Raw genomic sequence first — 54,966 nt, forward strand, 5'->3', positions numbered from 1 at the left:
GGTTGTCAGGTGGGCTCAACTGGTATTGGTGCCCACCGCCGGGAGGTACGGGCCAGGTCTTCTCGGCCAGCGGTTGTTAGTTGGTTGATGAGTTGGGTGCGGGCGGTGTCTACTGCGGCTACTGCTTCGTCTGGCGTGGGGTGGGGGCCGGACCAGTTGCAGGTGGCGTCGCCGGCGTACCAGGCGCCTGCGGGGGAACGGCGTACGTGGGAGGTGGCCAAGCGGGCCGCGGGGAGTAGGATGTCGGCTAGTTGTACGACCGCGTCGACAGCGACCACGTCAGCCGACAGGTCCAACAGCGGCTGGAGCTCGACCGCGTCCGTGTGGACGAACTGATAGCCGGCGGGGGCACGTTCCTCCAGCCAACTGAAGGCGCGTGCCGCCACCGCGGCCAGTTCGGCCGACATTTCCGGGTCCAGCGTCTGTACGCCGCACACGCGCGGATCGGTCGGCCGCAGGGCCGCCTGGCACCGGCGTACCAGCATCTCCTCCGGCAGCGTCTGCCGGCGTCCGACGATGCGCGACAACCCGACGATGTCGAAGTTCAGCTCGTCGGGCGTCCGCTTGCGGCCGGGCTCGAACGCGGCGCCGGCCGCCGTACCGCGCGTCGTCCACGGGCCGACATGCCACCGGGTGAGAGCCGTCATACGGCCGACCCTACAAGCGTGCTCACGCCGGCCGGACAGGCGCCGGTACGTCGAACGTCTTCGCCAGGTCGTCCAGGATCGCCCAGGCGCCCTGCAGTCCGACCGCGGTCATCCAGGTCAGGTCCGGTACGTCGTGCACCTTCGGCGCGAGCGGCGTCCACAACGGGTTCGCCTTGAACTGGGCGGCCGTCTTCGCGCTCAGCCCCTTCTCGTCGGCGTACGTCGTGACGAAGATCGCGTCGGCGTCGGCGTCCTTGATCCGCTCCGGGCTGATCTCGAGCGCGAACCCGTCGACGTCCTGCGACTTCGGGCGCTTCAGGCCGGCGTCCTTCAGCACGATCCCGGAGTAGCTCGCGTTCTGGTACAGCCGGGTCGGCCCGTCGACGAACCGGACCACCGAGATCGTCGGGTTGTGCGCCTTCGCGTTGATCGCGTCCCCGGTCGCCTTCGCGGCCTTCTCGTACGCCGAGATCTCCTTCTCCGCAAGGTCCTCCTGGCCGAGCGCCTTCGCCTCCAGCCGGATGTTGTCCTTCCAGGTGGCACCGGTGGTCTCGGACATGATCGTCGGCGCGATCGCGGACAGCTGGTCGTAGAGCTTCTCGTGCCGGACCTTCGCGGTGACGATCAGGTCCGGGTTCAGCGCGGCGATCTTCTCCAGGTTCGGCTCGGCGAGCGTGCCGACCGACTCGGCCTCGGACCCGTACGTCTTCCGGTCGTCGCCGAGGTAGTCCGGGAGCTGCCCGTTGATCGTGCGGTAGTCGGTGTACCCGACGACCGGGGTGTCGAGGATCAGCGTCGCGTCCACATAGCTGGTGTCGAGCGCGACGACCCGCTTCGGTTTGCTCTTGATCTCGGTCTTCCCCATCGCGTGCTCGACGGTCCGCGGGAACCCTTCCCCGGCGGCACCCGCGGCGGCCGGCTCGTCGCCGGATCCGGACGAGCCGCACGCGGTCAGCGCGAGGGCGGCGGCAGCGAACAGGGCGGTCATGCGGGACAGTCGCACGGGTGTCTCCAGGTCGGCACGAGTCGCGGGTTAAGGTGTCTCTCCACCTCACAAGTAAGGCAAACCTAACCACATGCCCCCGCCCCCCGCGCCCCCACCCGTGTCGCCACCCCCACCGGACCCGCCGTCGCCGCCCCGGCCGCGGCACCCGCCCCCACCGCCGCAGGGCGGGAGGACGTCGAACCCGCCTCCTTCGACGTTCAGTTCGTCGTACTCCGGTGCTCGGCGGGGTGTTGTGCTGCTTGGGCTCGTCGGGCTGCTGGTGGTGGCGCTCGGGGCCAGTCTTGCGCTGGGCTCTCGGTGGTTGGGGCCTGGTGCGTTGTGGCACGCGTTGGCCGCGAACGACGGCTCGGACCCGGACGTGATCGTCCGCAGCCTGCGGTTCCCGCGTACGGTCGTCGCCGTGCTGATCGGGCTCTGCCTGGGTATCGCCGGCACGCTGATGCAGGGTCACACCCGCAACGCGCTGGCCGAGCCCGGCATCTTCGGTGTGAGCTCCGGCGCCGCGTTCGCCGTCGTACTCGGACTGCAGGTAGGTCTCGTCGACTCGGTCTCCGCGACGGTGTGGGTCGCCCTGATCGGCGCGCTGATCGCAACCTTCGCCGTACAGCGGCTGGCCTCCCGCGGAAGCGGTGCCTCTCCGGTCGGCCTGGCGCTGACGGGTGCGGCCGTCGCCGCGATGCTCGGCGCCTTGACGTCCGCGATCGTCCTGCTCGACGCGAACACGTTGGACAGCTACCGCTTCTGGGCCGTCGGTTCGGTCGCCGGTCGCGGTCTGGACGTGGCCGGCCAGGTCCTGCCGTTCGCGGTGGTCGGTCTGCTCCTGGCCGCCGTCAACGCCCGCGACCTCGACCTGCTCGCCCTCGGCGACGACGTCGCGGCCGGCCTCGGTCTGTCGGTACGCCGAGCACGCCTGGTCGGCCTCGGCGCGATCGGCCTGCTGACCGCGGCGGGCGTCGCGGCCTGCGGCCCGATCGGGTTCCTCGGGCTGCTGTCCGGTCATGTCGCGCGGCGGCTGTTCGGCGCCCGCAACACCTGGCTGATCCCGGCCGCGGGCCTGATCGGCGCGACCACGCTGGTACTCGCGGACCTCGTCGGCCGCCTGGTCGGCGGCGCCGGCGAACTCCAGGCGGGCGTGGTCCTCGGCATCATCGGCGCCCCGCTCTTCGTCCTCGTAGTACGCCGCCGCGCGGTGAGCCTATGAGGTCGCGGGCTGTCATCTTGAGTTTGTTGTTTGCGGTGCTGGCGGTGGGGGCGGCTTTGGTGTCGTTGAGTGTCGGTACGACGAAGTTGCCGGTGGGGGAGGTTGTCGAGGTCTTGCTGGGTGGTGGGCGGCGGGGGACTCGGCTGGTGGTGCTGGAGTTGCGGGCGCCGCGGGTGGCGACGGGATTGCTGGTGGGGATGGCGTTCGCGGTGTCGGGAGCGTTGTTGCAGACGTTGTCGCGGAATGCGCTGGCGAGTCCGGACATCGTGGGTGTGAACTCGGGCGCGTCTGCCGGTGCGGTCGCGGTGATCGTGCTCGCGGGGACGGGTGGCGGCAACATCTCCGGTGTCGCGGCGAAGGTCGGGATCCCGTTGGCGGCGGTGCTCGGGGGGCTGGTCGCGACGTTGGTCGTCGGAGCGTTGTCGGTCCGGCGCGGCGTGGTGGACGCCGGCAAGGTGGTGCTGATCGGGGTCGGCATCGCGGCGGCGGCGAACTCGCTGGTTGCCTGGCTGCTGGTGATCGGCGACGTCAACGACGCGGGTCGTGCCGCCGCCTGGCTGGCCGGTTCGCTCAACGCGCGAGCGTGGAGCGACGCGATCCCCGTGCTCATCGCGGTCGTCGTGTTGTTGCCGGTAGCAATGATGTTCAACCGCGACCTGTCCGCACTGGTGCTCGGCGACGACGTGGCCTCCTCGCTCGGCGTCCGGGTGGCGCGGGTCCGGCTGGCGCTGCTGGTGATCGCGACCGTGCTGGCCGCGATGGCCACTGCGGGCGCCGGTCCGATCGCGTTCGTCGCGCTGGTGGCGCCGCAGGTCGCACAGCGGCTCACCCGGATGGAGCGCCCGCCATTGCTGACAACCGCGATGCTAGGCGCGCTCTTCGTCGTACTGGCGGACCTCCTGGCCCGCAACGGTCTGCAATGGGCGCACATAGGTCCGTACGAGCTACCCGTTGGCGTAGTGACGGCCGCCTGCGGAGCGCCGTACCTGCTTCATCTCATCGGTCGCCAGCAGAAGGGGCGCTAGATGCACGTCGAGAACCTGACCCTCGCGTACGACGGTGCGCCGGTGGTGGACGGCCTGACGCTGGAGGTGCCTACCGGCCAACTGACCGCCGTCGTAGGCCCGAACGGCTCCGGCAAGTCCACATTGCTCCGGGGAATGAGCAGACTGCTCACGCCCCGCAGCGGACAGGTACTACTGGACGGCAAGGACATCCACCAGCTGCCGGCCCGTGAACTCGCCAGAAAGCTAGGTGTGCTCCCGCAAGGCCCTGTGACACCAGAAGGCATCACCGCGGCCGAGCTGGTCTCGAGAGGTCGCCACCCGCACCGCGGGCTCTTCGGACGCCTCACAGCGGAGGACGACGCCGCCATCGAGGAGGCCCTGGCCGCGGTTGAACTAACAGAGCTCCGTGAGCGTCCCGTCGACCAACTGTCCGGTGGGCAACGCCAGCGCGTGTGGATCGCCATGGTGCTGGCTCAGGGCACGCAGCACCTCCTGCTCGACGAGCCCACGACGTACCTGGACCTGGCACACGCAGTGGACGTGATGAATGTCGTACACGCAGCAGCCACGACAGGGCGGACCGTTGTGGCCGTCCTGCACGACCTGACGCTGGCAGCGCAGTACGCCGATCACCTGGTAGTGATGGGCGACGGTCGGATCGCCGCGGAGGGAAGGCCGACCGACGTACTCACGGCTGGGTTGCTGGAGGAAGTGTTCGGCCTCAAGGCCACCGTGGTTGAGGTAGGCGGCGCCCCTGTGGTTGTGCCTGATCGCCTGCACCACCTGCCCGGGTCGGGTTGATTGGTCTATACAGCCTCGCTCGAAAGGATTGCCGGTTCCGGCGCCGCCACGGAGGCTTGGCGGCATGCGCTGGACACGAGTAGTGGTGGCGAGTGGACTGATGGTGACGACGACCGGGCTGGCGCCGCTGGCGCACGCGGCCGGCGCGGCACCGGGCATGTGGACCGAGACGTCGTACAACTCGGTCTTCAAGGACAGCGGGCGGTCGCCGGAGGCGGGCGACGAGATCCGGCTGGACACCGCGAAGAACGACTACGAGGCGGCGCAGATCGTGCTGCGCGGGCCGGCCGCGTTCACCGTGAACAGCGTGGACTTCAGCGCGCTGCAGGGGACCGGCGACGCCATCGCGGCGAGCGAGATCAGCTACAACCCGGTCGGGTACGAGTACCTGGACCACAACTCGTACAACGGCTGGGAGCCGGACAACTTCGTCGTACCGACGACCCGGACCGCGCCGGGCGACTTCCCGGACCGGCTGCTGAACCAGCCGGGCATCGACGTACCGGCGAACCAGACGCAGTCGATCTGGGTCCGGGTGCACGTGCCGGCGACCGCGCGGGGCGGTATCTACAGCGGCCACGCGACCGTCCGTACGACGAACGGCAACCTGAACGTGCCGATCCGGGTGAACGCCCGGAACGTCGTGATCCCGCCGGCGAACCAGAGCGAGTTCACCAACGTGATGTGGACGAACTTCCTCGGCCTGACCTCGTGGGACCTGGGCCAGGGCGACACCGTCAAGCTGTTCTACGGGCACGACCGGTACTCGCCGCAGTGGTGGCAGCTGATCGACAACTGGGCCGACACGATGAAGCGGTACCGGCAGAACAACCTGCAACTGCCGCTGGTCAACCTGCTCACCGACGGTGGCAGCAAGGTCGATGCCGCGGGCAACTACACGTTCAACTTCGACCGCTTCGACCAGGTCGTGCAGCGGTTCCTGGACAAGGGCGTGGTGAACCGGCTGGAGGGCTTCACCGGCGCCGGTCCGCAGAACCCGGACCACAACCCGCAGTACCCGCGGTACCTGCAGGAGGTGACGCCCAAGGAGACCGGGCGGCAGCTTCCGGACTTCGTGTACTGGGACTCGCCGGAGGCGGACAACTGGTACAAGCAGTTCTATCCGGCGCTCCGTCAGCACGTGGCGGAGAAGGGCTGGTCGAGCATGTTCTGGATGCACGTGGGCGACGAGCCGGGTGCGGGCGGTGACCCGGGCTGGTTCGGGGTCGCGAACAAGCTGCGGCAGTACTGGCCGGACGTGAAGATCGGTGACGCGGTGGTGAACGGCCTGGCTCCGCGGGTCGCGCACGCCGAGGACATCGTGATCCCGAACCTGTTCACGTACACGGCGAACCCGAAGCCGTTCGACGACGAGCGCAAGGCCGGCAAGCCGCTGTGGTTCTACAACTGCAACATCCCAGCCGGCAACCACCTCAACCGGTTCATCGACCAGCCGGAGTGGGATCAGCGGCAGACCATGTGGCTCGCGTACGGCAAGGGTGCGACCGGGTACCTGCACTGGGCGTACGGCAACTGGCAGTTCAAGATGAGCGACCAGACCGTCAAGGGCGACGGCTACATCGTCCGCCCGGACACCGTGCACAACACGGTCGAGGCCTCACCGCGGTATGAGTCGTTGCGGGACGGCATGGAGGACTGGGAGGTCCTCAACCACCTCGGCAAGACCAACCCGGGGCTCGCGCACGACCTTGCGACCGCCGTCGTGCAGGCCAGCGACAAGTACTCGCCTGACGTGAGCTACATGCAGCGGATCCGCGCCCTGACGCTCGACGCGGCGGCTGGTCTTCCCCTGAAGGGCCTGCGGTACACCAGGAACGGCCTGCAGCTCGACCTTGGGCGTCAAGCCCAGGTGGACGGGGTGGAGCTGCATTGGGGTTCCACGTGGGCCAGCAAGTACCACGTGCAGATCTCGTACGACGGTACAAAGTGGGCGGAGGCGGCGAACCGGACCGATGACCCGGCGGACGACCTGGCCAAGCCCGGTGGTGACGACTTCCTGGGTGTTAATGCGAAGACGCGCTACATCCGGATCACGGTGGACGGCACAGCGCCGTACGACCTGCAAGGAATCGACGTAGTGGGGCACAGCCTCCTGCAGCAGAACCTTGCGGGTGGGAAGACGTACACGAAGAGCGTTGCACCGTCGACACGGTTCCCGGACGCCGGTAACGAGGCGACAGACGGGGTATTAGGGGACAACTGGGGTGACGGCAAGCAGTTCGGGTACGAGCTGGCCAACGTCGGCGACAGTGTGCATCCGGCGGTCACCATTGACCTCGGCTGGGCACAAACGGTGGGCACGGTGCGCGTTCACGCGTACGAGGAGTACCCGGACTATCGGCCCGACCAGATCACGGTCGCGACCAGTACCGACGGTACGAACTTCACCAACCGCGGGCAGGTCAGTTCGGTGAACGGGGCCTCGCGAATCTGGTACGACATCGGCTTCGCACCGTCGAAGGCTCGTTGGGTGCGGCTGACCTTCGACAAGACGATGCACAACAAGTACCAGACCGGCGTGTTCATCGACGAGATCGAGGCATACGGCGCGGGCCACGCGGGTGATGTCGTACCCGGCGCCACGGCGTACCAGTGGAACGACGCAGGTGGTGCCGGCCATGAGGTGATCTTCGCCCCGACCGCGGCTGGCACCATGGGGCGTTGGGACTGGAGTGGCGCGGCCGGGCTCAAGCGGAACGACCTGGGCGGCGGGCCGATCGCAGGCAAGAGCACGGGGTATGCCTGGGAGAACCAGCAGCACGCAGTGGCCCGAAGTACGACGGGAACGCTGCTGCACTGGTGGTGGGTCGAGGGCGAGTCAGCGGCGCACTACGCGGACTGGGGAGGTGATGCGGCCGGTGATCCGGCCGCAGTGGTCTGGTCCGGCCAGCAGCACATCTTCGCGCGCTCCTCGGACGGGGGCCTCACTCACTGGTGGTGGGACCCGGCCGACGGCCAGCTGCGCCTCGACAGCTGGGACGGCGCGCCCGGGCCCATCGTTGGTACGCCGTCGACGTACGTGTGGGACAACCAGCTGCACGTGGTCGCCCGTGGCGCGGACAACCACCTGTACCACTGGTGGTGGCAGCTGGGTGACTTCGAGCCGCACTTCGCCGACTGGGGCGGTGAGGCGTACTCCGACCCCACGACGTTCGTCTGGAACGGACAGCAGCACGTGTACACGCAAGCCGCGGACGGGCAGCTCTACCACTGGTACTGGGACGCCGGTGACGGGCTGCACCAAGTGGAATGGGGAGGTGCTCCGGAGAAGTTCGTCGGGGCACCATCTGCGTTCAAGACCGCGACACAGCAGCACGTGGTCGCCCGTGGCCCCGGCAACACGCTCTACCACTGGTGGTGGGACCAAGGCACCAGCAAGGTGACCTGGGAGGACCTGGGCGGGCAGGTGTACGCCGATCCGGTGGCGTTCGCGTTCGCCGACCAGCATCAGTATTTCGCCCAGAGCGGAACCGGAACGCTGTACCACTGGTGGTGGACGCCGCAGGACGGCTGGCACCGGAACGACTGGGGCGGCTCGGTGAAGGTTCCCGCCTGAAAACTGTCGGAGCCGCCAGGGACGATGGCCGGCATGAGTCGACATGCCACCCAGGCGTCACCGACCGGTAATTTTCTGGTCGGTTGTCCAGCCCCTGAGCCGGAGCTAGGTTCGCTGACGTGACCTCGCCCGGTGGTTCTCCGGCGACGACTCCGATCGGCTCCCGGGCCGAGGCGGAGGGTTACGTCGCGATGGTCTGTTTCAAGCACGGTCCACCTCGGCTGTACGGCGTCGAGCTCGAGTGGACCGTGCATCACGCGGAAGATCCGCACCGGCCGCTCGACGCCGGCCAACTGAGCAAGGCCCTGGGCGAACACGCCCCTGCGACCCTGGTCCGCGGCAGCCCGCAGCTGCCGTTGCGCCGGGGCGCTCTGGTCACCGTCGAGCCGGGTGGCCAGGTGGAGATCTCCGGTCCCGCGACCGACTCGATCCCACGGCTGATCGACGACACCGCCGCCGACGCCGCCGAGCTCACCTCCCTGCTGCTGGACGCCGACCTGGTCCCCGGCGGCTACGGCCTGGACCCGTTCCGGGCGCCGCGCCGCATCCTCGCCGTCCCGCGGTACGCCGCGATGGAACACGCGTTCCAGCGGCTCGGACCGCACGGCCCGCGGATGATGTGCAGCACCGCCGGCCTGCAGATCTGCCTCGACGCGGGCGAAGCTGACCAGACCGCTCTGCGGTGGCGCGCGCTGCACGATCTCGGTCCGGCACTGGTCGCGTTGTTCGCCAACTCGCGTCGCCGGGCCGGCTCCGACACCGGCTGGGCGTCGGCGCGGACGCAGGCCACCTTCGGGACCTGTGCACCGTTCACCGAGCCGCCGCCGCTCGACGGCGACCCGGCCGCCGCCTGGGCGCGGACCGCGATGGAGGCGCCGGTGCTCTGCCTGCGCCGGGGCGACACGTGGGACGCCCCGACCGGGCTGACCTTCGGCGCGTGGGCGGACGGCGCACTGCCCGGCGACAGACCGACGTACGACGACCTCGACTACCACCTGTCCACGCTGTTCCCGCCGGTCCGGCCGCGCGGGTATCTCGAGGTGCGCTACCTCGACGCGCAGCCGGGCGACGGGTGGATCGCCCCGACCCTGCTGCTCACCGCACTGATGTCCACGCCGCTCGACCAGGTCCTGGCCGCCGCCGAGCCCGCCGCGGGCCGCTGGTTCCCCGCCGCGCGCGAGGGCCTGCGGGACAGGTTGGTACTGCGTGCCGCCCGCGACGTGGTCGCACTCGGGACCGCGGTCCTGGACCGGACCGGTGCGGATCCCGAACTCACCGCTGCCGTCGCGAACCGGCTGCAGCGCATCGTCGACACCACCACCCAAGGAAGGCGAGCCTCATGAACCACCAACTGTCCGACCTGTCGCCCGAGGGCCTGCGCGCCTTCGTGGGTGCGCAGCTGGAACGGTCCCGGGCCAGGACCGTGCAGCTGACCGACGCGGTCGACACCGACGACCTGGTCAAGCAGCACTCGAAGCTGATGTCACCACTCGTCTGGGACTACGCGCACGTCGGCAACCAGGAGGAGCTCTGGCTGGTCCGCGACGTCGGCGGCCGGGAGCCGCTGCGGCAGGACATCGACGAGCTGTACGACGCGTTCCAGCACCCGCGCGCGGAACGGCCCACGCTGCCGCTGCTCGGGCCGGTCGAGACCCGCGCGTACGTGAACGAAGTACGGGACAAGGTGCTCGACGTGCTGGATCACGTGAAGTTCGACGGCGGACGGGAACTCGTGGACAACGCGTTCGCGTTCGGGATGATCGCGCAGCACGAGCAGCAGCACGACGAGACGATGCTCGCGACCCATCAGCTGCGGGCCGGTGCGCCGGTGCTGGACGCGCCACCACCTCCGGCCGGGCGGGTGTTGCCGGCGGCGGAGGTGTTCGTGCCGGGCGGGGTGTTCGAGATGGGTACGTCGATCGAGCCGTGGGCGCTGGACAACGAGCGCCCGGCGCACGCCGTACATGTGAAGCCTTATGTGATCGACACGGTGCCGGTCACAAACGGGGAGTACCTGCGGTTCGTCCTCGCGGGTGGTTACGACGATCCGCAGTGGTGGTCGGAGGCCGGGTGGGCGCAGGTGCGGAAGGCGTCGCTGGTCGCGCCGCGGTTCTGGTCGCAGGACGACGGGGAGTGGTGGCGGCTGCGGTTCGGGCACCGCGAGCGGTTGCCGCTGGACGAGCCGGTGATGCACGTCTGCTTCTACGAGGCGGAGGCGTACGCGAAGTGGGCCGGGAAGCGGCTGCCGACCGAGGAGGAGTGGGAGTTCGCGGCGCGGTTCGATCCGGCGTCCGGGCGGACCCGGCGGTTCCCGTGGGGTGACGAGTCACCCGGACCGCAGCACGCGAACCTCGGCCAGCGGCACCTGTCGCCCGCACCGGTCGGGGCGTACCCGGCCGGAGCCTCGCCGCTCGGGGTCGAGCAGTTGATCGGTGACCTGTGGGAGTGGACGTCGAGCGACTTCCGCCCGTACCCCGGGTTCCGCGCGTGGCCGTACGACGAGTACTCGCTGGTGTTCTTCGGCCCGGACTACAAGATCCTCCGCGGCGGATCGTTCGGTACCGACGAGGTCGTCGCGCGCGGGACGTTCCGCAACTGGGACTACCCGATCCGGCGGCAGATCTTCGCCGGTTTCCGCTGCGCCCGCGACCCCCGGCCCGAAGAACGCTGATGTGCCGCCACCTGGCCTACCTGGGCCCACCTGTGACGCTGTCGTCCCTCGTCGTGACGCCCAGCCACTCGTTGTACGAACAGAGCTGGGCGCCGTCGGACATGCGAGGCGGCGGCTCGGTGAACGCGGACGGCTTCGGCATCGGCTGGTACCCGGAAGGGGACGCGGCCGTGTCCGGCGGTCCGGTGCGCTACCGGCGGGACGTGCCGATCTGGACCGACGAGAACCTCCCCGGCCTGGCCGGTGCGATCCGGTCCGGTGCCGTCCTGGCCGCGGTGCGCAACGGCACCGTCGGCATGCCGTACGGTCAGCCGGCGGTCGCGCCGTTCGCCTCCGGCCACTGGCTGTTCAGCCACAACGGGCGGATCACCGGCTGGCCCGGCGCGACGGCCAAGCTGGCCGAATCGTTGCCGGTCGCCGACCTGCTGAGTCTGGACGCTCCCACCGACTCGGCTCTCCTCTGGGCCCTGATCGTGCGCCGCTTCGGCGACGGTGTGCCGCCGGCGGACGCGGTCGCGGCGGTCGTCCACGACGTCGCGGCGGCCGCGCCCGGCTCCCGGCTCAACCTGCTGCTGACCGACGGCGAGCAGCTGATCGCGACGACGTGGACGCACTCGCTCCACGTCCGCCGTACGCACGACTCCGTGACCGTCGCCTCCGAACCGTTCGGCGATGGCGGATGGCAGGCAGTACCCGATCGTTCCCTGCTTGTGGCCACCGCCACCTCTCTGCAGGTCACCCCGATGGAAGGACACCCGTGACCCTCATCGACGTACAGCTGACCCCGGACTACGCTGCGCGCGCGCTCCGCGACGACGTACGGGCGGGGTTGTCGGCGACGCCGAAGTGGTTGCCGCCGAAGTGGTTCTACGACGCGCGGGGGAGTGAGCTGTTCGAGCAGATCACCCGCCTGCCGGAGTACTACCCGACCCGCGCCGAGCGGGAGATCCTGCAGGCCCGCGCCGCGGAGATCGCGGCGCTGACCAATGCGCACACGCTGGTCGAGCTCGGTTCGGGCTCGTCGGAGAAGACCCGGCTGTTGCTCGACGGGCTGCGGGACCACGGCACACTCACGAGTTTCGTGCCGCTGGACGTGTCCGAGACCGCGCTGCGCGAGGCGTCCCACGCGATCAACGCCGACTACCCGGCGCTCGACGTCCATGGGGTGGTCGGCGACTTCACCGCGCATCTCGACAAGCTGCCGGGTGATCCGCCGCGGCTGGTCGCGTTCCTCGGCGGCACGATCGGGAACCTGATCCCGGCCGAACGCGAGACGTTCTACCGTTCGATCCGGGACGTGCTGGAGCCGGGGGAGTGGCTGTTGCTCGGGACGGATCTGGTGAAGGACCCGGGCACGCTGGTTGCGGCGTACGACGACGCGGCCGGTGTGACGGCGGAGTTCAACAAGAACGTGCTGCGGGTGATCAACCGGCAGCTCGGCGCGGACTTCGACGTCGACGCGTTCGAGCACGTGGCGGTCTGGGACGCCGACAACGAGTGGATCGAGATGCACCTGCGCGCCACCCGACCGATGCAGGTGCTGATCCCGGAGATCCACCTCGAGGTGACGTTCGCCGAGGGCGAGGAGCTCAGCACGGAGATCTCCGCCAAGTTCCACCGCGCCGGCGTCGAAGCCGAACTGGACAAAGCGGGCTTCACCCCGGCCGCCTGGTGGACCGACAACAAAGCCCGCTTCGCCCTATCCCTCTGGCAAGCGACCTGACCTACCCCCCGCACCCCCGCACCCCCGCGCACCGTTCCCATCTCAGGGGTTAACCCCGCCCGTGGTCGCTTTGCACCCGGCACGCAGCTGACAAACCCACCATCTCGAGGGTTGGCCCCTGAGATGGTGGGTCGGCCGGGAGGGTCAGCTTCCCTGCTTGATCAATCCGTTGATCTTGTCGACGTAGTTCGGGAGGTCGGTGATCGGCTTCTTGCCGCTCAGGATGGGCTGGTAGTTGGCGGTGGTGAGGTCGCCGACCTGGCTGGCCCACTGGGTGGTGAAGCGGACGCCGACCGTCTTCTCGGCGCCCAGGTCAGCCTTGACCGTGTCGACGACCGTCGGCTGCTGTGCCTTCGTCAGTGCGTCGAAGTAGCTCGCCTGCGCGGGCGTGTACGCCGGCGGCGCGACCGGCGAGGCGGGCAGTACGGCGTCCCACACCTTGGTGTTGATGTACTCGAGCACCTTGAACGTCGCGTCCTGGTCCTTCGTGTACTGCGGCGTGCAGATCCCGACCGAGTCGTACAGCGTGGTCGGCGTGTTCACCTGCGGGAACGGCGCGAACCCGTACTTGATCTTCGGCTTGTCGGTCTGGAATCCGGCCGCCAGCCACTGCCCGCCGAACGTCATCGGCACCTTGCCGGCCGAGAACAGCGACTGCACGTTCGACGCGTCGTACCCGGGCGGTGCGACCGACCCGTTCTTGATCGCGGCGGTGAGCTTCTGCACACCTTCCTGGTACTTGTCGTCGGCCTCGGCCTTCGTCGGGTGGTTCACGTTGTCGGTGAACGGCGCGCCGCCCGCAGACACGGAGTACAGGCTCATCGTGAACGGGCCGTCCGCGCTGGTCAGCTGGTCGGCGGCCAGGCCGTACTTCGCCCCGTTCTTGCCGGCGAGCTTCGCGGCGTCGGCGTACATCTCGTCCCAGGTCCAGCCGGCCTTCGGCAGCGGCAGGCCCGCGGCGGTGAACGCGTCGGCGTTGTACCAGACGCCGTACGTGTTCATCAGCGACGGCAGACCGCCCATCTGGCCGTCCGACGTCTTCCAGTTCTCCATCGCGGACGGGACGAACTTGTCCGACTTGAAGTCGCCGTCGCCGTTCTTCATCTTGTCGGCCCAGTCGACCAGCAGGCCCTGCGACGTGTACTGCTGCTCGGTGTCGTTACCGCACCAGAACAGGTCCGGCAGCTTCTTCGCCTGGGTCAGTGACGCCAGCTTGTCGCCGTACGCGCCGCTCGGGGACTCGAGCAGCTCGACCTTGACGTTGTCGTCCTTGAAGCCCTCCAGCGCCTTCTTGATCGCGGCGTTGGTGTCGGCCGACTCCCACGTCATCACGGTCACGGTGACCGGCCCGTTGCTCGAGCCGCCCGAACCGGACCCGCTGCTGCAGGCCGTTGCCGCCAGCAACCCCGCGCACGCCAGCGCGGTGACGCCCAATGTCCTCTTCACAACGATTCTCCCTATTTCTGGTTCGTGCTGCCGAGAGCGCCGAGGCCCTGGATGAAGTAGCGCTGCGCGGCGAAGAAGATGATCAGCGGCGGCAGCATGTACAGCAGGTTCGTGGCCATGTAGTAGCTCCAGTCCGGCGTCTTCCCGGCGAACGGCGAGATGAACGACGCCATACCCACCGACAACGGCCACTTGCCGGACGAGTACAGGTAGACCAGCGGATTCAGGTAGTCGTTCCAGGACGCCTGGAACGCGAGGATCGCCATCGTCAGCCAGGCCGGCCGGGTCAGCGGCAGCATCACGCTGACGAAGATCCGCAGGTGCCCGGCGCCGTCGATCTTCGCCGCCTCGTCGATCGAGTACGGGATGGCCAGGAAGTACTGCCGGGCCAGGAAGATGAACAGCGGGTTCCCGCCGAGGAACGCCGGCACGATCAGCGGCAGCCAGGTGTCGTACCAGCCGATGCTCTTGTACATCTGGAACAACGGGATCAGGCCGACCACGCCCGGCAGCAGCATGCTGCCGACGAACAGGTAGAACCACACCTTGCGTCCGGGGAACCGCAGCCGGGCCAGGGCGTAGCCGGCCATCATCGCGGTCATCACGCCGCCGATCACGCTCAGCGCGGTGATGATCAGCGAGTTCAGGAACAGCCGCGGGAAGTGGATCGCCTGCGGTCCCTTGATGAAGTTGCTCCAGTTGAACTCGTGCGGGAGCAGCTTCGGCGGGATGTCGAACACGGCGGTCTTGCTCTTCAGCCCGATCGTGATCATCCACAGCAGCGGGACGACCATCACCGCGCAGATGAACAGCGCGACGACGTACCACGACGTCGTACCGGCCACGCGTGGTCTCTTCTTCGCGGGCGTCACGGCCGGATCGGCGGCCGTGGCCGGGCGGGCGTCAGTCGGAAGTGCTGTCACTGTACGTCCAGAGAGAGGAGAACTTCGCGGTCAGGGCGATCACGGCGATGATGATGACGAACAGCACCCACACCTGTGCGGACGCGTATCCCAGTTGCGGGATCCGGCCCAGGGTCGGGAAACCGTTGCTGTAGATGCCGAGCATCAGCACGTTCGTACTGAACCCGGGACCACCGCCGGTGAGGATCTTCGGCTGGTTGAACGTCTGGAGCGCGGCCGTGGTCTGCAGGATCACCTGCAGCAGCATGATCGGGCTGATCATCGGCATCGTGATCCGGAAGAACACCGACCACGGTCCGGCGCCGTCGACCTTGGCGGCCTCGTACAGCTCGGTCGGCACCGACTGCAGCGCGGCCAGGAAGATGATCATGGTCCCGCCGACGCCCCACAGCATCACCAGTACCACGGCCGGCATCGCCATCTTGGGACTCTGCAGCCACAGGCTCGTCGGCAGACCGAGCCGGTCGAGGATCGTGTTGAGCAGCCCGACCTGCGGGTCGAGCATGAATTTCCACAGCGTGATCGTCGCGACCGCGGGCAGGACGACCGGCAGGTACGCGAGCGTCCGGACCACCCGGACGCCGGCGAACCGCTGGTTGCAGAACATCGCCAGCGCGAGCCCGAGGATCAGCGACAACGGGACATAGAGCAACACCAGGTAGCCGGTCGCCCGCAACGACGGCCAGAAGGCCGGGTCGGTGGTGAACAGCCGCCGGAAGTTGCCGAGGCCGATGAAGACCGGGTTCGTCAACCCGTTGTACTTCGTCAGCGCGAGATAGAACGATCGGATCAGCGGATAACCCACGAAGACGAGAAACCCGATCACCGCCGGAGCGATGAACAGGTACGCCGCCTTCACATCGGAGCCGGCATTGCGACTCATCCCACCACGGCTCTTTCTCCGAGTGGTTCCGCCTGGAGTGGCACTACTCATCCGGCCTCCTGGACGGTAACGTTTCCAACGTTTTACTGTTGGGTGACGATGCCGTGTCCCGAAAAGGAAGTCAACCCCGTGCCCGAAACGTTTCCAACCAAGCCGGAGGTCGCTCGGCCGACGATGATCGACGTCGCCCGCCGGGCCGGCGTCGGCCTCGGCACGGTGTCGCGTGTCGTGAACGGCGGCCACGGCGTCCGGGACGAGACCGCGCAACGCGTCCGCGCGGCGATCGACGAGCTCGGCTTCCAGCGCAACGAGGTGGCCCGCGCGCTCCGGCCGGGCAAGAAGTCGACGTCGCTGGCGCTGGTGCTGGGCGACCTGACCAACCCGTTCTACGCGAGCATCGCGAAGGCGTCGCTGGAGATCGCCGGCCAGTCCGGGTTCGCCGTCGTGCTGGGCAGTGTCGACGAGGACCCGGAGGGCGAGAAGCGCGCGATCCAGGAGCTGGTCAGCCGCCAGGTCGCCGGGCTGATGATCGTCCCGGACCAGGGCGACCACGCGTTCCTCGAGGGTGCCGGCGTACCGGTGGTGTTCGTCGACCGGCCGGCCACCGGGATCGAGGCCGACATCGTGATGGTCGACAACGAGGGCGGCGGCCGGATCGCGGCCGAACACCTGCTCAGGCAGGGCCACGAGCGGATCGCGATCATCCTCGCACCGTCGTACTACACGATCGGCCGCCGGTTGCGCGGCTTCCGGCGGGCGCATCGCGCGGCCGGCGTCGAGGTCGACGAGTCGCTGGTGATCCAGCTGCCCGAGGGCAACGCGGAGGCCGCCGAGAAGGCGACCCGCGAGGTGATGCTGCGGCCGGATCCGCCGACCGCGATCTTCGCCTCGACGAACTTCCTGGTCGAGGGCGTGCTGCGCGCGCTCGGCGAACTGGAGCAGGACCCGGCGGTGGTCGGGTTCGACGACTTCCGGCTCGCGGACATGCTGCCGACTCCGGTCACGGTCGTTGCCTCCGACATCGCCGAGCTCGGCCGCAGCGCGGCGCGCCTGCTGCTCGACCGGGCCTCCGGCGCGGACACCCGCCCGCCGCAACGGATCGTGCTGCCGTGCGCGTTGATCGAGCGCGGCTCGGGGGAACGCCCGCCGTCTGCTGTGAACAGAAAGGCTCAGTGATCAGCGCTCCGGGTGGCTAGGGTCGCAGCGTGTACTACGAGTCCTTCGGCGCCGGCCGCCCGCTCTTCTTCCTCCCCAGCTGGGGAGGCGACGCCGGCGAGGCCCGCGCCGTCCACGAACCGATCTTCGAACAACGCGAAGGCTGGCGCCGCATCTACGTAGACCCGCCCGGCACAGGCAGGTCCCCAGCCGACCCCACCATCACCAACCAGGACGGCATGCTGTCTGCCATTGCCGGGCTCATCACCGCGGTAGCCGGTGACGAATCATTCGCCCTCGCAGGTACGTCGGCCGGAGCCCTCCACGCCCGAGGCATCCTCAAGAGCAACCCGACCCAAGTCCTAGGACTGTTGCTCAGGGCACCTGGTGTGGTGATCGACCGTTCCCGCCGCACGCTCCCGACGGCGGAGCACCTGCAACCGTCCACCGCCCGCGACCGACAGCACATGTACTACGACGACGCGGAACAGCTGGCGGACCTCGAGTTTCTCGGCCGCATCCAGCGTGACCCGTCGACGTACGGCCTGCGGGAAGACCCGTCGATCCACTTCGACCGCCCGACCCTGATCGTCACCGGTCGCCAGGACACCATCGCCGGGTACGCCGACGCCTGGCCGCTCCTCGACGACTACCCGCGCGCGACGTACGCCGTACTCGATCAGGAAGACCACTTCCTCCCCGGTCCGGGCTCGGCGTTGTACCGCGCACTCGTCGAGGACTGGCTGGAAAGGGTCGAGCACCCGGGCGCGTGAGGGGCGGAGCGCGCGGCCGGGTGCTCGGGTTGGGGGCGGGTCAGAAGTTCGGGTACGCCCAGCCGAGGTAGCTGTTGAAGTACGGCAGAGCGCGCTTGCCGATCGCGCCGCTGACGCTGGTGGCCCAGAAGTTGCCGTCGCCGGTCGCCACACCGACGTGTCCGTACGGTGCGGCCAGGTCCCAGAAGACCAGGGCGCCCTTCGGCGGGTTCAGGTCACCCTTGTGCGCGACACCGCGGGCCACGGCGTCGTTCCAGTCGGCCTTGGCAGAGGCCCAGATCGCGGTCTTGCCGTACGAGTTCTCGGCAGCCATCTCGCAGTACCCCTGGAAGGCCGTCGACCCGTTGCGGGCGGCGTACCAGGCGATGGCCTTGTCGGCGCGCGGGTTGCTGGTGCACAGCGGTGCGATCAGGCCGCTGCTTCCGGTGTTGACGTAGGAGTCGGTGATGTAGCCCTTGCCGGGGACGTGGTCCCAGACGAGGCTCCGGCCGTACTTGCCGGTGACGGGCTCGCCGTAGATCTGGCAGTCGATCTCGACGGGTCCGTTGGGCTGGTTGCCGACCGAGCCGAAGCTGGTCGCGTTCCCGGACCGGATCGCGACGCCGGTGCCGCTGTCGGTGACGACGGTTCCGGTGGCCGCGCTGGCGGTGAGGGTGCCGGTGCCGAGGGCGGTGACGCCGGCGAGGAGGGTGGTGACGGCAACACGGGCGGTGATGCGCATGAGGGCGGTACGCATGGTGTGTTCCCTTCCTTGAAGTTGTACTCGCAGGGAACCAAAACGCGCCGGTGTTGTCGCAGTGGGCAACGGCGCCCGCGGGGCGGTCGGGCGCCGCTGCCCGGGGCGTCAGAAGTTGGGCTGTGCCCAGCCGAGGTAGTTGGAGAAGTACGGCAGGGCGCGCTTGCCGATCGCGCCGCTCACGCTGGTGGCCCAGAAGTTGCCGTCGCCGGTGGCGACACCGACGTGTCCGTAGGAGCTGATGTTCCAGAACACCAGCGCGCCCTTCGGCGGGTTCGTGTCACCCTTGTGCGCGGCGCCGCGACGTACGGCGTCGTTCCAGTTCGCGATGGCCGACGCGTAGACGCCGGTCGTGCCGTACGCGTTCTCGACGGCCTTCTCGCAGTACCCCTGGTACGCGGTGGATCCGTTGCGGGCGGCAAACCAGTTGATCGCGTCGTCGGCGCGGGACTGCGGGCTGACGACAGTGGTGGTTGCTGTGACGGTCGGGGCGGCGGTCGCGGGCAGGGCGGCGCCGCCGAGGGCGGTCAGGCCGAGTGCGGCGATGGCGGTCAGTCGTGCGAGCTTCATGACGGTTGCCTTTCACTCTGTGTTGCGTGGGGCGGTCTGTTACTTTGTGCAGACAATCAGAGCGTGACCGAATTGTCGCAGTGGGCAACGGAAATCAGTCACTGCGATTTGGTACTTTGAGTAGGTAAGTGACGGCGAGAGCGGAGAGTGCGCCGTGCGCCCAGCCCAGGCCAGATACGTCATCGGAGCGCGCATGCGGGAGCTGCGCGAGGCCGCCGGAGTGCCGCTGACCCGCGCCGCCGCCGAGTCGGGCTGGGACAAGGGCCACCTGTCCCGCGTGGAGCGCGGCCACACCAAGCCGAGCCGCGAGCTGATCGAGTGGTACGACGACTCGTTCGGCGCGAACCAGGCCCTGGTGAACCAGCTGACCGAGCTCGACGCAGCCGTCCGGGCCGGTCGCGACATGTCCCAGCGGGACCTGCGCCGGCACGTCCAGCCGGTGCTGCTCGGCGGCTCGGTCCCGATCGACCACCATCCGGACGACCGGGCGGAGCTGGTGGGGGAGACGGTCCCGGACGGTACGCAGGTGTGTCGCGACGCGACGTTCGAGAAGACCTGGGTGATCCGCAACAGCGGCGAACGGCCGTGGTGCGACCGCTGGCTCACCCGCCAAGGCGTTCCCGGTACGCCGGGACGCCTGCGGTCACCGACGCGCGCCCCGGTACCGGATGCGACGCCGGGCGACATCGTCACGGTCAGCATGACGCTGCAGGCGCCGCCGCAGGTCGGTGCCTCGACCGCCTACTTCAAGCTCACCGACGAGGCCGGCCGGCTGTACTACCCGGGCCTGGAGTCCCCGCCCATCTACTGCACGATCCTCACCGTCTACGAGCTCTAGTACTCCGCGTCGAGTTCCGCGTCGAGCTCGGCCTTGCGTTTGATCCAGCGTTCGCTGAGGCCCTTGACCTCTTCGTTGACGAAGTCGATGAAGCCGAGCGAGACGCGGATCCGGCGGTGCGCCTCGGTGCCTTCGCCGGCGGCGTCCAGGACCTTGCGCAGCGATTCGGACCAGCGGCCGAGTGAGGCGTCCTCGGTCATCATCGTCTGGTACCACGCGTCGTCCTGGACGACGTACACATCGCGGCGGCTGCCGGGCTCGCGTTCCCGGGTCGCCAGCCGGAGCTGGAGCAGGTAGTTGACCGCGCCGGAGACGGCGGCCGGGCTGGCCTGCAGCTGCTCGGAGAGTTCGGCGGCGGTCATCCGGCCGGACACGCTCGACAGGATCGCGGCGAACGTCCGGCCGGCCATCCGCGGCCATCCTGTGTCGGCCAGCAGGTTGCCGAACTGCTCGGTGTACCGCTTGACGGCATCGTCGTCTCGATGTGCACTCACCGCCCCATCATCCCCTCTGTGCTGTGAGCAAGGCGTTAGGAAGATTCACAATCTTCTGAACACAGTGTACGTTATGAATCATGACATCAGCCATCGTGGTCTCCGGACTGCACAAGTCGTACGGAAGTACGCACGCCCTCGACGGTCTCGACCTGGAGGTCGCGACCGGTGAGGTGCACGGGTTCCTCGGCCCGAACGGCGCGGGGAAGTCCACCACCATCCGTGTCCTGCTCGGGCTGCTGCGGGGTGACGCCGGCGATGTCTCGTTGCTCGGCGGCGATCCCTGGCACGACGCCGCCAAGCTGCACCGGCGGCTCGCCTATGTCCCCGGTGACGTCAACCTCTGGCCGAACCTGACCGGCGGCGAGGTGATCGACCTGCTCGGCCGGCTCCGCGGCGGGCTGGACGAGAAGAAGCGCGACGACCTGCTCCGCCGGTTCGACCTGGACCCGACCAAGAAGGGCCGGACGTACTCGAAGGGCAACCGGCAGAAGGTCGCTCTGGTCGCGGCGCTCGCGTCGGACGTCGAGCTGCTGATCCTGGACGAGCCGACCTCCGGCCTGGACCCGCTGATGGAGGAGGTGTTCCGGCAGGTCATCGAGGAGGACAGGCGCGAGGACCGCACGGTGCTGCTGTCCAGCCACATCCTGTCCGAGGTCGAGGCGCTGTGCGACCGGGTGAGCATCATCCGCCGCGGCAAGGTGGTCGAGACCGGCACGCTGTCCGAGCTCCGGCACCTGACCCGTACGTCGATCCACGCCGAGCTGGCCGCATCGCCGAACGGCCTGGCGCAGCTGCCCGGCGTGCACGATCTCGATGTCGAGGGCAACCGGGTGCGCTGCGAGGTCGACACCGCGCAACTCGACGCGGTGATGCGGCAACTGTCGGCGAGCGGCATCAAGAGCCTGGTGGCGCAGCCGCCGACGCTCGAGGAGCTGTTCCTCCGGCACTACGAGAACGACGTCGCGGAACCCGAGGCGGCGCTGCGATGAACGACTTCGTCGGTACCGGGACGCTGGTGCGGCTCGCGCTGCGCCGCGACCGGTTGCTGATCCCGATCTGGATCATCGTCTTCGTGATGTCGGCGGCCGGCTCGGCCAAGGCGTCGATCAGCCTGTACTCCGACCACAACGCGCTGGCCGAGGCCGCGCGTACGTCGAACGCGTCGCCCGCCCTGGTCTCGCTGTACGGGCGGATCTTCGACGAGTCCTCGCTCGGGGAGGTCTCGCTGTTCAAGCTGACCGCGTTCGGTGCGCTGCTCGTCGGCCTGCTCGCGGGCATGCTCGTCGTACGGCACACCCGGACCGAGGAGGAGTCCGGGCGGCTGGAGCTGCTCAGTGCCGGCGTACTCGGTCGGTACGCCGCTTTGACCGCCGGGCTGATCGTGTCCGCGGCCACGGTCATCGTGCTGGGGCTGGTGACCGCGCTGTCGCTGATCGGTAGCGGGCTGGACGCCCAGGGCTCGTTCGCGTTCGGGCTGATGTGGGCGGCGGCAGGCCTGTCGTTCGCCGGTGTCGGTGCTGTGACCGCACAGGTCACCGAAAGCGCCCGGGCAGCGAACGGCCTGACCGCTGTGGTGCTAGGTGTTTCCTACGTACTGCGCGCGATCGGCGACTCGTCTTCGGACGGCAGCACGGGGTGGGTGTCGTGGCTGTCTCCCATCGGCTGGTCCCAGCAGGTCCGTGCGTTCGCCGGTGACCGGTGGGCCGTCCTGCTGGTGCCGTTGGTGTTCGTGGTCGTGATGGTGGCTGCGGCGACCGCACTGATCCGGCGGCGCGATCTTGGCGCCGGTCTGGTGCGGCCGCGGCCCGGTCCGCCGCGAGCAGCCGCTTCGTTGCGGTCGCCGCTTGCACTTGCCTGGCGGTTGCACCGTGGCTCCTTGGTCGCTTGGGGATTCGCGTTCCTGCTGCTGGGGCTGCTGGTCGGCAACATCGCCAGCAACGTCGACGGTTTCGTCACCAGCGAGAGCGCGAAGGAGATGGTGCAGAAGCTCGGCGGTGTCCAGGGCATTACGGACGCGTTCCTGGCCACCGAGATGGGCGTGATGGGGCTGCTGGCGTCTGCGTTCGGCATCCAGGCTGCGTTGCGGCTGCGCTCGGAAGAGACTGCGCTGCGGGCGGAGCCGTTGCTGGCGACCGGTGTGACGCGCGCACAGTGGCTGGCGAGCCACGTGCTGATGGCACTGCTCGGCACCGGCGCACTGATCCTGGTTGCAGGTCTTGGGTCCGGGGTCTCCAGCGGGGCGTCGCTTGGCAACATGGGGCGACAGGTGCCGCGGATGCTGGCCGCAGCCGCCGTACAGCTGCCCGCGATCTGGCTGGTGACGGCATTGGTCGTCATCCTGTTCGGGCTGGCGCCGAAGCTGGTCACCGCGGGGTGGGGGCTGTACGGGATCTTCCTGCTGATCGGGCAGTTCGGCGAGATCTTCAACCTGCCGCACTGGGTGATCAACCTCAGCCCGTACGGCCACACGCCCCGGCTGCCCGGCGGTGACTTCTCCGTCACACCGGTGCTCTGGCTGACCGCGATCGCCGCCGCGCTCACGCTGGCCGGATTCGCCACGTTCCGGCGGCGCGACATCGGCTGACTCTCGAGCAGCGCTGGTCTGAGGGGTCCAGCGCTCACAGGCCCGCCCGGCGAGGTACCGGGCGGGCCTGTCTACGATCGCTAGGTGTTGAGTGAGCAACTGGCCGGGTTCTGGACCGAGCGGCACCTGTGCGTGCTGAGCACGGTCCGGGCCGACGGGACCGTCCATGCGACGCCGGTAGGCGCCACCCTTGATGCCGAGGCCGGCGTACTGCGGGTGATCTGCTCAGGTACGTCGTACAAGGCGCGGACGATCCGCCGGCTGGGGGAGGCCTCCGTGGCGGTGACGCAGGTGGACGGGCGCCGCTGGAGCACGCTGGAAGGCCGGGCCGTCGTCAGCGACGACCCCGCCGACGTCCTGGACGCCGAAACCCGCTACGCCAAGCGCTACAAACAGCCCCGCCCGAATCCCCAGCGCGTAGTCATCCACATCACGATCACCAAGGCCCTCGGCAATGCCGGCTGACCCGCTCACCGTCATCGGCATCGGCCCCGACGGCTGGCCAGGCCTGACCTCCGCCGCTCAGGCAGCCCTCACAGCAGCCGAGGTCGTCCTGGGCAGCCCTCGCCAACTTGCCCTCCTCCCACCCGCTTCGGGTGCAGAGCGTGTGGCGTGGCCTTCGCCTCTGTCCGAGGGTTTGCCTCGGCTGCTGGAGGAGCACCGTGGTCGCCGGGTCTGTGTGCTGGCCAGCGGTGACCCCACCTTCCACGGCATCGGTACGACGCTGGTCCGCCTCCTCGGCGCCGACGCCGTACACGTCATCCCGCATCCGTCCAGCGTCTCCCTTGCCTGCGCACGCCTCGGCTGGCCACAAGACCAAGTGCAGGTGGTCAGCACGGTCACCAACCCCGTAGACCGCCTGCACCCGCACCTCCAGCCGAACCGCCGCTTACTGATCCTCAGCCGCACCGCACAGACCCCAGCCGCGGTCGCACAGCTGCTGGTAGCCCGCGGCTACGGCAACAGCACCTTCACGGTCCTGGAGCAACTGGACGGGCCAGCCGAACGCGTCCGCACCACAACTGCCGCCGACTGGTCCCACGACGTCGACCCCCTCAACGTGATCGCCGTCCACTGCCCACCCGACGCTCCGGTGCTCTCCACCGTCCCCGGCCTCCCCGACGACGCGTACGAGCACGACGGCCAGCTCACCAAACGCGAAGTACGCGCGGTGTCCCTCTCCCGCCTAGCGACTGTACCCGGGCAGCTCCTCTGGGACATCGGCGGCGGCGCCGGCAGTATCGCGATCGAATGGTCGCGCCATCACCCCACCTGCCGGGCCATCGCCATCGAGCGCGACCCCACCCGCGCCAAACGCCTCGAACGCAACGCGACCGCGCTGGGCGCCGCGGTCACCGTGGTCGAAGGGGCCGCCCCGGCAGCCCTTGAAGGTCTCGAATCACCTGATGCGATCTTCATCGGTGGCGGCGCCACCGCTGCAGGTCTGTTCGACGCCTGCTGGAGCGCCCTCGGTCCCGGCGGCCGGCTGGTCGCGAACGGGGTCACGCTGGAGACGGAGGCGCTCATCATCCAGTGGTACAAGACGTTCGGCGGCGACCTGGTCCGGCTGGACGTGCAGCGCGCGTCAGCGATCGGCACGATGACCGGCTGGCGCCCCGCCCTGCCCGTCACCATCTGGAGCATCACCAAATGACCGGGAGAGCTGTCGCATGACTGTGCACTTCATCGGCGCCGGACCCGGCGCGGCCGACCTGATCACCGTCCGCGGGCGCGACCTGATCGCCTCGTCGCCGGTCTGCCTGTACGCCGGTGCGCTGGTCCCGGTCGAACTCCTCGACCACTGCCCACCCGGCGCCCGCACGATCGACACCGCGAACCTCACCCTCGACGAGATCATCGCCGAACTCGCCGCCGCCCACACCGCCGGCCACGACGTCGCCCGCCTGCACTCCGGCGACCCGTCCGTCTTCAGCGCGATGGCCGAACAACTCCGCCGCCTCGACGCCCTCCGGATCCCGTACGACGTGACGCCCGGAGTCCCGGCGTACGCCGCCGCGGCCGCAACGCTCAACCGCGAGCTGACCGTCCCCGAACTCGGCCAGACCGTCGTCCTCACCCGCATCGGCGGCAGCGCCAGCGCGATGCCGCCCGGTGAGGACCTGGCCACCCTCGGCGCGAGCCGCGCGACGATCGTCCTGCACCTGGCCGTGCAGCAGATCGACCGGGTCGTCGCCGAGCTGGTCCCGAACTACGGCGCCGACTGCCCGGTCGCGGTGGTCGCCCGCGCGTCCCGCGACGACGAGGTCGTGCTCCGCGGCACGCTCGCCGGCATCGCAGACCAGGTGAAGTCCGCGGGCATCCGCCGTACCGCGGTGATCATCGCCGGGAAGGTGCTGTCGGCAACGGCCTTCCGGGACAGCCACCTGTACTCGGCCGACCGCACGCGATGAGGATCCTGCTGCTCGGCGGTACCGGCGAGGCCCGCGAACTGGCCCGGCTGCTGGTTGCCGACGGCATCGAGGTGATCTCGTCCCTGGCCGGCCGAACCACCTCCGCTCGCCTGCCTGAAGGAGAGGTCCGCGTCGGCGGCTTCGGTGGAGTCGACGGCCTGATCGCCTGGCTGGAAACGAATCCTGTCGACGTCGTGGTGGACGCCACGCACCCGTTCGCCACCCAGATGACCGCCAACGCCGCGGCCGCCACCACCCAGCTCGGCATCCCCTTGCTGGTGCTGGATCGCCCGAGCTGGACCTCCGGAGACAACTGGCACTGGGTCGATACGGCTGCGGCCGCTGCGGAGCTGCTTCCCCGGATCGGATCCCGGGTGTTCGTGACGATCGGCAGGCAGGGCCTCGACGCCTTCGCGTCGACCGGCCTCTGGACCCTCGCGCGCTGCGTCGACCCACCCGAGCCGCGGCCGGCCTGGTGTGAGCTCCTCCTTGCCCGCGGCCCCTTCTCCGTGACGGACGAGCTGCAACTCCTGATGCAGCACCGCATCGACGTACTCGTCACCAAGAACAGCGGCGGCCCCGCCACCGCCGCGAAGCTCGAAGCCGCTCAGCAGCTGCGCCTACCGGTGGTCGTCATCCGTCGGCCACCGCTGCCCGCCGGCCTCGACGTCGTGACCTCACCCGCTCAGGCGTTCGCCTGGGTGATGCGAGAGAGCCATTCGCCGAGCACGTGACGCTCGCCGTCCGTGAGCATCTCCAGCTCCGGCAGGTTCGCCCGCAGCGCGTTGGCCGCCCCGCTCGCACCGTCGCCGCCCGGCTTGCTGCCGCGTCGGCGATCTGGCCCCAGGTCGTCCGCCGTCGCGATCGCCGCAACGACCGCGTCGAACATCGCGTCCGCCAACCGCGCGTCGCGACTCTCCTCGGGCGTGGCGAGCAGTGTGAGTACGGCGCCTGAGCCGGCCGCCTGCACCATCTCCGCCGCCAGTTCCTCCGTCACACGCAGTTGGCCGGCGGCCGCCAGGTTGCGGATGCGCGTACGCAGGATCGCGAGCCCGGCCTCCGCCGCCGCGGGACGTTTGCCCGGCTGCATGTCGGCGTACATCAGCAGGAACAGCTCCCGGTTCGCCAGGCCGAACCCGACGTGCAGATACCAGCCCGCACGGAGGTCGGCGATCGGGTCCGCTGTCGGGTCGAGCGGCGGCTTCTCGGCGAGGTACTTCGCGAAGCCGTGCTCGAGCACTGCCTGCAGCAGCCCGTTCTTGTCGCCGAACAGGCGGTAGATCGTCGGCGCCTGCGTACCGGCCGCGGTCGCGACGGCCCGCGTCGACACCGCGTCCCGCCCGCCGGTCGCAAGCAGCCCGGCCGCGACCTCGACGATCTGCGCGCGCAGCTCGTCGCGACTGTTCGTGCTCTCGTCCACGGACGCAACCGTAGCGCTTGGCCAGACTTGTTTCCAGTGATAACGTTCTTGCGTTTCCACTGATAACAAGGAGTTGTTCATGATCATCGTTACCGGAGGTACCGGCCGGCTCGGGCGGGCCGTTGCCGAGCGTCTCGCCGAGTTGGTCCCGGCCGGCCAGTTGGGCGTCAGCGTCCGGGACCCTGAGAAGGCGGCGGATCTCGCCGCCCGCGGGATCCGGGTACGGCGCGGGGACTTCGACGATCCGGAGGCGCTCGCGGTCGCCTTCGAAGGCGCTGACCAGGTGCTGATCGTGTCGGGGCCGGCCGACCCGGCGCCGCACCGGGTCGCGATCGAGACCGCGAAGGCGGCCGGCGCCTCGCGCATCCTCTACACCAGCCACCAGGCCGCGAACCTCGACTCGCTGTTCGTCGCCACCCGCAGTCATGCCGCGACCGAGCAGGACCTGGCGAATTCCGGCGTACCGTTCACCGCGCTGCGCAACGGGTTCTACGCGAGTACGCCGGTGTATCTGCTGCGCTCGGCGCTGGAGACGGGGGAGTTGATCGCGCCGGAGGACGGTCCGTTCTCGTGGACCGCGCACCGGGATCTGGCCGACGCGGCGGTGGTCGCGCTCACCGATCCGGCGCGCCTCGACGGGGTCACGCCGGCGTTGACGGGTCCCGACGTACTCGACTATGCCGAGGTGGCCGCGCTCGCGTCGGAGCTGACCGGGCGGAAGATCACCCGCGTGACGGTGCCGGACGAGGAGTGGAAGCAGGCGGCGCTCGGGCGCGGGATGCCGGAGTTCCTGATCGACCTGACGCTCGGGATCTTCCAGGCCGCCCGGCGCGGCGAGTTCGCGGTCGTCGACCCCACCCTGCCGAAGATCCTCGGCCGCCCGGCCACCACGATCCGCGAGGTCCTCGCCGCCGAGCTCGCCGGGTGAGGTCCGTGGGGCTTGCCGGGTGAGGTCCGCGGGGCTTGCCGGGTGAGGTCGGCCACCTCTCGGGCTCACCGCCTTCCGGGCCCGGGGTGCGTGCTCGATAGATTGACGCCATGGGGATTCAGATTGCGCCGAGCATCCTGTCCGCCGACTTCGCGCGGCTGGCCGACGAGGCGGTGGCCGTGTCGAACGCGGACTGGCTGCACGTCGACGTGATGGACAACCACTTCGTGCCGAACCTGACCCTCGGGATGCCGGTGGTCGAGTCGCTGGCGAAGGCGACGGACAAGCCGCTCGACTGTCACCTGATGATCGAGGACCCGGACCGCTGGGCGCCCGGGTACGTCGAGGCCGGCGCGTCCAGTGTCACGTTCCACGCCGAGGCCTGCCGTGCCCCGATCCGGACCGCGCGGGAGATCCGCGAGAAGGGCGCGCGGGCCGCGATGGCGCTGAAGCCCGCGACCCCGATCGAGCCGTACGAGGACCTGCTGTCCGAGCTCGACATGATCCTGATCATGACCGTCGAGCCCGGGTTCGGCGGGCAGAAGTTCCTCGACGTGTGCGTGCCGAAGATCCGCCGCACCCGCGAACTGCTCGACAAGCACGGCCTGGACCTGTGGATCGAGATCGACGGCGGCATCTCCGTCGAGACGATCGAACGCTGCGCGGAGGCGGGCGCCGACGTGTTCGTGGCCGGCTCGGCGGTGTACGCCGCCGACGACCCGAACGCGATGGTCGAGGAACTACGCGGTCTCGCGGAGCAGGTCAGCAGCCGGTAACTCCTCCACCTCCGGCGGCACCCGGAGCAGCAGCACCGTCGCGAGCACCGCGAGTACGGCGGCCAGGAGCCACACGTACCGCACGCCGAAGCCGTCGATGATCGCACCGGCGACCGCGGCTCCGATCGCCCCGCCGCCGGTTGCCGCACCGCTCATCCACCCGAAGGCCTCGGTCTTCGCCACGTCCGGGGTCAACGCGCCGAGCCGTCCGTACAGCGCACCGATCGCCGGCGCCAGCGTCAGCCCCGACACGGCCAGCGCGATCCCGAGCGACACCGACGACCAGGTCGCGAACACGCACAGCAGCATCCCGACCGCGACGAGCGCGGCCCGGCGCCACAGGTGCGACGTCCCGCGACCCGGCAGCGCACCCGCGATCACGCCGCCGACCAGGCTGCCGAACGCCCAGACCGTCTCGAAGACGCCGGCGAGCAAGCGCTGCCCGTGGTCGTCGGCGAACGCGACGATCGCCAGCGAGATCCCGTTGAACGACATGATCCACAGGCCGAACGCGAGGATCAGCGGCAACCGGTGCCGATGCCAGAGCAACTGCCGCGTGGTCAGCCGCGTGTGAGCCCGCGGACCGTGCTCCAGCGGCCTGGGTTGTCGGAGCACGTACCACCAGATGAAGACGGCCGACATCGCCGCCGCGAGTAGGACCCCCAGGCGCGGGTTGGCGATGCTGACCACGGTTGCCCCGAGCATCGGCCCGACCATGAACAGCAACTCCTGCGTCGTCGCGTCCACGGAGTACGCCGTACGTAAGGCGGGACCGTCGACGACGCGCGGCCAGGCGGCGCGCAACGTCTGCGACACCGGTGGTACGAGCGCACCGGCGACCACCGTGAGCAAGGGCAGGAGCCGGTACTGACCCGCGGGCAGCAGGGCGATCGCCAGCAGCGCCAAGCTCCAGCCGATCCCGGTCACCAGCAGTACGCCGCGCGGCCCGCGACGGTCGGCCGTCCGCGACCACAGCGGCCCGGCGATCGCCGTACCGACCGAGTAGGCGCTCGCGACGACACCGGCCCACTGGAACGATCCGCTGGCGTCCTTCGCGAGGAACGCGATGGGCACCGTCGTGGCCAGCATGGGCAGCCGAGCGAGCAGCGAGGACACAAGCAGCGGAACCACGCCGCCCGCGCGCCACAAGTCTCGATAACCCATGTCGAGATGCTCCCCCAAGCCACCGACAATTTACGATGAGCAGCGTGACCGAGCCCAAACCGGTGGATACCTGGCTGACCGACATGGACGGCGTCCTCGTGCACGAGGAGCGCGCGATCCCCGGCGCCAGCGACTTCATCGCGGCGCTGCAGGCGTCCGGCAAGAAGTTCCTCGTCCTCACCAACAACTCGATCTTCACCCCGCGCGACCTCCGCGCCCGGCTGCTGGTGGCCGGCATCGACATCCCGGAGACGTCGATCTGGACCAGCGCGCTGGCCACCGCCCAGTTCCTCGACGACCAGCGCCCGGGCGGTACGGCGTACGTGATCGGCGAGGCCGGCCTGACCACGGCGCTGCATGAGATCGGGTACGTGCTGACCGAACGCGACCCGGACTACGTCGTCCTCGGCGAGACCCGGACGTACTCGTTCGAGGCGATCACCAAGGCGATCCGGCTGATCGCCGACGGCGCGCGGTTCATCGCGACCAACCCGGACCCGACCGGCCCGTCCCAGGAGGGCCCGCTGCCCGCGACCGGCTCGGTGGCCGCGCTGATCACCCGCGCGACCGGCGTCGCGCCGTACTTCGTCGGCAAGCCGAACCCGCTGATGATGCGCAGCGCGCTGAACCGGATCGAAGGGCACTCAGAACATACCGTGATGATCGGCGACAGAATGGACACGGACATCATCAGCGGTCTGGAGGCGGGCCTGCGCAGCGTGCTCGTCCTGTCCGGGTCGACCGGCGAGCACGAGGTCGAGCGGTTCCCGTACCGCCCGACCCGGATCGTCGCCTCGATCGCCGACGTCGTACCGCTGGTGAGTGCGCTGTCCTAGCAGGTCAGGGTGCGGAACCCGTACCCCTGCGCCGTGAGCGCCTTCAGGATCGCGGGCAGCGCGGCCACCGTCTGCGCGCGGTTGCCGCCGCCGTCGTGCATCAGGATCACCGAGCCGCTGTGCACGTTCTTCACCACCCGCTGCACGATCGCCGCCGTACCCGGCTTGGTCCAGTCGCGCGAGTCGACCGTCCACACCACCAGGTCCTTGTGCAGTTGACGGGCCCGTTGCCGGACGGTCGCGCTCACCCCGCCGTACGGCGGCCGCAGGCAACCCGGCGTACTGCCGATCTGGGCGCGGATCACCTGGTCCGTCGACGCGACCTCCTGCTGGAACCTGGCCGCGGTGAGCTTGCGCAGGTCGCCGTGGTCCCAGGTGTGGTTCTGCACGCTGTGCCCGGCCTCGTGGATCCGCTTGGTCAGCTCGGGATGCTTGCGCACGTTCTGACCGACCTCGAAGAACGTCGCCTTGGCGTCGTACTTCGCGAGGACGTCGAGCACCTTCGGGGTGTACTCGGCGTCCGGTCCGTCGTCGAACGTCAGTACGACGTACTTCGTCGGCAACGGCTTCGGGCTGGGCACGACGGCAGCCGGGGCCTCGGCGGCCGGTGTGGGCGTGACGGGCTTGGCGGGTGACCTCGCGGCCGCGACCACGACCGTACCGATCACCGCGCTCACCAGCATCATCATCGCCAGGCCGACGGCCCTGTTCCCCGCACGCGTCAAGCGAACAGCCATGTTCCCCCCAGGGCGGTGGGTGGTCACTTCCTCACCCGACCAACCCTCGGTGAACTGCCGGCGAAAGCCAGCGGCCACGCCGCTTACGCCTCAACAATTCACGGATACCGGACGCCTCAGGTGCAGGACATCGTGGTGAACGAGAAGCCGCGGGCCTTCAGGGTCCGCAGGATCGCCGGCAGCGCGGCCACCGTCTGGCTGCGGTTGCCGCCGCCGTCGTGCATCAGGATCACCGAACCGCTGTGCACGTTCGCGAGCGCCCGGCGCACGATCACCGACGTTCCCGGGCGGGACCAGTCGCGGGTGTCGATCGTCCAGACCCGGATCTTCTTGCCGAGTAGCGCGGCACGGTGCGCCTCCAGCTTGTTCGTCCCGCCGTACGGCGGCCGCAGGCAGTGCGGGGTGTACCCGGTCTGCGTCCGGATCACGCGATCCGCGGTGAGGACCTGCGACCTGAACACCGGCCACGACACATGCCGCAGATCCGGGTGCGACCAGGTGTGGTTCTGCACGCTGTTGCCCTGCTGGTAGACACGCCGCGTGTACGCCGGGTAGCGCCGTACGTTCTGCCCGATCTCGAAGAACGTGGCCCTGGCACCGTAGGCGCGAAGAATCTTCAGGACCTGCGGCGTGTACGTGCTCGGGCCGTCGTCGAACGTCAGATAGACGTACTTCGGCGTCCGGGCCTCAGTGGTGGCGGCCGCGGTGGCTCGGGGCATCAGCCCGACCGCGACCGCTCCGATGGCGAGCATTGCGACCAACAACCGGCGTACAGGCATGGCTACCCCCAGGTGCGGCGTCAGACCTCCATCGTGCGCCGCGACCGGCTCACTCAGAGCACCTGCGACAGGAACTGCCGAAGCCGCGGCGACTCGGCCGCCCCGAAGATCTTTTCCGGTACGCCGGACTCGACCACGACGCCCTGGTCCATGAACGCGACCTGGTCCGCGACCTCGCGGGCGAACCCCATCTCGTGGGTGACCACGACCATCGTCATCCCGGCGCCGGCGAGGTCGGCCATCAGCGCGAGCACGCCCTTCACCAGCTCCGGGTCGAGCGCGGACGTCGCCTCGTCGAACAGCATCACCTCGGGCCGCATCGCCAGCGCCCGGGCGATCGCGACCCGCTGCTGCTGACCGCCGGACAGGTTCCCGGGACGCGCGGTCGCCTTGTGTGCCAGGCCGACCAGCTCGAGCTGCTCACGCGCCGCCGCCCGCGCGGACTCGGTGTCGAGCTTCTTGATCTTGCGCAGTGGCAGCGTGATGTTGTCGAGCACGCTCTTGTGCGGGAACAGGTTGAAGTGCTGGAACACCATCCCGATCCGGCGGCGCAGCACGTCCGGGTCACCCCGCAGTACCGACTCGCCGCCCAGCTTCACGTCGCCCGCGTCCGGCTCGAGCAGCCGGTTGACCGCGCGCAGCAACGTGGACTTCCCGGACCCCGACGGGCCGATCACGCACGCGGTCCGCCCGGCCGGTACGGCGAGGTCGACGCCGCGCAGCACCTTGTTGCTGCCGAACGCGAGCTCGACGCCGCTGACCTCAAGGCTCGCGCCCTCAACGTGCCGCATGCTCGACCTCCTCCACCGGACGCCCTTCGCGGAGCCGCTTGTCGAAGTGGTTCACCAGGTGCGTCAGTGGCACCGTCATCACCAGGTAGAAGATGCCCGCGAGCAGCAACGGCGACAGGTTGCCGTTGGTCGCGGCCGCGTCCTGACCGATCCGGAACAGCTCACGCTGACTCGCCAGCAGGCCGAGGAAGTACACCAGGCTGGAGTCCTTCACGAGCGCGATGAACTGGTTCACCAGCGCCGGCAGCACCCGCCGGACCCCTTGCGGAATGACGACCAGCCGCATGCCGCTGGGGTAGCTGAACCCGAGCGCGCGGGCCGCCTCGAGCTGGCCCTTCTCCACGCTCTGGATCCCGGAGCGGAAGATCTCCCCGATGTACGCGGCGGCGATCAGCGAGAGCGCGAGGATGCCGAGCGGGTACGGGTTCGGGCCCCACCAGTGCCGGGTGATGGGGGAGAGGCCCTGGCCGATCAGCAGGATCGTCAGGATCGCCGGCAGGCCGCGGAAGATGTCGGTGTAGATCTTCGCCGGCCAGCGCAGCCAGCGCTTCCGGGACAGGGCGAGGACCGCCACGACCATGCCGAGCACCGTGCCCAGCACGACCGAGGCGGCCGCCAGGATCAGCGTGTTGACCAGCCCGACCTTCAGCATCTCGGGCAGTACTGCCTTCATCGACTCCCAGTCGAGGAAGGTGTCACGCAGGGTGGACCAGATGTCCATCAGGCTTTGGGGGCCGTGAACTTGACAGACCCGCTGCCCGGCTTGAAGTTCGCCGGTACGGCGCGGCCCGGGTAGTACTGCTCGACCAGCTTGGTCCAAGTGCCGTCGGCGATCACCTCGTCGAGCGCCTTGTTGACGGCCTCGCGGAGCTTGTCGTTGTTCTTCGCGACCGCGAACGCCATCGGCGCGTCACTCAGCTCCTTGGCGGCCAGGATCACCGTGCCGCCGCCCTGTTCCTTGGCCATCTTCTCGCCGATCTCGGCGGGCGAGACCCAGGCGTCCGCCGTACCCGCCTTGAGCTGGCCGAGGGCGGCGTTGTAGTTCGGCACGCGGACCGGGTTCAGGCCCTTCTGCGTCGCGTAGTCGTCCTGGACGGTGCCCTGGACCACCACGACGCGCTTGCCGGGCAACTGGTCGAACTTCGTGATGCCGCTGTCCTTGGTCGTGTTGAGGCCGAGGTAGCCGAAGTCGTAGCCGTTGCTGAAAGCAACCGTCTTCTTGCGGGCCTCGGTGACCGTGATCGACGAGCTGCCGAGGTCGAACTGGCCGCCGTTCACCTGCGACAGCAGCGCCGAGAAGTCGGTGCCGACGAACTCGGGCTTCAGGTTCAGCTTCGCCGCGACCGCGGTGATCAGGTCGTTGTCGAACCCGGTGAACTTGCCGTCCTTCACGTACACGTTCGGCGGCGCGTCGGTCAGCGTCCCGATCCGCAGCGTGCCGGCCTGCATCAGCCCGAGGTCCGGGCCGGCCGCGGAATCCTTCTTGTCGCTGCCGCAGGCAACCATCGCCGCCGCCAAGGTGATAGCCCCGACCATCGCGACAACCCGCCGAAACGCACGCACAACTGTCTCCTCACACCGTCAACGAACGCAGGGCGATCGGCCCTGCCGAGGCAACCCAACACGAGTGTTCGTGGTTCGTATTCCAGTGCGACAAGGCGTGAGACGGCGGCCAAAGTCGAGTCGGCCTGTGCTATATCAGATGGTCAGCCGTGATGCGTCTCATAGTGCACGAGGGCCTCGGCGGTTCGGCCGGTGCCATAGGCAAGCAGTAGGTCGGCGACGGCCGGCGACTCCTTGGCCGCCGCCACCGCCGCCCGCTGGATCTCGGTGGCGGACGCGACCTCGCGGAACAGGTCCTGGATCGCTCGAACGACGGCGCGCGCCGGGACGTCCGGCAGCGCCGTCGCCCACGCGGCGGCGGCTGCCTCGGCGGACAGCCCGGTGGGTGAGGCGAAGGCGGTCGGCAACCCGGCGCCCGGACCGACTCCCGCGCCCGGACCGACTCCCGCGCCCAGGCCGACTCCCGCGCCTGGACCGGCTCCCGCGCCCGGGCCGGCTCCCGCGCCTGGACCGACTCCCGCGTCCTGGCCGACCCCCGCACCCGGAGCGACCCCCGCGCCCGGACCTGCTCCGGTGCCTGTCGTCACGCCGGCGCCGGCTACCTGTGCTCCCGTCCGCAGCGGTGTGCTGCCCTGTGCGTCAAGCCGGCGGAGGTGACCGGTGGTCGGGCTCGGGTAGGCGCCGGTGGCCGCCCGGATCCCGTCCAGCTCGCCCGCGATCTCCGTCGGCTCGATCCCGCCGGCCACGGCCAGGTCCGCGAGCTCGGACACGGCCCGCAGCCGGGACACCACCGCCGGGTTGCCGATCTTCACCCGCTGGGCGCTGACCAGCTGGGAGAGCATCGGCGCGGACAGCCCGATCACCTGGGCGAGACCGCCCTGGGTCAGTCCGAGCGCCTGGGTGACCCGCCGCACCACGTCGCCCAGCGGCTCGCCGTACAACTCGACCTGTTGCTTCAGGTTCTGCGTGCTCTGTTCCATCCTCGTGCTCCCTCGCCGGGCATCCGTTGGCACCTGCAAAGATCTTCGCACTTGCGAACGGCAAATGCCAGTGTGAATCGGCTTGACATTTGCGATCGCAAACTGAGAGTGTTTGCGGCAGCGAATCCCACTGGAGGAAACGATGACGACTCACCATCGACACCGCCGCCCGGCGGTGCTGGCGCTTCTCGCCATCACACTGACCGCGCTGCTCGCCGGTCTGGCGGCGCCGGCAGCCCAGGCCGACCCCGACCCAGGCACCGGCAAGCTGGTCCTGGTGCTGGACTCGTCCGGCTCGATGAAGGAGCCGGCCGGCGACGGGACGACGAAGATCGCCGCGGCCCGGACCGCCCTGACCCGGGTGGTCGGCAAGCTGCCCGCGGATGCGCAGGTCGGCCTCCGCGTCTACGGCGCCACCGTGTTCAAACGCGGCCAGGCCGGTGCGTGCACCGACACCCAGTTGACCGTCCCGATCGGCGCCGGCAACCGGCCCCAGCTCCAGGCCGCGATCGCGAAGTACCAGCCGTACGGCGAGACTCCGATCGGCTACGCGTTGCAGCAGGCCGCGAAGGACCTCGGTCCGACCGGCCAGCGCACGATCGTGCTGGTGTCCGACGGCGAGGCCACCTGCGCGCCGGATCCGTGCGTGGTCGCGCAGTCGATCGCCAAGCAGGGCATCGACCTGAAGATCGACGTCGTCGGATTCCGCGTCGGCGGCAAGGCGCGCAGCCAGCTCCAGTGCGTGGCCCGCGAAGGCCGCGGCGACTACTACGACGCCGACTCGACGATCGACCTCGAGGCCGGGCTGGGCAGGCTGTCCACCCGGGCGTTCCGGCCCTTCCGGATCTCCGGCACCCCGGTGCACGGAGCGCCGCAGCAGGAGGGCGCGCCGGTGCTTGCCCCGGGTCACTACTCCGACACGTTCGGGGTCGACGACACCTCGAAGCACTACCTGATCAAGCGCACCATCAAGGGCTCGACGCTGCGCGCCGGGGTCAGCTTCCGGCGTCCGTCGGGCGGCAGCCTGGTGATCCAGACCGAGGTCCGGCTGAACACGACGGACGGTGAGAACTGCGGCTGGAGTTACCCGCGCAGCTTCGACGGCGATCAGGGGCTGGCGACCGGGACAGCCTCGAGTTGGTCCAAGTTCGACAGCAAGAGCACCAAGTGTTCGGATCCGGACCAGATGGTGCTCACGGTGAATCCGGGCAAGGATTTCCGGGAGCTGAAGGGCGTTCCGTACGAGCTGCGCATCGACGAGGAGCCGCCGGTCGACTCCACGACCAGCCTCCCGGCGGCGGCGACCGACCCGGTCTGGACCCCCATGAACGGGTCCACCCCGCGCGAGATCGTTCCCGGTTCGAGCTTTGCGGACGCCGCCGTGGTCCAGCCCGGGACGTACAAGACGACTCTGATGCCGGGCGAGCTCCAGCTCTACAAGGTGAAGGTCGACTGGGGCCAGCGGCTGCAGGTGCAGGCGACAGTCCCCGAGATGGCCGGTGCGACCGCCGAAGCGCTCGACGGCATCCGGTACCTCGACGCTGCACTGATCTCGCCGATCGGTGAGGACGTGTACGCGGTCTTCGCGAAGAACGTGCCGGGCGGGGGGTACAAGCGCGGTGTGCTGACCAAGCGCGGCCTGGTCAAAGCGGTCACGACCAAAGAGGTCCGGTACCTGAACCGCAACGGCGCCAACGACCAGGACACCGGCACCTCCGTGCCCGGCGAGTACTACCTCGCTGTGTCGCTGACCCGGAAGACCGACGACAAGGCCTTCACGATCCCCCTCAACCTCACCATCGCCACGGTCGGCGCCGCCGGCACCGGCAAACCGCAGTACGTCGACGACGCGACGCCGGTCTCGGGAGAGACCGTGACCCCGACCCCGAGCGAGACGCCGAGCGCGTCCCCGTCGCAGTCCACCGAACCAACCAACTCCGGCGACAAGACCGAGGCCGGCGCCCCCGTCGCCGGCCGCTCCGACAATGACAGCGGCACGCCGATCGCCCTGATCGCAGGCCTCTCCGGCGGCGGCGTACTACTCCTCCTGATCGGCCTCCTCCTAGTGCTCCGCCTACGCCGCACCCCCGCCACACACCAACCGTCGCAATACCCAGGAGCCCAGCCCCCGCGCGCACCGCAGCCACCCAACGGCCCCCACCACCCAGGAGCCCAACACCCGAACGGACCGCACTACCCGAACCAACCTCCACGCTGAGCACCACCTGCCTCGACGAGCCCCGGCCCCTCACCAGGCCGGGGCTCGTCCTGTCTGTCTGCCGGGTCGGCCCGCAGGTGTGTCCTGCACGCACGTGCGGCGGCTCGGCCGTTGGTTCGCCTCGGACCCGCGCGCCGTCGGCGAGCGGGCCGCAGTTCCCGAACCAGCCACCGAGCTGAGCACCACCTGCCTCGACGAGCCCCGGCCCCTCACCAGGCCGGGGCTCGTCCTGTCCGTCTGCCGGGTCGGCCCGCAGGTGTGTCCTGCACGCACCTGCGGCGGCTCGCCGGTTGGCTCGCGTTGAACCCGCGCGCCGTCGGCGAGCAGACCGCAGTTCCCGAACCAGCCTCGGAGCTGAGCACCACCTGTGTCGACGAGCTCCGGCCCCTCACCTGGCCGGGGCTCGAGCTGTCTGTCTGCCGGGTCGGCCCGCAGGTGTGTCCCGCAGTCACCTTCGGCGGCTCGGCAGTTGGCTCGCGTCGAACCCGCGCGCCGTCGGCAAGTAGACCGCAGTTCCCGAACCAGCCACCGAGCTGAGCACCACCTGCCTCGACGCGCCCCGGCCCCTCACCTGGCCGGGGCTCGTCCTGTCTGCCGGGTCGGCCCGCAGGTGTGTCTCGCAGGCAACTGCGGCCGCTGGGCAGTTGGCTCGGTGGGTGAAGCCGATGCGTGAGGGGGCAGCAGCCGGGCGGACCGCAGTACCCGAACCAGCCTCCGCGCTGAGCACCATCTGTGTGTTGGCGAGCCCCAGCCCCTAGAACTCAAGCACCTGGCCGAGGCTCGTCCTGCATCTCAGCCGGGTCGGCCCGCACCCCGCAGTTGTCCGCGGCGGCTCGGCAGTTGGCTCGGTGGGTGGGATTAATGCGCGTGGGACCGGCGGGCCGAGGCGGTGGTGCTGGAGTGTGGGGCGGGCGGCTTGGGGTGGTGGGGGGAGCCGGATGACTTGGGTGGTGATCGGGGCGCGGGGGTGGGCGGGCTGACGTGGTGCTTCGGGGTGCGGGGCGTCCGGGGTCCAAGTGGGGTACGGCCGGGCGGGGTTGAGGTGGTGCTTGGGTGGGTTGGGGTGGTGTTGGGGGTGTGGGTTTGGGTGGGGCGAGGTGGTGTTGGGGATGTGGGGTTGGGTGGGGTGAGGTGGTGTTCGGGGTGCGGGGTCGGACGGGGGAGGAGGTAGGTTCTGGGCGGTGGAGGCGTTTGCGGGGCGGTTTCGGCTGATCGATCTGATCGGGATCGGCGGCATGGGGTCGGTCTGGCGGGCGTGGGACCTGCGGCGGTCGACGTACGTGGCCGCGAAGGTTCTCGGGCAGCACGACGCCGCGACGCTGCTGCGGTTCGTCCGGGAGCAGTCGCTGCGGATCGAGCACCCGCACGTGATCGCGCCGCACGGGTGGGCCGCGGACGACGACAAGGTCGTGTTCGCGATGGACCTGGTCCGGGGCGGTTCGGTGGCGACCCTGCTCGGCGACCACGGCCCGCTGCCGACGGCGTACGTCGCCGTACTGCTGGATCAACTGCTGCACGGGCTGTCCGCCGTACACGCCGCTCGGGTCGTACACCGCGACGTGAAACCCGTCAACGTCCTGCTGGACGTCACCGGTACCGGCCGCCCGCACCTGCGCCTGTCGGACTTCGGCGTCGCCGGCCTCCTCGACGAGCCCCGGATGACCCGCCAGAGCATGATCCTCGGCACCCCCGGCTACCTGGCCCCCGAACAACTGGCCGGCGCCGACCCCGACCCCCGCCAGGACCTGTACGCCGTGGGCGCCGTAGCCGCCGAACTCCTCACCGGCGAACGCCCGACCCTCGACGGCACCCTCCCGCTCGCCGACGGTCCGCTCGCCGACTTCATCCTGCACCTCACCGCCGCCGACCCGTCCAACCGCCCCACCTCGGCCGCAGCCGCCGCCCAACTCCTGTCCGCCGCCACCTCAAACCTTCCCAGCACCTGGCCCGCAACCCCCGACGCCCCCGAGGTCTTCGACCAACTTCCGCCCCTCCCAGCCCCCTGGACCCCCACCGGCCCCCAATCAGCCACCACCCCACCTTCCACCCGCGCGCACCAACCTCACTTCACCCCACCAACCGCCCCAGCCACCCCGGAGCCGATTGCCCCACCGGATCCGGCAGGCGCCGACGGATCAACCACACCAGGCGCGGGCGAGGCACCTGCCGCATCGGGTCTACCTACTACACCTGCCGCACTGGGCGCTTCAGGTGCCCCGCCAGTTGCTGCGCCAGGTGCGGTTGCTCCGGCGGGCGGGTCGGGCGTGCCGGCGGGAACCGCTCTTGCAGGTGCGCCGGGTGAGGTTGGTGTACGGGGTGCGGCTGGTGAGCCGGGTGCGGTTGCTCCGCTGGATGAGGTCGGTGGGCGTGCTGCGGTTGCTTCGTTGGGTGAGGTGGGTGGGCGTGCTGCGGTGGATGCGCCGGGTGGAGTGGGTGCGCCGGGTGCGGCTGGTTCGTCGGGTGGGGTGGGTGGGCCTGGTACGGGTGGTCTGTCGGGCGCTCCGGGTGGGTCGGGTGCGTCGGCGGGAACTGCTGCGTCGGGCGCGCCGGGTGGGGTGGGTGTACCGGGTACGGCTGCTGGGCCGGGTGCGGTTGGTTCGTTGGGTGGGGTCGGGGTGTCTGCTGCGTCTGCTCCAGCGGGGGTCGCCGGGCGGGGGCCGTGGTTGTGGTGGGTGGCGGGGGTTTGTTGGTTGGGGGCGGTGGGGTTGTTGGGGAGTGCTGTCTGGTTGTTGATTCGGTAAGTCGAGGGACGGCGCGCTGGCGGAGGGGGTCGGGTACTGGCCGCTGGTGCTGTCGGTCGCGGTGGGGTGCGTGGTCGCGGCGGTCGGCCTTGCCCTGACCCGGGAGGTCCGCCCGGTGGTCACGATGTGACCTGGGTCGTGGCGGGGGTTGGGGGAGGGGGCATACTTGAGGAACGAGTGAAACCCACTCGCGTGCTCCGGGGTCGGTGTAATTCCGAGCCGGCGGTGACAGTCCGCGACCCGTGACTTCGCAAGAAGGAGCGGTTGACCTGGTGGAATTCCGGGACCGACGGTGAAAGTCCGGATGGGAGGCGCACGCGGTCGGCGGGTGTGCTCTGGCGCCCGGCGGCGCGGAGCGTGGGCTGTGAGGCCCGCGGGACGCGGCGGCGAGGGTCCGGTGACGGGCCTGGCGCTGGGACCGGCGAGTTCCAGCGACGGCGGCGGAGCAGATGTGCCGAGCGAGGCCCCGGCAGCGCGTCCGTGACGACGAGGGGCCCGAGTAGTGAACGACGTGTCGCCGATGGATGTCGCCTGGATGCGGCGTGCCGTCGAGCTGGCCGCGCGTGGCACCGGCAGTACGCATCCCAACCCGGTCGTGGGTTGTGTGATCACCGCGCGCGACGGGCATCCGGTCGGCGAGGGCTTCCATGCCGTTGCCGGCGGCCCGCACGCGGAGGTCGAGGCGCTCCGGATGGCGGGCGACCGGGCCCGCGGCGGTACGGCGTACGTGACGCTGGAGCCCTGTAACCACACCGGCCGGACCGGGCCGTGCGCGGACGCGCTGATCGAGGCCGGCGTCGCGCGCGTGGTGTACGCCGTACCGGATCCGAACCGTACGGCGGCCGGCGGCGCGGACAAGCTGCGCAGCAAGAACCTCGACGTGGTCGAGGGCGTACTGCGGGCCGAGGCCGAGGCGGTCAACCACGTGTGGCTGCACAGCGTGCGGGTCGGGCGGCCGTTCGTGACCTGGAAGTTCGCGACCACGCTCGACGGGCGGTCCGCGGCGCCGGACCGGACGAGCAAGTGGATCACCGGCCCGCTGGCGCGCGCCGACGTGCACCGGCTGCGGGCGGAGTGCGACGCGATCGCCGTCGGTACGCAGACGGTCCTGGCCGACGACCCGGAGCTGACGGTCCGGGACGAGAACGACGTACCCGCGGCGCGGCAGCCGTTGCGGGTGGTGGTCGGCGATCGGGAGATTCCGCCGACCGCGCGGGTCCGCAACGACCGCGCGGAGACGTTGCTGCTGCCCACGCACGATCCCGCCGAGGTGCTCCGGCAGCTGGACGACCGGCAGATCCGGCACCTCTGGCTCGAAGGCGGCCCGACGCTGGCCGCTGCGTTCCTGCGCGCCGGGCTGGTCGACCAGATCGTCGCGTACGTCGCCCCGGCCGTGCTCGGTTCGGGGTACGCCGCGGTCGGCGATCTCGGCGCGGAATCGATCGACCACCTGCTGCGGTTCAACCTAGCGGACGTCACCCGCCTCGGCGACGACGTCCGGCTGACCCTGGTTCCTCTGGGAGGAAAGTAGATGTTCACCGGCATCATCGAAGAACTCGGCACGGTCGAGTCCCTGGACGTCGACGGCAACGCCGCCCGGCTCACGATCCGCGGCCCGCGGGTCACCGAGGACGCGGCGCACGGCGCGTCAATCGCGGTCAACGGCTGTTGCCTGACGGTCGTCGAGTACGGCGGTGGCGTGTTCACCGCGGACGTGATGCGCGAGACGCTGCAGCGCACCAGCCTCGGCGGCCTGGAGAAGGGCTCGCCGGTCAACCTGGAGCGGGCCGTCGCCGCGCACGAACGGCTCGGCGGGCACATCGTCCAGGGGCACGTCGACGGGACCGGCACGATCGCGTCGCGGACCCCCGGTGAGCGCTGGGAGGACGTCCGGATCGCGACCTCGCCGGAGATCCTGAAGTACGTCGCCGAGAAGGGCTCGATCGCGATCGACGGAGTGTCGCTGACGGTCACCGACGTCGACGACGCGACCGGGACGTTCGGCGTCAGCCTGATCCCGACGACGCTCGAGCTGACGGTGCTCGGCGCCAACAAGGTCGGCGACACGGTCAACCTCGAGGTCGACGTGATCGCGAAGTACGTCGAACGCCTGCTGACCGCGGGCGTCACCCCCTCTTCTGTTGCTGGAGGCAACAAGTGAACCCGATCACCTGGCTGCTGACCTCCCAGGTCACGATCGCCGGCTCGGCGGTGCTGGTCCGGGAGATCGTCGGCAACGTGTTCGGCCTGGCCAGCGCGCTGTTCGGGATGCGCCGGCTGGTTGCCGCGTGGCCGGTCGGCATCGTCGGCAACGTGCTGCTGTTCACGGTGTTCGTCGGCGGCATCTTCGACACCCCGCAGGACAAGGACCTCTGGGGCCAGGCCGGCCGCCAGGTGTTCTTCGCGATCATCAGCCTGTACGGGTGGTACCAGTGGTACCAGACCCGTCACAAGGGCGCCGCCCAGGCGGTCCAGCCGCGCTGGGCGACCACGCGCGAGCGGCTCGAATTGCTCGGGATCGGCATTGTCGTCTACGCGATCGCGTACTTCGTGCTGAAGGCGCTCGGCTCGTGGGGCCCGCAGTGGGACGCGTGGATCCTCACCGGGTCGATCCTGGCGACGTACGGGATGGCCCGCGGGTTCGTCGAGTTCTGGCTGATCTGGGTGGCCGTCGACGTGGTCGGCGTACCGCTGCTGGTGCAGGCGAAGTTCTACCCGTCGGCGACGATGTACGTCGTGTACGGGCTGTTCTGCGTACTCGGGTTCGCGTCGTGGTGGAAGATCCAGAACCGCGACCGGGCCGAAACCCCCGAAGCTGTGGTGGTGGGCTGAGATGGGAACCGTACTGAAGCTCGACACGATCGAGCATGCGATCGAGGAGATCCGGGCCGGCCGGCCGGTGATCGTGGTCGACGACGAGGACCGGGAGAACGAGGGCGACCTGATCTTCGCCGCGTCCAAGGCGACACCGGAGCTGCTGGCGTTCCTGATCCGGTACAGCTCCGGCGTGGTGTGCGTGCCGATGGAGGGCGCCGAGCTCGACCGGCTCGGGATCCCGTTGATGACGCCGCACAACCGCGAGCGGATGCGGACGGCGTACACGATCTCCGTCGACGCCCGCGACGGGATCAGTACCGGCATCTCGGCGGCCGACCGGGCGCGGACCATTCGGGTACTCACGGATTCGGCGTCGGAGTCGTACGACCTGGTGCAGCCGGGGCACGTCTTCCCGTTGCGCGGGCGCGACGGCGGCGTACTGGTGCGTCCTGGGCACACCGAGGCGTCGATCGACCTGGCCCGCCTCGCCGGGCTGACGCCGGCTGCGGTGATCTCCGAGCTCGTGAACGACGACGGGACGATGAAGCGCGGGCAGGACCTGCGCGAATTCGCGGACGAGCATGGGCTGGTGCTGGTGTCGATCGACGACCTGATCCGGTACCGGCGGCGGAACGAGACCCAGATCGAGCGGGTCGCGACCACGACACTGCCGACGCAGTACGGCGATTTCGTTGCCCACGGCTACCGCAACACGGTGGACGGGTCGGAGCAGCTCGCGCTGGTCCGCGGTTCGCTGGACGACGGGCCGACGTTGGTGCGGCTGCATTCGGAGTGCCTGACCGGGGATGTGTTCGGGTCGCTGCGCTGCGACTGCGGGCCGCAGCTGGACGAGGCGCTGCGGCAGGTGGCTGCCGAGGGCGGCGTTGTCGTGTACCTGCGCGGGCATGAGGGCCGCGGGATCGGGCTGCTGCACAAGCTGCAGGCGTACGAGCTGCAGGACGCCGGGCGGGACACTGTGGACGCCAACCTGGATCTCGGGTTGCCGGCCGACGCGCGCGACTACGGCACCGGGGCGCAGATCCTCGCCGACCTCGGCGTGAAATCGGTGCGGCTGCTGACGAACAACCCTGACAAGCTCGCGGGCGTGCAGGGGTATGGCATCGAGGTCGTCGAGCGGCGCGGGATCTCCATCGACCCGACCGAACACAACCTGCGTTACCTGCGTACGAAGCGCGACCGGATGGGCCATCATCTCCCCGATGGCCTGCTCACCGAAGAGAACGGAGCCGGCTGATGTCGGGCAGTGGAGCACCCACCATCGAGGTACCCCGCGTCGAAGGCGCCCGCGTCGCGGTCGTCGCCGCGCAATGGCATCCGAAGGTGACGGACGGCCTGCTGGCCGGTGCGCTGCGTGCGCTGGAGGACTCCGGGGTCACCGACCACACTGTCGTCCGCGTGCCTGGCTCCTTCGAGCTGCCGGTCGCGTCGCTGCACGCCGCCAAGGCCGGGTACGACGCGGTCGTCGCCCTGGGTGTGGTGATCCGCGGCGACACCCCCCACTTCGAGTACGTCTGCCAGGCGACGACCGACGGCCTCATGCAGGTAGGCGTGACCACCGGCGTACCCGTCGGCTTCGGCGTCCTCACCTGCGACAACGACCCCCAGGCCCTGGACCGCGCCGGCCTCCCCGACAGCCGCGAAGACAAGGGCTACGAGGCCACCCAAGCCGCCCTCTCCACCCTCACCGCCATCCGCCAACTGGGGTAGCTCAGCGCGGGGCTATTCGTCTATGCGGGTGTGTTCCATGTACCAGTTGACGGTCCAGGTGTTTCCGTTGTCGGTGGAGAAGGACTGTTCCCAGGCGGCTTTGTCGGTGCCGGGGGTCCAGAGGAAGCGGACGTCGATCGGCTGGTCGTCCCACACGTCGGGGCCCTCGAAGGTGCCTACTCCGTTGGTGAAGGAGCCGATGACGGGGGTTTCCAACTGCCCGCGGGTGCTGTTGATCCAGTGGATGGACCACTGGCGGGTCGTCGGGTTGAACAACCGGAACGTCGCGCCGCGGAAGCCTTCGCTGGGGAACCAGCCTTCGTCGAAGCTGATGGCGCCGTCGAAGTACGTCGTGGCCTGCATCGTCGCGTCGTGTTCGTACCAGGTGTACGGCTCCCCGAGGACAGGCCGCCGGCGGCGGTTGTGGAAGGACCAGCGGCCGATGAGGAAGTCGAAGTCGTCGGTGACCTTCGGTACGTCGAGCGCCGGCGGCGGAGTGAGGCGCCGGGTGAAGTCCATGGTCCAGTTGGTTTCCCAGGTGTCGCCGCCGTCCTCGGAGTACGCCTGTTCCCAGTGCGCCGTCTCCGCGGTGATGCCGGACCACTCGTAGCTGCACAGGATCGGCCGGCCCTCGTGTGTGTCCTCACCGACCAGCCGGCACCGCGACCCGTCGGCCGACCAACTGCCGTGTACCGGTGGATACAGCTCCATGGTGGTGCTGTTGACCCACCAGATGCTCCACTGCTCGCTCACCGGGTCGAACAGCCGCAGCGACAGCCCGTACGTCCCCTTCGTCGGGAAGCGCATCTCGTCGATGCTGATCTGGCCGTCGAAATACGTCCGCGCGGTCGTGGTTCCGTCGTACTCGAGCCACTCGTCGCACCCGGCGAGGGCCCGTTTCAGTGTGCGGTGGCGTACGTCGAAGTACCCGTTGAGGAAGTCGAAGTCCCCGGTCAGCTTGTCCATGCGTCCAGCGTGCGATCGAAACCTGACAACCTATGGCAGTGATCCGGACTAACCTCGGAGTATGCGTTCGAGCCGGCTGCTGTCGATCCTGCTGTTGCTGCAGACGCGTCGGCAGCTGACGGCGCGGGAGCTTGCTGACGAGCTGGAGGTGTCGCTGCGCACCATCTACCGCGACGTCGAGGCTCTCGCGGCTGCAGGCGTTCCCGTGTACGCCGACCAGGGCCGGGCAGGCGGGTACCGCCTGGTGGAGGGCTATCGCACCCGCCTGACCGGCCTGACCGAACAGGAAGCTGCCGCGCTGTTCTTGGTCGGTATGCCCGGTGCTGCCGCAGCACTCGGGCTGACGGCCGAAACGAGCGCAGCCGAGCTGAAACTGCTCGCAGCGCTCGCCCCGGACCAGCGGGACCGGGCTGGTCGTTTGAAGAACCGCTTCCACCTGGACCTACCTGCTTGGTACCAGGACGCCGAGAACTCACCGCAGCTCGCAGCAGTCGCCGACGCCGTACTGCACGACCGCCGTGTCCGCGTGCTGTACCGCAGGTGGGAAGAACCCCGCGAGGTCGAGCGCCTGCTCGAGCCGTACGGCCTAGTGCTCAAGAACGGCAGTTGGTACGTCGTAGCCGCAACAGCCGGCGGACTACGCACGTACCGCGTCTCCAACATCCTTGAGCTCACACCGACCGACGAGCAGTTCGAACGCGCCGACGGCTTCAACCTGACGCAGTACTGGCAGGAACACCTAGAGGGCTTCGACCGGACACGCTTTACCGCGCAGGCGGTCCTCAAGGTGTCAGCCAGGCTGGCCGGGAGGATGTACGACATCTCGTACCCAGCACTCGTCAAGGCGGTCGCGGCCGCCGTACCGGAGCCGGACGGGAGCGTTGTGGTGACGGTCCCGATCGAGTCGGTCCAGAACGCCGCAGCCACGCTCAGCCGCTTCGGTGACGCCCTAGAGGTGCTGGAGCCGCAGGAGCTTCGGGCTGAGCTAAAAGAGCTCGGCCGGAAGCTCTACGACCTCTACTCCTGACCTAGCTCTCCGTTGGCTCGCTGTCCGGCCTCCGTGCTGCGTTTCAGGAAGTCTGCGATGACCGTGAGCTCGTCCTCGTTGTAGTCCGCCAGTACGTCGTCCATCGCGCCGATCATCGGCTGGTACAGCCGGATCACCTCCGTACTGCGGTCCGGAAGCACCCGGATCGTCACGCTGCGCCGGTCCGCGCGGGCGCGGTCGCGGGCGATCCAGCCGCCGCGTTCGAGCCGGTCGAGGATGCCTGTCAGCGTGGCCGGGTGCAGGCCGGCCTGGCGGGCGAGGGCGCCCGGGGTGAGCGGTCCGCTGCGGGCCAGGACGTCGAGGCAGTCGAGGTCGACGTCCTTGAGCGCCAGCTTGCCGCCGATCTGATGGTTCAGCAGGGCGAGCTGGATCCGCAGGTCGCGGAGCGCGGCCTTGATCTCGTTCCCGGTCCGCCGGCGGTGCCGGACGTCACCTTGTTCTGTCTGTTCCATATATTATGATTTCCGTACTATATGAGTTGCAGATGAGATTACGGTAGCGCACAGGAGGCGGTTTTGATGCGGATCACGGTGTTCGGCGCGACGGGCGGGATCGGCGGGCACGTCGTACGGCAGGCGCTCGCGGCGGGGGAGAAGGTGACGGCGGTGGTGCGGACGTCGTCGGCGTTCGAGCTGGAGCATCCGTCGCTGGAGGTGGTCCGGGTGCCCGGGCTGGACGCGGCCGATCCGCTGCGCGAGGCGATCGACGGCAGTACGGCGGTCATCTCCGGCGTCGGCGCCCGCGGGCGGAAGGACGGGCCGGTCGCGTCCCGCAGTACGAAGTCGATCCTCGCGGCGATGGACGCGGTCGGCGTACGGCGGTTCGTCGCGGTCAGCGCGGCACCGCTCGGGCCGACGCCCGGGGACTTCCTCAACAAGCGGGTCGTGTGGCCGATGATCAACGCGTTCGCGGCCGAGGTGTACGCCGATCTGCGGGTGATGGAGGCGGACATCATGGGCAGCGGCGCGGAGTGGACGATCGTGCGGCCGCCGAAGCTCAACAGCAAGCCGTTGACCGGGCACTACCGGACGGAGGTCGGCGGGACTGTCGCCCGTGGGTACCTGATCTCGCGGGCTGATGTTGCCGACCTGATGCTCAAGTCGCTGAGCGACCCGGCGTTGGTGCGTCGGCCGGTGGGCGTCGCGTACTGAGGTCGCGGGACAGGTGGGAACGGCGGAGGCCGTGGGTGAGTAGGTAGCGCAGGTCGGGGGCCGTGTCGTACATGAGCTGGGTGTGGAAGTAGTTCACGTACTCCAGGACGGCTGCTGCGGTGAAGACCAGCCCTGGCACGGTGTTGGCGCCAGGGTGCCGTAGGAGCGACCAGGTGGTGTAAACGAGGCCCGCAGCCAGGAGCAGGACGTTCCAGCGGCGGGCGTGGGCGAACCAGCCTGCGCCGGGTAGGGGGCTGCGGGGGAGTTGGCGGAGCTTGAGGTGCCAGTATGCGGCGCCTTGGAGTAACAGGAAGGCGAAGAGTGCGTAGCCGGTGAGGTTGGCGGCTGTTGCCGGTAGGTCGACCAGTTGGAACCAGAGGACGTACTGCAGGGGGATGTTGAAGAGTTCGAGGGTTGCGAGGGAGCGGAGACGGCGGGTGATCCGGGAGCGGGTCACGAGGGCGGCTGGATTCGGTGGTGGGGGACGGCGTGGGCGGTGTGGTTTTCGAAGCCGGTCGTGGTTCGGGCCATGGTGAGGGAGTTGAGGAGGGCTTCCTCTACTGATTCGGTGATGGCCTGGAACGGGGTGCGGAGGTCGCGGTCGGCGTAGGACGGCGTACGGCTGGTGGTGAAGGCGATCGCATAGTCGCCGGAGCCGGGGGCGTAGTCGGAACCGACGCGGGCCATCGCGAAGATCGCCCGGCGCGCGAGGCGGCCGAGCTGGCGGGAGTCCAGCGGGAGGTCCGTCGCGACCACGATCATGCAGGAGTTGCCATCCGCGTCGATCGGCTCGGCAGGCACCGGCCGCCCGAGCACGGTCAGCACCCCGGAGAAGTTCGCCTGCACCAAGGCACCAACAGTTCCTTCAATCAGAGTTCTGGAGGAGGTGCCGATGCCGGCCTTGAAGCCTAGGGCGGCTGTTCCTGTGCCGGCGCCTTCGCAGCCTTCGAGGGGGAGGGCGGAGGAGGCGGTGTCCAGGGCGGTGTGGACGTGGGTGGGAGTGATGGGGCGGCGGCGGATGTCGGAGAGGTGGCCGTCGTTGGTTTCGCCGACGACGGGGTTGAGGCTGGTGGCCTGTGGATTGCGGTCGAGGAGCCAGGTGACGAAGGCGTCCGCGACGCGGAATGTGCTCAGCGTCCCGGTCAGCAGGATCGGCGTCTCGATGACGCCCAACTCCTCCACCTGCGTCGTTCCGATCAACTTCCCGTACCCGTTGCCAACAGCAACCGCCGCCGGCAGCGTCGCCTCCCAGCCGTCCGGAACGATCGCCGTGACCCCGGTGTTCACGCCGTCGCCGGTGATGGTCGTCTGCCCGACGCGCACCCCAGGTACGTCGGTGATCGCATTCAGCGGACCGGTGGGCAAATCGCCGACAACCACCCCGAGCTCGCGAACTCTCCGAGGACTCTGCATCCGGTTATCGTCACCCACAGGCCGCAGCATCTCACCGGCCGGGGGTCCGCCTGTCGGACCTGGCGACGAGGGTGCTGGTGAGGCCCCGTAGGCTGGGCCGCGCGATGAAGACTTTTGACGAGCTGTTCGCCGAGTTGGGTGAGAAGGCGCGGACGCGGCCGGAGGGTTCCGGGACCGTGGCGGCGCTGGATGCCGGCGTGCACGCGATCGGCAAGAAGCTGGTCGAAGAGGCCGCCGAGTCCTGGATGGCCGCCGAGTACGAGGGCAAGGAGCGGGCCGCCGAGGAGCTGTCGCAGCTGCTGTACCACGCCCAGGTGATGATGCACGCGCTCGGCCTGGACCTCGAGGACGTGTACCGACATCTGTAGGAGCGACCTCCCACAGATCACCGGTTCACACCCCCAGAAAGGGCAGTCGCCATGCTGCGCGTCGCAGTACCGAACAAAGGCTCGCTGAGCGAAGCCGCCATCGGGATCCTCACCGAAGCCGGCTACAAGCAGCGCCGGACCACCAAGGACCTCACCCTGACCGACTCGGCCAACGAGGTCGAGTTCTACTACCTGCGCCCCCGCGACATCGCCGTGTACGTCGGCGAGGGCACCCTCGACGTCGGCATCTCCGGCCGCGACCTGGTGCTCGACTCGCACGCGGACGCGGACGTGATCATGGGCCTCGGGTTCGGCTCGTCGACGTTCCGGTTCGCCGGCCGTCCCGGCGTCGCCGACTCGATCAAGGACCTGGCCGGCAAGCGGATCGCCACCTCGTACGCCGGAGTCCTCCAGGACCACCTCGCCGAGAACGGTGTCGAGGCGTCGGTCGTCCGCCTGGACGGCGCCGTCGAATCGGCCGTCCAGCTGGGTGTCGCGGACGTGATCGCGGACGTCGTCGAGACCGGTACGACGCTGCGCCAGGCCGGGCTCGAGGTGTTCGGCGAGCCGATCCTGCGGTCCGAGGCCGTGCTGATCAAGCGGCACGGCGTGGACACCCCGCCGAACGGCCTGCAGCAGCTGGTCCGCCGGCTCGAAGGCGTCCTGATCGCGCGGAACTACGTGATGATGGACTACGACATCCGCGCCGAGGACGTGGACGCGGCCACCGCGGTCGCGCCCGGGCTGGAGTCGCCGACCGTGTCGCCGCTGCACCGGCAGGGCTGGGTCGCCGTCCGGGTGATGGTCCGGCGGGCCGACGCGCAGCGGCTGATGGACCAGCTGTGGGAGGTCGGTGCGCGCGCGATCCTCACCACCGACATCCACGCGTGCCGGATCTGAGATGGCGTCCCGGGACCGGCTGCTGACGTTCCATCCCCGGATCGTGTGCGGGATGGCGGCCGGCATGGGGCTGTCGCTGATCGCCGTGTTCGGGGTGATCTGGTTCCGGCTGTCGCCGGCGGACCGGGCGACGTTCGACTGGTTCCAGCGGGGCACGCTGCTGGCGTTCTTCGGCGCGGTGCTGTGGATCCTGTACCGGATGTCCACGCTGCGGGTGACGGCGTACCCGGACCGCTTGCGGGTGCGGAACGTGTTCAAGTCGTACACGCTGAAGTGGTCCGAGGTGACCGCGCTGCGGTTCCGGCCGGGGGACGCGTGGCTGCAGCTGTTCGATGCCGACGACAATCGGATCGGGATCCTCGCGGTGCAGGCCGCCGAGGGCGCGCGGGCGACCCGCGCCGCCAAGCAACTGGCGGCGGTCGCCCGCGAACACGGCGCCGGGGCTAGACCGACACCTGGAACGTAGTCGTGTGCGATTCGCCCGGCTGCAGGACGATCAGGTCCCGACCGGTGCGGAACGCGTCCGGCGGGCAGGTCATCGGCTCGACGGCGAGCGCCGTACGGCCGACGGGTTCGCCGGTGAACAGCTGCAGCCACTTGGTGTCGCTGCGCAGGACCGACCGGTTGCCGGTGTCCGGGTCGGTGAGGGTGACCGACCATGTGCCCGGCAGGTCGGTGAACGCGTTGTCGATGACGGTGGCGCCGATGCTGCGGCCGCCGCGGAAGTCGTACGCCGACCCTTCTACCGGAACCGAACCGGTCGGGGTCATCCTTTCCGACAGTTCCAGGCGTTCGGCTGCTTCGAACTCGAGTACGCATTCGTCCAGCTGGCGTCCTACGGTCAGATACGGATGTGCTCCGTAACCGTACGGCGCCGCGGTCCTACCGATGTTGGTAGCACTTGCCGTTACCTGTAGACGGTCTGTCAGGTGGTAGTCGACGCGGAGGTCCAGTTGGTGGGGGTAGCCCGGCTCGCCGTGGAGGCGGTGGGTGACAGTGGCGGTCGACTCGTCCGAGCCGTCGTCCACGCGGTCCCAGTTGGCCCAGCGGGTGAGGCCGTGGATGGCGTTCTTGCGGGCGGGTTCGCTGAGCGGGAGGTGCTGGGTGACGCCGTCGAACGTGTATTCGCCGTCGGTGATCCGGTTCGGCCACGGGAACAGGTGCTGGCCGATCCCGGCATGCGCCAGCTCGTCCTCGCCGTACCCGAGCAGCACCGGGCGGCCGTCGTGGCTGAGCCCGCGCAACCCGCCGCCGACACTCACCACCGTCGCCTCGTACCCGCCGCCACGCAGGACCCACTGTTCGCCTGAAGGTAGAACGCTCATGCCCCTATCCTCACCGATCCGCGGCTAACGACAGGAGGTAGTCCACGGCGGCGTCCCCGCGCCCGCCTGGCGCCGCGGGCGACATCGGCGCCGAACCGACTACCTCCTGTCGTTAGCGTGTCCATTCAGGCCGAGCCCGTTCGTGGTGATGGTGTAGACAGCCACTCAGGAGGTACGACGTGAAATACATGCTGCTGATCAACGCCGGTGAGCTCGACCCGCGGAACGCGCCCGTCGGGTGTGAGCCGGAGGACTGGATGCGGTTCGACCAGGAGATCCAGGACGCGGGCGTGGTGGTCGCGTCCGAGTCGCTGGCCGACCTGGTCACCGCGACCCGGGTCCAGGTCGCGAACGACGGGCAGCGGACCGTGGTGGACGGGCCGTTCGCGGAGACCCGGGAGGTGCTCGGCGGGTTCTACGTCATCGACGTACCGGACCTGGACGTCGCGCTCGACTGGGCCGCGAAGTGCCCGGGGTCGCGGGGCGGCGGCTCGGTCGACGTCCGCCCGGTCGCAGACTTCGGCTGATGGACCAGGTCGAGCACGTCTTCCGGGAGGAGCGCGGCCGGTTGCTGGCCGCGCTCGCCCGGCGGTTCGGCGACCTCGACCTGGCGGAGGAGGTGACGTCCGAGGCGATCGAGGCGGCGCTCACCCGCTGGCCGGTGGACGGCGTACCGCCGAACCCGGGCGGCTGGCTGATGACGACCGCCCGGCGCAAGGCGGTCGACCGGCTCCGGCGCGACCAGGTGTACGCCGCGAAGCTCGCGATCCTGCAGGTCGAGGCGGACCGCCCCGCGCCGCAGCCCGTCGGCGACGAACTGCCGGACGAACGGCTGCAGCTGTTCTTCACCTGCGCGCACCCGGCCCTCGCCCCGGAGGACCGCGGCGCGCTGACGCTCCGCTGCCTGGCCGGGCTGACCACGCCGGAGGTGGCGCGCGCGTTCCTGGTGCCGACAGCGACGATGGCGAAACGGATCGTCCGCGCGAAGAAGAAGATCCGCGAGGCCCGGATCCCGTTCCGGGTCCCCGGTCCGGACGAGCTGCCGGAGCGGCTGCCCGGCGTACTGCGGGTGATCTACTCGGTCTTCACCGAGGGGTACGCTGCCAGCTCCGGGCCGTACCTGCAACGCCTGGATCTCGCCGAGGACGCGATCCGCCTGGCCCGGATCCTGCACCGGTTGCTGCCGTCAGAACGTGAGACCGGCGGTCTGCTCGCGCTGATGCTGCTGATCCACGCCCGCCGCGACGCCCGCAGCGGACCGGACGGCGCGATCGTCCTGCTCGAAGACCAGGACCGCACCCGCTGGGACCAGGACCTGATCGCCGAAGGCCGCGCCCTGGTCGTCGCCGCGCTCACCGGCGGGGCTGCCGGACCGTACGCTGTCCAGGCCGCGATCCACGCCGTGCACGACGAGGCACCCGACTTCGCCGCCACCGACTGGCCGCAGATCGTTCAGCTGTACGACGTACTCCTCGAACTCGAGCCCTCGCCGGTGATCGCGCTCAACCGCGCCGCCGCGATCGCGTTCCGCGACGGCCCCGAGGCCGGGCTCGCGCTCCTCGACGAGCTGGCCGCCGAACCCCGGCTGCGGGACTACCACCCGTACGCCGTCGCCCGGGCCGACCTGCTGCACCGGCTCGGCCGCTTGCCCGAGGCAATCACCGCGTACGGGCAGGCGCTCGCGCTCGCGGGATCCGAACCGGAGCGTGCGCACGCCCGTGACCAGCTCGCCGAGTTGGGGCAGACTGCCGCCATGGAGACCGTTTACGAGGCGGCGGGTGGGTCCGAAGGACTGGTGCGGCTGGCGGCCGCCTGGCACGAGCTGGTGATGGCCGATCCGGTCGTCAGCCACGCGTTCCACGGCGGGGCGAAGCCCGATCACACCGAACGGCTGGCGGCGTACTGGGGCGAGGCCCTCGGCGGGCCGCCGGCGTACACGACGACGTACGAGACCGAGGCGTTCGTCCAGCGGCTGCACTCCGGGAACGGCGAGCACGACGAGATGAACCGGCTCGCGATCGACTGCTTCGACCAGGCGATGACCGACGCCGGTCTGACTGACCCGCGGGTCCGTCAGGTGCTGCACGACTACTTCGCCTGGGCGACGTTCAACACCATGTACCAGCACCGCGGCGAGGACATCCAGGACGGTCAGGCGGTCGTCCAGTGGTCCTGGGACGGGCTGCAGGCGTGACCGACCGGCTCTCCCGGCTGGCCGAGAGCTGGGACCAGGCCGCTGAGGGCTACGAGCAGTACTTCGTCCCGCGGTTCGCGCCGTGGGTCCGGGCCGCCGTCGACACGATCGGGTCGTCGCTGCCGGACGGCCCGGTCCTCGTACCGTGCTGCGGCACCTTCCCCGAGCTCGACCTGCTCGCCCCACGCTTTCCCGGGCGAAAGCTCGTCGGCATAGACCTCTCAGCCGAGATGGTCCGCCGCGCCCGCCAACGCGCGGCAAGCCGCGCGCCGGCGGACGGTGGGGTGGGTGGTCCGGCGGGTGAGGTGGTGGGCGAGGTGGAGGTGGTGCAGGCCGATGCGACCAGGCTCGACCCGGCGTGGGCTGCCGCGGCGGTGGTGTCGGTGTTCGGTCTCCAGCAGTTGCCGGACCCGGCGGCGGGGATCCGGTCGTGGTACGACGTCCTGCGCCCAGGCGGCCGGCTGTGCGTCGTCTACTGGCCGGAGGTCGCGGAGCAGAGCGGCCCGTTCGCGCTGCTCGACGAGATCGTCGGCCGCGGCGACAGCGCCTGGGAGGACGCGCTGATCCCGGCCCTCGACGGCGCGGTGATCGAGCGCGACGAACTCGTCTCGTACCCGATGGTGCACCCGGACGCGGCGGCGTACTTCGACGCCGCCAACCTGCACGGCCCGCTC

General features: G+C 69.6%; 56 protein-coding genes and 1 riboswitch (1 of these 57 only partly in view). Of the genes, 35 read left to right on the plus strand and 21 right to left on the minus strand.

Annotated features, from left to right (window positions below):
• Nucleotides 1–5 precede the first annotated feature (5 nt).
• Both ACFV9C_RS39490 and ACFV9C_RS39495 read right to left on the minus strand, forming a co-directional pair.
• Nucleotides 6–647 carry a hypothetical protein gene (locus ACFV9C_RS39490; protein WP_380202178.1) on the minus strand — a complete coding sequence of 214 codons (642 nt, stop codon included), beginning with the start codon at nucleotides 645–647 and terminating at the stop codon, nucleotides 6–8.
• Nucleotides 648–669: 22 nt separating this feature from the next.
• Nucleotides 670–1,650, minus strand: coding sequence for an ABC transporter substrate-binding protein (locus ACFV9C_RS39495; protein WP_380202180.1), 981 nt, complete (start codon nucleotides 1,648–1,650; stop codon nucleotides 670–672).
• A 235-nt stretch (nucleotides 1,651–1,885) separates the two neighbouring features.
• Between ACFV9C_RS39495 and ACFV9C_RS39500 the strand changes: the two genes are divergently transcribed.
• From ACFV9C_RS39500 to egtD, 8 genes are all read left to right on the plus strand, one after another.
• Nucleotides 1,886–2,854, plus strand: a complete 969-nt coding sequence (locus ACFV9C_RS39500; RefSeq protein ID WP_380202182.1) for a FecCD family ABC transporter permease — start codon at nucleotides 1,886–1,888, stop codon at nucleotides 2,852–2,854.
• A gap of 17 nt (nucleotides 2,855–2,871) precedes the next feature.
• Nucleotides 2,872–3,879, plus strand: coding sequence for a FecCD family ABC transporter permease (locus ACFV9C_RS39505; protein ID WP_380202184.1), 1,008 nt, complete (start codon nucleotides 2,872–2,874; stop codon nucleotides 3,877–3,879).
• Nucleotides 3,880–4,662, plus strand: a complete 783-nt coding sequence (locus ACFV9C_RS39510) for an ABC transporter ATP-binding protein (protein ID WP_380202186.1) — start codon at nucleotides 3,880–3,882, stop codon at nucleotides 4,660–4,662.
• Nucleotides 4,663–4,726: 64 nt separating this feature from the next.
• Entirely contained in the window at nucleotides 4,727–8,239 is a 3,513-nt protein-coding gene (locus ACFV9C_RS39515) for a glycoside hydrolase domain-containing protein (protein ID WP_380202188.1), read from the plus strand.
• A 119-nt stretch (nucleotides 8,240–8,358) separates the two neighbouring features.
• Nucleotides 8,359–9,582, plus strand: a complete 1,224-nt coding sequence (locus ACFV9C_RS39520) for a glutamate-cysteine ligase family protein (RefSeq protein WP_380202190.1) — start codon at nucleotides 8,359–8,361, stop codon at nucleotides 9,580–9,582.
• Nucleotides 9,579–10,910, plus strand: coding sequence for an ergothioneine biosynthesis protein EgtB (gene egtB / locus ACFV9C_RS39525; protein ID WP_380202192.1), 1,332 nt, complete (start codon nucleotides 9,579–9,581; stop codon nucleotides 10,908–10,910). Before ACFV9C_RS39520 ends, egtB begins: the two co-directional genes overlap by 4 nt.
• Nucleotides 10,911–10,942: 32 nt before the next feature.
• Nucleotides 10,943–11,671, plus strand: a complete 729-nt coding sequence (egtC, locus tag ACFV9C_RS39530; RefSeq protein WP_380202194.1) for an ergothioneine biosynthesis protein EgtC — start codon at nucleotides 10,943–10,945, stop codon at nucleotides 11,669–11,671.
• Nucleotides 11,668–12,633, plus strand: a complete 966-nt coding sequence (egtD, locus tag ACFV9C_RS39535; RefSeq protein WP_380202196.1) for an L-histidine N(alpha)-methyltransferase — start codon at nucleotides 11,668–11,670, stop codon at nucleotides 12,631–12,633. The genes egtC and egtD overlap by 4 nt, the downstream gene beginning before the upstream one ends.
• 144 nt (nucleotides 12,634–12,777) lie before the next feature.
• Here egtD and ACFV9C_RS39540 read toward each other — a convergent pair whose 3' ends face one another.
• Genes ACFV9C_RS39540 through ACFV9C_RS39550 form a run of 3 tightly spaced genes read right to left on the minus strand, consistent with a single transcriptional unit; the run spans nucleotide 12,778 to nucleotide 15,885 of the window.
• Nucleotides 12,778–14,079, minus strand: a complete 1,302-nt coding sequence (locus tag ACFV9C_RS39540; RefSeq protein ID WP_380202198.1) for an ABC transporter substrate-binding protein — start codon at nucleotides 14,077–14,079, stop codon at nucleotides 12,778–12,780.
• An 11-nt stretch (nucleotides 14,080–14,090) separates the two neighbouring features.
• Nucleotides 14,091–15,002, minus strand: a complete 912-nt coding sequence (locus ACFV9C_RS39545) for a carbohydrate ABC transporter permease (RefSeq protein WP_380202200.1) — start codon at nucleotides 15,000–15,002, stop codon at nucleotides 14,091–14,093.
• Nucleotides 14,983–15,885, minus strand: coding sequence for a carbohydrate ABC transporter permease (locus ACFV9C_RS39550; protein WP_380202202.1), 903 nt, complete (start codon nucleotides 15,883–15,885; stop codon nucleotides 14,983–14,985). Before ACFV9C_RS39550 ends, ACFV9C_RS39545 begins: the two co-directional genes overlap by 20 nt.
• Before the next feature lie 129 nt (nucleotides 15,886–16,014).
• On the opposite strand from ACFV9C_RS39550, the gene ACFV9C_RS39555 reads away from it, so the two are divergent.
• On the plus strand, nucleotides 16,015–17,061 hold the full coding sequence (locus ACFV9C_RS39555) for a LacI family DNA-binding transcriptional regulator (protein ID WP_380202204.1): 1,047 nt from the start codon (nucleotides 16,015–16,017) through the stop codon (nucleotides 17,059–17,061).
• A gap of 29 nt (nucleotides 17,062–17,090) precedes the next feature.
• Nucleotides 17,091–17,813: an alpha/beta fold hydrolase gene (locus tag ACFV9C_RS39560; RefSeq protein WP_380202206.1), complete on the plus strand. Its 723-nt coding sequence runs from the start codon at nucleotides 17,091–17,093 to the stop codon at nucleotides 17,811–17,813.
• Nucleotides 17,814–17,853: 40 nt separating this feature from the next.
• On the opposite strand, the gene ACFV9C_RS39565 is transcribed toward ACFV9C_RS39560, so the two are convergent.
• On the minus strand, nucleotides 17,854–18,549 hold the full coding sequence (locus tag ACFV9C_RS39565; protein ID WP_380202208.1) for a CHAP domain-containing protein: 696 nt from the start codon (nucleotides 18,547–18,549) through the stop codon (nucleotides 17,854–17,856).
• 108 nt (nucleotides 18,550–18,657) lie between these two features.
• A complete protein-coding gene (locus ACFV9C_RS39570; RefSeq protein ID WP_380202210.1) occupies nucleotides 18,658–19,119 on the minus strand; it encodes a CHAP domain-containing protein in 462 nt (153 codons plus the stop codon).
• A gap of 193 nt (nucleotides 19,120–19,312) precedes the next feature.
• Here ACFV9C_RS39570 and ACFV9C_RS39575 point away from each other — a divergent pair, with 193 nt between their 5' ends.
• On the plus strand, nucleotides 19,313–19,957 hold the full coding sequence (locus ACFV9C_RS39575; RefSeq protein WP_380202212.1) for an NBR1-Ig-like domain-containing protein: 645 nt from the start codon (nucleotides 19,313–19,315) through the stop codon (nucleotides 19,955–19,957).
• Here the strand turns inward: ACFV9C_RS39575 and ACFV9C_RS39580 are convergent.
• Nucleotides 19,954–20,451, minus strand: coding sequence for a GbsR/MarR family transcriptional regulator (locus tag ACFV9C_RS39580; RefSeq protein ID WP_380202214.1), 498 nt, complete (start codon nucleotides 20,449–20,451; stop codon nucleotides 19,954–19,956). The genes ACFV9C_RS39575 and ACFV9C_RS39580 overlap by 4 nt on opposite strands.
• 80 nt (nucleotides 20,452–20,531) lie before the next feature.
• On the opposite strand from ACFV9C_RS39580, the gene ACFV9C_RS39585 reads away from it, so the two are divergent.
• From ACFV9C_RS39585 to ACFV9C_RS39610, 6 genes are all read left to right on the plus strand, one after another.
• Nucleotides 20,532–21,443 (plus strand): ATP-binding cassette domain-containing protein, encoded by a 912-nt coding sequence (locus ACFV9C_RS39585; protein WP_380202216.1) that lies wholly within the window; start codon nucleotides 20,532–20,534, stop codon nucleotides 21,441–21,443.
• Entirely contained in the window at nucleotides 21,440–23,038 is a 1,599-nt protein-coding gene (locus ACFV9C_RS39590; protein ID WP_380202218.1) for an ABC transporter permease, read from the plus strand. Before ACFV9C_RS39585 ends, ACFV9C_RS39590 begins: the two co-directional genes overlap by 4 nt.
• Nucleotides 23,039–23,122: 84 nt before the next feature.
• Nucleotides 23,123–23,503 (plus strand): PPOX class F420-dependent oxidoreductase, encoded by a 381-nt coding sequence (locus tag ACFV9C_RS39595; RefSeq protein WP_380202220.1) that lies wholly within the window; start codon nucleotides 23,123–23,125, stop codon nucleotides 23,501–23,503.
• Complete coding sequence (cbiE, locus tag ACFV9C_RS39600) at nucleotides 23,493–24,692, plus strand: precorrin-6y C5,15-methyltransferase (decarboxylating) subunit CbiE (RefSeq protein ID WP_380202222.1); 1,200 nt, start codon at nucleotides 23,493–23,495, stop codon at nucleotides 24,690–24,692. The genes ACFV9C_RS39595 and cbiE overlap by 11 nt, the downstream gene beginning before the upstream one ends.
• Before the next feature lie 16 nt (nucleotides 24,693–24,708).
• A complete protein-coding gene (gene cobM / locus ACFV9C_RS39605; protein WP_380202224.1) occupies nucleotides 24,709–25,449 on the plus strand; it encodes a precorrin-4 C(11)-methyltransferase in 741 nt (246 codons plus the stop codon).
• Nucleotides 25,446–26,183, plus strand: a complete 738-nt coding sequence (locus tag ACFV9C_RS39610; protein ID WP_380202226.1) for a cobalt-precorrin-6A reductase — start codon at nucleotides 25,446–25,448, stop codon at nucleotides 26,181–26,183. Before cobM ends, ACFV9C_RS39610 begins: the two co-directional genes overlap by 4 nt.
• On the opposite strand, the gene ACFV9C_RS39615 is transcribed toward ACFV9C_RS39610, so the two are convergent.
• Entirely contained in the window at nucleotides 26,135–26,869 is a 735-nt protein-coding gene (locus ACFV9C_RS39615; protein WP_380202228.1) for a TetR/AcrR family transcriptional regulator, read from the minus strand. The genes ACFV9C_RS39610 and ACFV9C_RS39615 overlap by 49 nt on opposite strands.
• A 79-nt stretch (nucleotides 26,870–26,948) precedes the next feature.
• On the opposite strand from ACFV9C_RS39615, the gene ACFV9C_RS39620 reads away from it, so the two are divergent.
• Both ACFV9C_RS39620 and rpe read left to right on the plus strand, forming a co-directional pair.
• A complete protein-coding gene (locus ACFV9C_RS39620; RefSeq protein WP_380202230.1) occupies nucleotides 26,949–27,797 on the plus strand; it encodes an SDR family oxidoreductase in 849 nt (282 codons plus the stop codon).
• 110 nt (nucleotides 27,798–27,907) lie between these two features.
• Nucleotides 27,908–28,573, plus strand: a complete 666-nt coding sequence (gene rpe / locus ACFV9C_RS39625) for a ribulose-phosphate 3-epimerase (protein WP_380202232.1) — start codon at nucleotides 27,908–27,910, stop codon at nucleotides 28,571–28,573.
• On the opposite strand, the gene ACFV9C_RS39630 is transcribed toward rpe, so the two are convergent.
• Nucleotides 28,538–29,737, minus strand: a complete 1,200-nt coding sequence (locus tag ACFV9C_RS39630; RefSeq protein ID WP_380202234.1) for an MFS transporter — start codon at nucleotides 29,735–29,737, stop codon at nucleotides 28,538–28,540. The genes rpe and ACFV9C_RS39630 overlap by 36 nt on opposite strands.
• A 35-nt stretch (nucleotides 29,738–29,772) precedes the next feature.
• Between ACFV9C_RS39630 and ACFV9C_RS39635 the strand changes: the two genes are divergently transcribed.
• Complete coding sequence (locus ACFV9C_RS39635; protein ID WP_380202236.1) at nucleotides 29,773–30,573, plus strand: HAD-IIA family hydrolase; 801 nt, start codon at nucleotides 29,773–29,775, stop codon at nucleotides 30,571–30,573.
• Here ACFV9C_RS39635 and ACFV9C_RS39640 read toward each other — a convergent pair.
• The 6 genes from ACFV9C_RS39640 to ACFV9C_RS39665 all read right to left on the minus strand — a co-directional run bounded on the left by ACFV9C_RS39640 (nucleotide 30,570) and on the right by ACFV9C_RS39665 (nucleotide 35,423).
• Nucleotides 30,570–31,310, minus strand: coding sequence for a polysaccharide deacetylase family protein (locus tag ACFV9C_RS39640; RefSeq protein WP_380202238.1), 741 nt, complete (start codon nucleotides 31,308–31,310; stop codon nucleotides 30,570–30,572). The genes ACFV9C_RS39635 and ACFV9C_RS39640 overlap by 4 nt on opposite strands.
• A gap of 116 nt (nucleotides 31,311–31,426) precedes the next feature.
• On the minus strand, nucleotides 31,427–32,089 hold the full coding sequence (locus ACFV9C_RS39645; RefSeq protein WP_380202240.1) for a polysaccharide deacetylase family protein: 663 nt from the start codon (nucleotides 32,087–32,089) through the stop codon (nucleotides 31,427–31,429).
• Between the two features lie 53 nt (nucleotides 32,090–32,142).
• The gene (locus ACFV9C_RS39650) at nucleotides 32,143–32,880 is read right to left on the minus strand and encodes an amino acid ABC transporter ATP-binding protein (protein WP_380202242.1); all 738 of its coding nucleotides are present in this window, start codon (nucleotides 32,878–32,880) and stop codon (nucleotides 32,143–32,145) included.
• The gene (locus tag ACFV9C_RS39655) at nucleotides 32,867–33,601 is read right to left on the minus strand and encodes an amino acid ABC transporter permease (protein ID WP_380202244.1); all 735 of its coding nucleotides are present in this window, start codon (nucleotides 33,599–33,601) and stop codon (nucleotides 32,867–32,869) included. Before ACFV9C_RS39655 ends, ACFV9C_RS39650 begins: the two co-directional genes overlap by 14 nt.
• Nucleotides 33,601–34,443 carry an ABC transporter substrate-binding protein gene (locus ACFV9C_RS39660; RefSeq protein ID WP_380202246.1) on the minus strand — a complete coding sequence of 281 codons (843 nt, stop codon included), beginning with the start codon at nucleotides 34,441–34,443 and terminating at the stop codon, nucleotides 33,601–33,603. The genes ACFV9C_RS39655 and ACFV9C_RS39660 overlap by 1 nt, the downstream gene beginning before the upstream one ends.
• A 143-nt stretch (nucleotides 34,444–34,586) precedes the next feature.
• Complete coding sequence (locus tag ACFV9C_RS39665; RefSeq protein ID WP_380202248.1) at nucleotides 34,587–35,423, minus strand: helix-turn-helix domain-containing protein; 837 nt, start codon at nucleotides 35,421–35,423, stop codon at nucleotides 34,587–34,589.
• Nucleotides 35,424–35,565: 142 nt separating this feature from the next.
• On the opposite strand from ACFV9C_RS39665, the gene ACFV9C_RS39670 reads away from it, so the two are divergent.
• From ACFV9C_RS39670 to ribH, 7 genes are all read left to right on the plus strand, one after another.
• The gene (locus tag ACFV9C_RS39670; RefSeq protein ID WP_380202250.1) at nucleotides 35,566–37,641 is read left to right on the plus strand and encodes a VWA domain-containing protein; all 2,076 of its coding nucleotides are present in this window, start codon (nucleotides 35,566–35,568) and stop codon (nucleotides 37,639–37,641) included.
• 1,181 nt (nucleotides 37,642–38,822) lie between these two features.
• Complete coding sequence (locus ACFV9C_RS39675; protein ID WP_380202252.1) at nucleotides 38,823–40,382, plus strand: protein kinase; 1,560 nt, start codon at nucleotides 38,823–38,825, stop codon at nucleotides 40,380–40,382.
• 188 nt (nucleotides 40,383–40,570) lie between these two features.
• Nucleotides 40,571–40,703: riboswitch (FMN riboswitch) on the plus strand.
• Between the two features lie 199 nt (nucleotides 40,704–40,902).
• Nucleotides 40,903–41,913, plus strand: coding sequence for a bifunctional diaminohydroxyphosphoribosylaminopyrimidine deaminase/5-amino-6-(5-phosphoribosylamino)uracil reductase RibD (gene ribD, locus ACFV9C_RS39680; protein ID WP_380202254.1), 1,011 nt, complete (start codon nucleotides 40,903–40,905; stop codon nucleotides 41,911–41,913).
• On the plus strand, nucleotides 41,914–42,543 hold the full coding sequence (locus ACFV9C_RS39685) for a riboflavin synthase (RefSeq protein ID WP_380202256.1): 630 nt from the start codon (nucleotides 41,914–41,916) through the stop codon (nucleotides 42,541–42,543).
• Nucleotides 42,540–43,214 (plus strand): nicotinamide riboside transporter PnuC, encoded by a 675-nt coding sequence (pnuC, locus tag ACFV9C_RS39690; RefSeq protein WP_380202258.1) that lies wholly within the window; start codon nucleotides 42,540–42,542, stop codon nucleotides 43,212–43,214. The genes ACFV9C_RS39685 and pnuC overlap by 4 nt, the downstream gene beginning before the upstream one ends.
• A 1-nt stretch (nucleotide 43,215) precedes the next feature.
• Nucleotides 43,216–44,454: a bifunctional 3,4-dihydroxy-2-butanone-4-phosphate synthase/GTP cyclohydrolase II gene (locus ACFV9C_RS39695; RefSeq protein WP_380202260.1), complete on the plus strand. Its 1,239-nt coding sequence runs from the start codon at nucleotides 43,216–43,218 to the stop codon at nucleotides 44,452–44,454.
• Entirely contained in the window at nucleotides 44,454–44,927 is a 474-nt protein-coding gene (gene ribH, locus ACFV9C_RS39700) for a 6,7-dimethyl-8-ribityllumazine synthase (RefSeq protein WP_380202262.1), read from the plus strand. The genes ACFV9C_RS39695 and ribH overlap by 1 nt, the downstream gene beginning before the upstream one ends.
• A 12-nt stretch (nucleotides 44,928–44,939) precedes the next feature.
• Here the strand turns inward: ribH and ACFV9C_RS39705 are convergent, their stop codons facing one another.
• Entirely contained in the window at nucleotides 44,940–45,893 is a 954-nt protein-coding gene (locus tag ACFV9C_RS39705) for a hypothetical protein (RefSeq protein ID WP_380202264.1), read from the minus strand.
• Nucleotides 45,894–45,954: 61 nt separating this feature from the next.
• Between ACFV9C_RS39705 and ACFV9C_RS39710 the strand changes: the two genes are divergently transcribed.
• The gene (locus ACFV9C_RS39710; protein WP_380202266.1) at nucleotides 45,955–46,920 is read left to right on the plus strand and encodes a helix-turn-helix transcriptional regulator; all 966 of its coding nucleotides are present in this window, start codon (nucleotides 45,955–45,957) and stop codon (nucleotides 46,918–46,920) included.
• Here the strand turns inward: ACFV9C_RS39710 and ACFV9C_RS39715 are convergent.
• A complete protein-coding gene (locus ACFV9C_RS39715) occupies nucleotides 46,911–47,393 on the minus strand; it encodes a MarR family transcriptional regulator (protein ID WP_380202268.1) in 483 nt (160 codons plus the stop codon). The genes ACFV9C_RS39710 and ACFV9C_RS39715 overlap by 10 nt on opposite strands.
• A 66-nt stretch (nucleotides 47,394–47,459) precedes the next feature.
• Between ACFV9C_RS39715 and ACFV9C_RS39720 the strand changes: the two genes are divergently transcribed.
• A complete protein-coding gene (locus tag ACFV9C_RS39720; RefSeq protein ID WP_380202270.1) occupies nucleotides 47,460–48,092 on the plus strand; it encodes an NAD(P)-dependent oxidoreductase in 633 nt (210 codons plus the stop codon).
• Here the strand turns inward: ACFV9C_RS39720 and ACFV9C_RS39725 are convergent.
• Together ACFV9C_RS39725 and ACFV9C_RS39730 are read right to left on the minus strand one after the other, a co-directional pair.
• Nucleotides 48,037–48,549, minus strand: coding sequence for a hypothetical protein (locus ACFV9C_RS39725; protein ID WP_380202272.1), 513 nt, complete (start codon nucleotides 48,547–48,549; stop codon nucleotides 48,037–48,039). The two genes, ACFV9C_RS39720 and ACFV9C_RS39725, sit on opposite strands and share 56 nt — an antisense overlap.
• The gene (locus ACFV9C_RS39730; protein WP_380202274.1) at nucleotides 48,546–49,505 is read right to left on the minus strand and encodes a P1 family peptidase; all 960 of its coding nucleotides are present in this window, start codon (nucleotides 49,503–49,505) and stop codon (nucleotides 48,546–48,548) included. The genes ACFV9C_RS39725 and ACFV9C_RS39730 overlap by 4 nt, the downstream gene beginning before the upstream one ends.
• A gap of 104 nt (nucleotides 49,506–49,609) precedes the next feature.
• Between ACFV9C_RS39730 and ACFV9C_RS39735 the strand changes: the two genes are divergently transcribed.
• Genes ACFV9C_RS39735 through ACFV9C_RS39745 form a run of 3 tightly spaced genes read left to right on the plus strand, consistent with a single transcriptional unit; the run spans nucleotide 49,610 to nucleotide 51,239 of the window.
• Nucleotides 49,610–49,873 carry a phosphoribosyl-ATP diphosphatase gene (locus tag ACFV9C_RS39735; RefSeq protein ID WP_141853093.1) on the plus strand — a complete coding sequence of 88 codons (264 nt, stop codon included), beginning with the start codon at nucleotides 49,610–49,612 and terminating at the stop codon, nucleotides 49,871–49,873.
• A gap of 51 nt (nucleotides 49,874–49,924) precedes the next feature.
• Entirely contained in the window at nucleotides 49,925–50,773 is an 849-nt protein-coding gene (gene hisG / locus ACFV9C_RS39740) for an ATP phosphoribosyltransferase (protein ID WP_380202276.1), read from the plus strand.
• Nucleotide 50,774: 1 nt separating this feature from the next.
• Nucleotides 50,775–51,239 (plus strand): PH domain-containing protein, encoded by a 465-nt coding sequence (locus ACFV9C_RS39745; RefSeq protein WP_380202278.1) that lies wholly within the window; start codon nucleotides 50,775–50,777, stop codon nucleotides 51,237–51,239.
• On the opposite strand, the gene ACFV9C_RS39750 is transcribed toward ACFV9C_RS39745, so the two are convergent.
• Nucleotides 51,217–52,098: an aldose 1-epimerase family protein gene (locus ACFV9C_RS39750; RefSeq protein ID WP_380202280.1), complete on the minus strand. Its 882-nt coding sequence runs from the start codon at nucleotides 52,096–52,098 to the stop codon at nucleotides 51,217–51,219. The genes ACFV9C_RS39745 and ACFV9C_RS39750 overlap by 23 nt on opposite strands.
• A 188-nt stretch (nucleotides 52,099–52,286) precedes the next feature.
• Here ACFV9C_RS39750 and ACFV9C_RS39755 point away from each other — a divergent pair, with 188 nt between their 5' ends.
• The 3 genes in view from ACFV9C_RS39755 to ACFV9C_RS39765 are tightly spaced (each overlapping or abutting the next) and all read left to right on the plus strand, a layout consistent with a single transcriptional unit that may run on beyond the window.
• Complete coding sequence (locus ACFV9C_RS39755) at nucleotides 52,287–52,625, plus strand: YciI family protein (protein ID WP_380202382.1); 339 nt, start codon at nucleotides 52,287–52,289, stop codon at nucleotides 52,623–52,625.
• Nucleotides 52,625–54,292, plus strand: coding sequence for a DUF6596 domain-containing protein (locus ACFV9C_RS39760; RefSeq protein ID WP_380202282.1), 1,668 nt, complete (start codon nucleotides 52,625–52,627; stop codon nucleotides 54,290–54,292). The genes ACFV9C_RS39755 and ACFV9C_RS39760 overlap by 1 nt, the downstream gene beginning before the upstream one ends.
• A protein-coding gene (locus tag ACFV9C_RS39765; protein WP_380202284.1) for a class I SAM-dependent methyltransferase crosses the window boundary here: on the plus strand, nucleotides 54,289–54,966 show its 5' portion. 162 nt of this gene lie beyond the right edge of the window; the window shows 678 of its 840 coding nt (coding positions 1–678); it begins with the start codon at nucleotides 54,289–54,291; its stop codon lies beyond the right edge, outside the window. The genes ACFV9C_RS39760 and ACFV9C_RS39765 overlap by 4 nt, the downstream gene beginning before the upstream one ends.

This window comes from Kribbella sp. NPDC059898 (assembly GCF_042730855.1).
Taxonomy (GTDB): Bacteria; Actinomycetota; Actinomycetes; order Propionibacteriales; family Kribbellaceae; genus Kribbella.

Bases quoted from the DNA above. Each gene is read 5' to 3' on its own strand.
- ACFV9C_RS39490 (WP_380202178.1), bottom strand. From the start codon at position 647: ATGACGGCTCTCACCCGGTGGCATGTCGGCCCGTGGACGACGCGCGGT.
- ACFV9C_RS39510 (WP_380202186.1), top strand. From the start codon at position 3,880: ATGCACGTCGAGAACCTGACCCTCGCGTACGACGGTGCGCCGGTGGTG.
- ACFV9C_RS39515 (WP_380202188.1), top strand. From the start codon at position 4,727: ATGCGCTGGACACGAGTAGTGGTGGCGAGTGGACTGATGGTGACGACG.
- egtB (WP_380202192.1), top strand. From the start codon at position 9,579: ATGAACCACCAACTGTCCGACCTGTCGCCCGAGGGCCTGCGCGCCTTC.
- ACFV9C_RS39550 (WP_380202202.1), bottom strand. From the start codon at position 15,885: ATGAGTCGCAATGCCGGCTCCGATGTGAAGGCGGCGTACCTGTTCATC.
- ACFV9C_RS39565 (WP_380202208.1), bottom strand. From the start codon at position 18,549: ATGCGTACCGCCCTCATGCGCATCACCGCCCGTGTTGCCGTCACCACC.
- ACFV9C_RS39570 (WP_380202210.1), bottom strand. From the start codon at position 19,119: ATGAAGCTCGCACGACTGACCGCCATCGCCGCACTCGGCCTGACCGCC.
- ACFV9C_RS39575 (WP_380202212.1), top strand. From the start codon at position 19,313: ATGCGGGAGCTGCGCGAGGCCGCCGGAGTGCCGCTGACCCGCGCCGCC.
- ACFV9C_RS39585 (WP_380202216.1), top strand. From the start codon at position 20,532: ATGACATCAGCCATCGTGGTCTCCGGACTGCACAAGTCGTACGGAAGT.
- ACFV9C_RS39590 (WP_380202218.1), top strand. From the start codon at position 21,440: ATGAACGACTTCGTCGGTACCGGGACGCTGGTGCGGCTCGCGCTGCGC.
- cbiE (WP_380202222.1), top strand. From the start codon at position 23,493: ATGCCGGCTGACCCGCTCACCGTCATCGGCATCGGCCCCGACGGCTGG.
- cobM (WP_380202224.1), top strand. From the start codon at position 24,709: ATGACTGTGCACTTCATCGGCGCCGGACCCGGCGCGGCCGACCTGATC.
- ACFV9C_RS39610 (WP_380202226.1), top strand. From the start codon at position 25,446: ATGAGGATCCTGCTGCTCGGCGGTACCGGCGAGGCCCGCGAACTGGCC.
- ACFV9C_RS39620 (WP_380202230.1), top strand. From the start codon at position 26,949: ATGATCATCGTTACCGGAGGTACCGGCCGGCTCGGGCGGGCCGTTGCC.
- rpe (WP_380202232.1), top strand. From the start codon at position 27,908: ATGGGGATTCAGATTGCGCCGAGCATCCTGTCCGCCGACTTCGCGCGG.
- ACFV9C_RS39630 (WP_380202234.1), bottom strand. From the start codon at position 29,737: ATGGGTTATCGAGACTTGTGGCGCGCGGGCGGCGTGGTTCCGCTGCTT.
- ACFV9C_RS39635 (WP_380202236.1), top strand. From the start codon at position 29,773: ATGAGCAGCGTGACCGAGCCCAAACCGGTGGATACCTGGCTGACCGAC.
- ACFV9C_RS39640 (WP_380202238.1), bottom strand. From the start codon at position 31,310: ATGGCTGTTCGCTTGACGCGTGCGGGGAACAGGGCCGTCGGCCTGGCG.
- ACFV9C_RS39645 (WP_380202240.1), bottom strand. From the start codon at position 32,089: ATGCCTGTACGCCGGTTGTTGGTCGCAATGCTCGCCATCGGAGCGGTC.
- ACFV9C_RS39650 (WP_380202242.1), bottom strand. From the start codon at position 32,880: ATGCGGCACGTTGAGGGCGCGAGCCTTGAGGTCAGCGGCGTCGAGCTC.
- ACFV9C_RS39655 (WP_380202244.1), bottom strand. From the start codon at position 33,601: ATGGACATCTGGTCCACCCTGCGTGACACCTTCCTCGACTGGGAGTCG.
- ACFV9C_RS39665 (WP_380202248.1), bottom strand. From the start codon at position 35,423: ATGGAACAGAGCACGCAGAACCTGAAGCAACAGGTCGAGTTGTACGGC.
- ACFV9C_RS39670 (WP_380202250.1), top strand. From the start codon at position 35,566: ATGACGACTCACCATCGACACCGCCGCCCGGCGGTGCTGGCGCTTCTC.
- ribD (WP_380202254.1), top strand. From the start codon at position 40,903: ATGGATGTCGCCTGGATGCGGCGTGCCGTCGAGCTGGCCGCGCGTGGC.
- ACFV9C_RS39685 (WP_380202256.1), top strand. From the start codon at position 41,914: ATGTTCACCGGCATCATCGAAGAACTCGGCACGGTCGAGTCCCTGGAC.
- ACFV9C_RS39695 (WP_380202260.1), top strand. From the start codon at position 43,216: ATGGGAACCGTACTGAAGCTCGACACGATCGAGCATGCGATCGAGGAG.
- ribH (WP_380202262.1), top strand. From the start codon at position 44,454: ATGTCGGGCAGTGGAGCACCCACCATCGAGGTACCCCGCGTCGAAGGC.
- ACFV9C_RS39705 (WP_380202264.1), bottom strand. From the start codon at position 45,893: ATGGACAAGCTGACCGGGGACTTCGACTTCCTCAACGGGTACTTCGAC.
- ACFV9C_RS39710 (WP_380202266.1), top strand. From the start codon at position 45,955: ATGCGTTCGAGCCGGCTGCTGTCGATCCTGCTGTTGCTGCAGACGCGT.
- ACFV9C_RS39715 (WP_380202268.1), bottom strand. From the start codon at position 47,393: ATGGAACAGACAGAACAAGGTGACGTCCGGCACCGCCGGCGGACCGGG.
- ACFV9C_RS39720 (WP_380202270.1), top strand. From the start codon at position 47,460: ATGCGGATCACGGTGTTCGGCGCGACGGGCGGGATCGGCGGGCACGTC.
- ACFV9C_RS39730 (WP_380202274.1), bottom strand. From the start codon at position 49,505: ATGCAGAGTCCTCGGAGAGTTCGCGAGCTCGGGGTGGTTGTCGGCGAT.
- ACFV9C_RS39735 (WP_141853093.1), top strand. From the start codon at position 49,610: ATGAAGACTTTTGACGAGCTGTTCGCCGAGTTGGGTGAGAAGGCGCGG.
- hisG (WP_380202276.1), top strand. From the start codon at position 49,925: ATGCTGCGCGTCGCAGTACCGAACAAAGGCTCGCTGAGCGAAGCCGCC.
- ACFV9C_RS39745 (WP_380202278.1), top strand. From the start codon at position 50,775: ATGGCGTCCCGGGACCGGCTGCTGACGTTCCATCCCCGGATCGTGTGC.
- ACFV9C_RS39750 (WP_380202280.1), bottom strand. From the start codon at position 52,098: ATGAGCGTTCTACCTTCAGGCGAACAGTGGGTCCTGCGTGGCGGCGGG.
- ACFV9C_RS39755 (WP_380202382.1), top strand. From the start codon at position 52,287: ATGCTGCTGATCAACGCCGGTGAGCTCGACCCGCGGAACGCGCCCGTC.
- ACFV9C_RS39760 (WP_380202282.1), top strand. From the start codon at position 52,625: ATGGACCAGGTCGAGCACGTCTTCCGGGAGGAGCGCGGCCGGTTGCTG.